Origin of the sequence: Paenibacillus sp. 2TAB19 (genome assembly GCF_052115185.1) — a bacterium.
Classification (GTDB): Bacteria; Bacillota; Bacilli; order Paenibacillales; family Paenibacillaceae; genus Pristimantibacillus.
On sequence record NZ_JBFRGE010000043.1, the window covers coordinates 1 to 51,584 of the forward strand.

Consider the following 51,584-nt stretch of genomic DNA (forward strand, 5'->3'; position numbering starts at 1 on the left):
AGGCACGCCGCCAGCGTTCGTCCTGAGCCAGGATCAAACTCTCCATAAAGGTGTTTGACTTGCTCAAAAACTTTTTATTGCTTTTAGTCAGAAGCCGAAGCTTCTTAACTGGCAGTTTCGCTCGTTGTTCAGTTTTCAAAGAACAATCTTTTCTTTCGTGTCGACCGTGTGTTTCTCTCGGCCAGAAATAGAATATACCATGGCTTGTCCTGTTTGGTCAAGCTTTTTTAAAAACTTTTTTAACCTGAAGCAAAATCAATTGAATCGTTCATTTCGCCTTTCTCATTTTAATACTTTCTTTCCTGAATTTCAACTCCCCACGAAACAAATGATTGCTTTTCTGCAATATAGTTAACCCATATGAGCTTTCATGATATAGGAACAAACCACCGACGTGTGATATACTGCAAAGCAAATATAAAGCTTTGGAGGCATAAACGATGAAGATTTTTGTTATTCTTTCTTTTAATGAAGAAGACGGTATGGAGAATGTATATGTAGGTACAGATGAGGAGAAAGCTCTTTCCTTCAAACCTGAGGACTTCGACAATTGCGATGCCCTATTCGTGGAGATCTGGGATGAAAGCGGCAAGACAGATGATTTCCGCCTAGAACATGAACTTGCAAACGAACCTGCAAGCGAGTAATAAAATGAATGCAACCTTTTGTCCACGCTCGCCGTCTAGTTGTTGAAAAAAACTGCGAGGGGACTACATAATGACTTACAACAGCAAGAAATGGACCAAGCTTACAGCGATCATTATCGCATGCTCCATTGTTATGGCAGGCTGCGGTACGAATTCCAATGATTCGGCGAACGCCAACAACAGCAACAAAGGCAGCAACAGTGCAGTGACCGAATCGAATTCCAACAGTAATGGAGCGGCAAACGACACAGCATCGGACGCGCCCGATTCGGATGCATCTAGCTCCGAAAGCGATACACCTGCTTCTGACGCACCGGAGCTGGGAACTGCTACTGATAAACCGACGGAAACACCGGCAGTGGAAAAGAATGCAACTAGCCCAACGGCTAAACCAACGGCCAAGCCGACAGCGAAGCCAACTGCCAAACCGACAGCCAAACCAACTGCTAAACCTACGGCTAAGCCGACAAATAAACCAAGCGCAACGACTAAGCCAACACAGAAGCCAGTCGCTACACCGAAACCAAAGCCAACGGAGAAGCCCGAAGTATCTGTTAGCGTTTCCGATATCATTGCCAAAATCACAACAGACATTGAATTCGGACCTCTCGCAACAGCAGAAGGCGAGCTCGTTAAGGACATTTACGGTATTGATCCCGAAAAGCTTCTAACCGATGGCGTATTCAAGCAAGCCATGATGAATGTTAAAGCAACTGAGCTTGTTGTCGTGAAGCTTAAGACTGATAAGGACTACGCTACTGTGCAAGAAGCGTTCGACAACCGCGCAGCCAGCATTATCAAAACATTCGAAACGTACTTGCAAGATCAATACGAGGATGCAAAAAACTATCAGATCATTCGCAACGGCAATTACGTTCTGTTCTCCATATCGCATGACCAAAAAACGATTGCGACCATTTTCAACGACTTTTTCAAATAAGCTCAATGAACGAACAAGGCTCTGGCCATTATGCCAGAGCTTTTGCTTTTGCTAATAAGGCTACTCTAAAACAAAAAGAGCCTTACGGCTCTCCTGTCTTCGTCTAACTATTAAAGCAGCTTAGACTCCACTTGTTCAATCTTGACGCAAATGTCCTGCTGCCATTCCATGTCCCCGCTATCGTGAGCAACAAAGGCAAGCGACTTCAAACAATCCAGCTTGAACACCAAATCAAAATTAACGGCTAAGCAATGGTCAAGCTCCAGCTTCTCTGCCTGCGTGAGAATATGATACCCACCAAGCCGCTTTGCTTTGTGCGTAAGCTCCGCGAGACGGCGATGTACGGGATGTATGCCGATCAGAGCGCATCGCCTCCTTCTTGTTGCATGTTCTCACCGAGCTACGTTGTATGTACACAGGTGATTGCCCCTATTATTTCCGTTTTCAAGTGTCGGCAAACCGTACTCGCACATTCGTTCATAAAAGACTGACTTAACAGCAGTTAGTACATATCCGTCCACGCGTGCAATTGCTGCTTCAAGGCGTCTCTCGCTGATTGCGGTTCGATAACCTCGGCCGCCGGTCCGTATTGCAATACCCACTTCATAAATTCCTTTTCATTGTTCACTGTCACTTCGAATAGGAGTGAGCCATCCGGCAGATCCTTCATGCGCGGTTGCACGAATAGCTCCTCCTCCTTGATGTACCTCGCTATCTCAGCCGAGAAGCGTACCTTGAACACTGTATTTTTGTCGCCGCGATCGATCGACCACGTGTTTTTCAAATATTTCCGAATGTTGAATCGGCTCTTATCGAATCTTTGGTCGGTTAACGCGACATTCATGAACCGACTAACTCGGAACGTACGAATATCCTTTTTCAAATGGCAATAACCAATCATATAAAAACGTTGATCGCGCGGCACGAGATAATACGGGTCGATTCGCCTCTCCGTCGTTTCGTTGCGAGATTGCGTATGATAGACGGTGTCGATAGACCGCTGCTCGAGTGCTGCTTGAAGAATCGGCTGCAGCAGGTTTTTGCTCTCCTTGCGATAAGCCGGCGTACCCATCTGAATGATGTCGGCTATGCTCTCCATCATGCTGTTCTGCTGCGACTTCTCCTTCTTATGCGTCGCCATCACTTTATCGTAAGCCGTATCGAAGCCGGGTGGAAGTTTATCCTTATCCAGCACTGAGGGGAGCAACGAGAAAACAAGCGACTCCTGCTCCGAGAAGTCCAACGGGTACATAAAAAACTTGCCTAGAAATCGGTACCCCGTTCCTCTGCCGTCGTTAGTCAATGGTGCGATGTGATCGATTAGCTCCAAATCGCGATATACGGTTCGAATCGTAACATTGCATTTCAGCGCTAGATCAGCGGCTGTAATACCGGGGTTCGTCTGAATCGCGTTAATCATATTGAACACTCGAATGATTTTATCTACCATACTGATCTCCTCGTTCTATCAGATTCATAACCTATTCTAGCATACAGTCTATGAATGCCGTGGGAAAAAATGCTAATTACCGAAAGAGAACAATATCTTGCAGACTGTTATTGCAACAGAAAAAACAAATACCCCAATCTCGCTGCAGCAGCTAAGATTGAGGCATTTGGACTAAGCTATGTTAAACCATGATTTTGCACATATCGTTGGTGAATTCGACCGGATCCTGGATCGGCAAGCCTTCGATGAGAAGCGCTTGATTATAGAGCAGGCTTGTGTACAGGCCCAGCTTCTCTTTGTCGGTTTCGAACGCTGACTTCAGCTTCGCGTAGATTTCGTGATTCACGTTAATCTCCAGCACCTTGTCTGCTTTCACATCTTGGCCGCTAGGCATCGCTTGGAGCACCTTCTCCATCTCAATCGTAACCTCGCCCTCAGCGGACAAGCACACCGGATGGGATTTCAGACGTTTCGAAGCTTTGACCTGCTTCACCTTGTCCGTCAGCAGGCTCTGCATGTAAGCGAACAGCTCCTTGCTGTCGTTCTCTTCCGCTTCGTTCTTCTCGTCCTTGACATCGGCCTCGATGCCCAAGTCGCCGCTCGATACGGACTTGAACTCTTTGTCCTTGTATTTCGCAATAATTTTGATTGCGAACTCATCGATATCGTCGGTGAAGTACAGGATTTCGTAACCTTTGTCGGAAACAAGCTCCGTCTGCGGAAGCTTCTCGATGCGTTCGATCGATGGGCCAGTCGCGTAGTAAATGTACTTCTGATCTTCCGGCATTCTGGAGATGTACTCATCCAGTGTGACTTGCTTCTTCTCTTTGGAAGAGTAGAACATCAGCAAGTTCTGCAGGTCATCCTTGTTCATGCCATAATCATTGTATACGCCGAACTTAAGCTGTCTGCCGAAAGACTTGTAGAAGCTTTCATACTTCTCGCGTTCTTCCTTCAGCAAGCTTTGGAGCTGCGACTTGATCTTGTTCTTAATATTCTTGGCAATCAGCTTCAACTGGCGGTCATGCTGCAGCAGCTCGCGGGAAATATTAAGCGACAGGTCCTCGGAATCGACCATCCCTTTCACGAAGCTGAAATAGTCCGGCAGCAGGTCCGCGCACTTGTCCATAATAAGTACGCCGTTGGAATAGAGCTCAAGCCCTTTCTCGTATTCCTTCGTATAATAATCGAATGGCGTGTTCTCCGGAATGAATAGAATCGCATTATACACGACTGCGCCATCCGCGCTCACATGGATATGCTTAAGCGGTTTGTCGAAGCCGTAACGCTTCTCGAAGTAGAAGTTCTCGTAGTCCTCGGCTGTCAGTTCGTTTTTGTTGCGGCGCCAGATCGGCACCATGCTGTTGACGGTCTGCTCCTCTTGGTACTCCTCGAACTCGTTCTCGCTGCCTTCCTTCGGACGCGAGCCCTTGATATCCATCTTAATCGGATAACGAATGAAGTCCGAATATTTCTTAATAACGGAGCGAAGGCGATACTCTTCGAGGAATTCATCATAGTTGTCGTCTTCGGTGTTTGGCTTGATTGTCAAAATAATATCTGTACCAACCGTTGCTTTCTCGCCTGCCTCAATCGTATAACCGTCCGCTCCTGTGGACTGCCATACAAAAGCCTCGTCGCTGCCGAACGTGCGGGAAACAACCGTAACTTCATCGGCTACCATGAATGCGGAATAGAAGCCTACCCCGAACTGACCGATAATGTTATGGCCGTCCTTCGCTTCATTCTCTTTCTTGAAAGCAAGCGATCCGCTCTTCGCGATAACGCCGAGATTGTTCTCCAAGTCCTCCTTCGTCATGCCGATCCCCGTGTCCGAGATCGTCAAGGTACGGCTCTCCTTGTCCGCCGTTACTTTAATGAAGTAATCTTCTTTGTTGAACACGAGACCGTCGTCGGCTAGTGCTTTATAATACATTTTATCAATCGCATCGCTGGCATTCGAAATCAGTTCCCGGAGGAAAATTTCTCTCTGCGTATAGATGGAGTTAATCATCATCTCCAGCAGTCGTTTCGATTCGGCTTGAAATTGCTTCTTCGTCATTAATGAAATGCTCCCTTCCAATCTTTCTTTTACGCTTAGCACTCAATCAATAAGAGTGCTAATTCTTCCTTTTATATACCATAACTGCTTTTTCGATGTCAATACGAATGGGGTAATTCCGAGCTAGGCGTTAGCTTGTTTCTTCTTCAGATTCTTGCCAAACATCATCCGCAGCGCCAGCATCAGCAATGGAAGTCCGAAGGCAATGGGCAGGGAGATTATCGGCCAATATTGTTCCAAATATTCCATGGCACGGAAGTGATCCTCTACGATCCAGTAACCGAAAATGCCGAGAATAAGGCTGGCAGGCAAAATCATCGTTTTGCTTTTTTTAAGGCCAAATATTCGAGCTGCGCTGACATATGTACCATAAACGCAAAACATGACCATGAACAGCATCGACAACGAATAGCAGGCGATCATAATCATTTCATACCGTTGCAAAAAGTTACCGATATGGGCATTGCGGGCAAGCTTCATGCATGCGAGCGTATATTGGCTCGTTACTTCCGCAGACAGCACAGCCGCCTCTAGAATCGCCCAGATCGAAATCATAACGCCGCTCACAACGATGCCCGCCATCCCCAGCATGCCGCCGCGCTTCTTCACATCCTTGACGAAAGGAAACAACAGCKCCGCCAGCATCGTAGACATGGCCCAGTCCGAATCGAATTGCAAACTGGCCAAAGCCGTACGCGGAAACCCGTGCTCCAGCACCGGCAATAGGTTTAGAATATCGAATTCTTTTAATGAACCGATGATGATCATTACGTTTAGCAGGAATATAAACAGCAGTCCAACGAGCGCAAGCCTTGCCATTACTTCAAGCCCGTAGTAGCAGCCGATTGCACCGACAAGCAGCGAGGCAATGACGAACAGCGAGATAGGCGCTTCCGGCAAAAAATATTCCTGAAGATGATAGACGAACGTTATCATGACTGGACCGATCGCCCCCAAGTAGAAGAGGAAGATGAGCAGCGCTACGATCTTGGCGAACCATTTCCCAAGCAAAGCTTGTCCGAGCCCGATAAAATCCAAATGAGGCGTCTTCTTGATAGCGAGATACGTGAGGTACATTATGACGATGCCTTGCAAGGTTCCGATCAGCGTAGCGATCCACATATCTTGACCAATGCTCCGCGCAAGCACGCCTTCCGTTACGCCAATTGCTTTGACGAAGATCAGATTGACGATCATGGCGATGAACATGCCGTTCGAGATTTGAATTTTGGTCATTTGATCCCCTTTCTGGCCGCCTTAACCACTGCCGTCTTAATCGTCGTATGGACCTCAATGCTCGTCCCAGCTTCGGAGAAAATCTCGTCCCAATTAGAACTGAATAGCTTCCACTCCATGGGGTAGTGATTACGGAATACGTCGCCGAACTTCAAGAAGTCGGAGTGGTATTGCTTCTGGGCTTTCCCAATGACATCCTCGATCTTAGCCTTCATCAGCTGTTTCAGGTGCGCCTCCATCTCTTTCCGCAACACGGTAACCGATTGGGTACAACCGTTCTCGACGATATCCGCTTTCGACTTCAGTCGAATATGAAAAAATGGCCGATCGTCCTTAAGCGTCGGCTTCACCTGCAAATCTGCCTCGTCAAATTCTATCGACATGTACCCCTTTTTATCCGGACAAGGAACGACTTCGATTCCGCTCTTCAACCGCTCTAGCAAAAAGAGCAGTCCCCTTGTCTCCTTCACGTTCAGCCAACCTACCATACTGTCTCCCTTGAACGCTGCCGCTCCCGCCAGTTCGACTTGCATCAGCGAACCGTGCTGCTCGGGCTTCTTATTAGAGATGCCTCGCGGGACAAGCGTAAGCTTAGCAATGACGGGGTTAGTGGAACTGCTAAGAAACGACTCCTCCAAAATCATCATGTTCGTGCCTGGCGCCTGTCCGACAACATCATTATCGCGAAACAGCCGATCGACCGCTTCGCCAGGCACTACTGCAAGTCCTGTAATCGTGGAAATCAGTTCGCCCGGTTCGTCAGGCGTGACAGCAACCCACGTATTCATGCGCAACTCGTGATTGCGGGTGAAGAAATCGACCATATCCGAAATGCCTCGTTTCGCATATTTCTCATTCATGACAATGAGAAAATTATGTGCCCAGTACACTCTCCGGGAGGTGAATCTCCCCAAGTTGCGAATGGCTTCGAATATCGTTCGCCCTTCGCTGCTGACCGAATAGATCGGCTCTCCCGTTCCGCCTGCCGGCGCGCCCGTCTGCCCTCTCGCATCCGCAGGACGGATAATCTGCACCGACAGCTTCACTGAACCCGGTGCTTCTCCTACATCTAAACCGACAGCCGTCACAAGCGCCAGCTCATTGATTTGCCGTTGTCCCATGCATGAAGTAAGCAGCAGCAGGACGATCATCACTAGGAATCGCTTCATTAATCGTTGCATTATTATCATTCCTCTGGTGGCTGCGGCATCATATTATTAGCCATCCGTTTGCTGTCCTGCGCAAAGCCAGGCCGCTGATCCATCATCCATATCGGCAGTCTAAGCAGCATATCGCGTTGATCCTGCGGGCGGAACGGACTGGCAGGCGTCATGAACGATTCGCCGAAGGAGCGAATGGATAGCGCGTGCAGCAGCAGCGCGAAGAACATCGTCGCGAAACCAAGCAAGCCGAACAAGCCTGAAGCGAGCAATAATGGGAAACGCACGATTCGTATAGCGAGAGACGAAGAATAGCTCGGGATTGCGAAGGATGATATGCCTGTAATCGCCACGACAATAACCATGAACGGCGATACGAGTCCAGCCTGTACGGCAGCTTGTCCGATAATGAGCGAGCCGACGATACTGACCGCTTGTCCGATAGGCTTCGGCATGCGCAGCCCCGCTTCCCTCATTAATTCGAAAGCAAGCTCCATAATGATTGCCTCCAGCAGCACAGGGAAGGGGACGACTTCGCGGCCGGATGCTATCGTCAGCGCCAGCGAAGTAGGAATCATCTCATGATGGAACGAGACGAGCATGACATAGAAGGACGGAAGCGTGAGGCTAATGATGAAAGCCATGTAACGTACAAGTCGGAAGAAGGTGCCTACCCAGTACCGGTTGTAATAATCGTCAGGCGCCTGAAAGTATTGCCAGAAGAAGGTCGGAACAACTAAAACGACAGGCGTATTGTCGACGAATATGGCTACTCTTCCTTCAAGCAATGCGGAAGCTACCTTATCGGGACGCTCGGTACTCTGTATGGTATTGAAAGGAGACAGCGGCGAGTCCTCGATCAGCTCCTCGATATTGCCGCTCTCCAGAATCGCGTCGATACGAATATGTTCGAGCCTCTTCATCACTTCATCGACAAGGCCTTCCTTCACCAAATCATCGATATAAGCGATATTTATTTCCGTTCGGGTACGCGTGCCGATAACCATGCCTTTAATCCGCAAATTCGGATCTTTAATGCGCCTGCGAACTTGTGTCGTATTGATGCGAATGCTCTCCGTGAAGCCGTCCCTTGGGCCGCGCACATTGTTCTCAGACGACGGCTCCTCGACGCTTCGCTCTTGCCAGCCCTTCGTGCATACGATAATAGCTTCATCCAAGCCATCAACGACGATAAGCGTGTCACCCGACAATATACCCGATATCCCGCTCTCAAGGCTTGGACACTGCTTAGCTGATGCGTTGTACAGAAAATTTGAGATGACCGATTCGGCAGTCTTATAATCGCCGGGGTCCAAGTGGAGCTCATTGCCGGTCACGACCAGTGTMCTTAATATCATATCGATGACCGACGTATCGACCATCCCATCTAGAAACCAGCAAATTGCCGGATGGTCACGATTGCCGCATAAGTTGATCTTTCGTCTTTGAATATCCTCGCTTTGCCCTAGAATCTCGTCGAGCAAAGCTGCATTTGCCGACAAAGATGTCACGAAAGGCCCTTTCAGCTTATCTTGTGCAACTGACACTATCGCCGCCTCCTAGCTTGATCGTATATCTTGTAAATCATTGGATTACAATAACGAGGTCGAATTATAGAAATCCGAATGAGCTACAGAAAGGAGMAGCACGCTTGAACCTCGACTTCTACCACTCGTGGMTCTACCTTCACCTCATTAACACGGAATGGTTCATGTGGGTCATCGTTTATGTCGTACTCGGCATCAATATATTGCTGCCGTTAATTGTGTGGTACGCGATGCGCGGGAAAGAGATTTTACGCAGCTATCTCAAGCATAAGAAACAACAGCATTAATCTCGTTCCCGCCCTAAATATTTTCCCACGGTGAAGGAATTATTATCCGCCTTTTCCATACGAAGCCCGCAGGGAACATGACAAAGGCGCGAAGCATGAGCTTCGCGCCTTAATTAGGCTACTATCGTATGCAGCCAACATATCATTCGAGCACACCAGCAACCTCATAATCTTCCATGGTCAATGATACGTTCATCTTATGCTGTATCAAGATTGACTCTTCCGCGATGACAACACGATAGGTCACTACATAGGGCGTTTCAATATATAATAAAGTAAGCATTAAACTATCGGTTCCCTCCCAGCGGGCATGGGTCACGACTTGCTGCTCATGCCATGCCAGATCTTTGATAAACATATCTTTAATATGCAGTGTTTTATTAAAATCGAATTTCAGACGCCGCTCTTTGCCTTCCAAAAAATGAAGCAACATGACGAACTCGTCTTTGTTTTGCTCGAACTGTACCCGTATGGGAGGTCGCTTCGAATCCTGCAAATAGTTATCGTGGCTTGCCCCTCGCGTGATTCGGTAGCTGCGTTTATGTAAATTCATTTGTTGACCGCGATGGTTCGGAAGCTCTTGGAGCGGATACGCCATTTGAGCTAAGCGATACTGCAATTCTGAATAATGGCTTCGGTTAAGCAGGGAAGTACCGCTTGCTTCTATTGAATCAATAATAAACGCATAGATCAGATCAAGCAGCTCCTGTAACCGGTTCATGCTTTTGAAGCTTGCTGTCACCGCTATTACGAGCCTTTGCTTAGGTGCAACGAAGCATAATTGACCGAATGAGCCGTCTCCCCGATAACAGCCTCCGCGGCACAAATGAAACTGATAGCCGTATCCTTGCGAGGAGTCGACGCGGTCACTCCAGCCGCTATTATCGCTTTGAAAGTTTGTCGCGAGTTCAATATACTGCTCTGAAACGATTCTTCTCCCCCTGTAAATGCCTTTGTCCAGCAGCATTTGACCGAACTTGGCGACGCTGCTGGTAGATAGGCTCAGCCCCATTCCGCCAGCCGTTATGCCCATCGGACATGTCTCCCAATCCGGTTTTGGAATGTTTAGAGGAATGAATAAACGAGGCATCAAGAACGCAACGAGGCCTTGTCCTGCTGCTTTCTCAACGATTGCCGAAAGCATATACGTGCAATGCGTACTGTATCGATAATAACTGCCAGGCTTGTGCTGAACCTCCTGCGCGAGGAAGGCGCGAACCCAATCCCGCTCCGCCGCTACGGCGTTATAAATATTGTCCTCATGCCCTGCGTTCATGGACAGCAAATGATGGATCGTCATAGCTGCAAGATTATCCGAGACGAATGGCGGAGATCGATCCGGGAAATACGAAATGACCGTATCGTCTAGGCGGATCAAGCCTTCGTCCCAAGCGATGCCGACCGCTATCGAAGTGAAGCTCTTGCTTAACGAATAGAGCAATTGGGGACATTCATCACGATATGGAGCGCGCCAAAAACGGGTGGTGGCTTTGCCGTCCTGCAGCAATACGAGGCTATTTACTTCAAGTTCTCTTCGTTCAACCTCATTCAAGAAATCAAGCAAAACGCGTGAGCTTAACATATGATTTTCAGGAAAATCGCATGCCAGTTCCAATGAAACCACTCCTGCTATTCAATATCAACTAAAGCCGAGCGTCATTACGCCTGCCGTAAATAAGGAATGCCTCAGCTACCATTAATAACCTCAACCTTTTCCCTTAAAATGGTGCCTTCTAAACCATCGTAGCATCTGTCTGTGTCGATTGACTATCGCTATTTTTTTCGGTTATCTAGCTAAAATAAAAAAAGCAGTCACTGCCCGCTATTCGCTTAAGCGGGGTGACTGCTTCATCTCGCCCTCATCCTCGTACCAAGGATTCAGGTGGATTAATACCTCTTCCACATCGTCATGCTGCTCCATAATGAGCGATTTAATTTTTCTAGAAACGTCATGTCCTTCTTGAATGCTCAGCTCGGCGGGCACACCTACGCGAACATCAATCATAATGTATCGTCCATGCTCCCTAGCGCGCAGCCGATCGATCCGCTTCACCTCAGTCACGGAAAAGACGAGCTCCTCATACTGATCCAGCTTTTCCGAAGAGACCATCTTGTCCATAAGCACATCGATAGCCTCGCGTCCCATGTCTGCCGCAAGCTTCAGGATCAAAGCCGCCACGATCAATCCCGCGATCGGATCGCCATACATAAGAATCGTGATACCGTAATGATCGCCGATCAATCCCGCTCCAATACCGACAACCGCAGCTATCGAGGCATACACGTCGGCCAGGTGGTCGTATGCCGTGGCGAGCAGACTCTTGTTATTCGTACGACGACCAAGACGAATGCAGTACACGTACAGCCACTGCTTCCAAATGAACGACACCGTTGCCGCAATCAGCGCAATGAAGCTCGCTTCCGCGGCTGGATGGAACATCGACTCCACGGAATGATACCCAATATACAGAGCAGCAATTAGCATGATCACGGCAACGATGGCCGATCCGATTACCTCTGCCTTCCCGTGTCCGTACGGATGATCGAAATCATGCGGCTTCTTGGCGATAACGGTTGCGCTCAATGCCGCTGCGGCAGCAACGACATCGCCTGCGTTATGTATGCCATCCGCTATTAGTACCTGGCTGCCTGCCAGTACGCCTACAATTAGTTTAATTGCTGTTAGAAACAGATTGCTAATCAGGCTGATTATGATTGCTGTCGTCCCCGTTTGCCTGCTCGGCTTCTCCATCGCTATCTCCTTCTGTCCGCGTTCCTAGTCTATCCTTTTTCAATACCTGATCCATTATACAAACAACCATTCATGTGGGTCTAGAGAAACAGTTTTGCAGCGAATAAGAAGTTTTAAGGCTGTACAATAGACTTTGAAGGCTCTAACTTTGTTGCTCCAGCGCAACTTCTATCGTTTCTTGTCGAGATTGGATTACAAAGCGCGTACGCGCATAACGACTTATGAAATGGTTATCCTAAAAATGCCATAGCGAATTTACCGATAGAACGCATGTAAAGCGGGGTGAGCTTATCGATATACAGGATGATCTGGTCAATCACTTAACGGAGCTGCGCAAAAGGCTGCTGATCGTGCTCGGCTGCTTCGTCGTCGCGATGAGCGGAGGTTTGTATGTATCGCCGGGCATACTCCGTTACATTAAGTCGGGCCCTACGGCCAGCGCAGTCGAATGGAATGTCTTCTCGTTCACGGACGGCTTGTTCATCTATTTGCGCTGCGCCTTCATCTTCGCCTTATTGTTCACGCTGCCGGTCCTTCTCTACCAGGCATGGGCATTCGTAAAACCCGGACTGAAGGAGTCGGAAGCGAGGGGAACGCTGGCTTATGTGCCCGTATCATTCATGCTTTTCCTTACGGGCATCTCATTCAGTTACTTCCTTGTATTCCCGATGATGCTGAAGTTCATGATCGGAATGAACCAGAACGTCGGTGCTGTGGAAACGTACGGCATCGATCGTTATTTCACCTTTCTGTTCAGCGTCGTATTCCCGCTCGGAATCGCCTTCGAGATGCCGCTCATCATCTTGTTTCTGACAAGACTTGGGCTGCTGACACCGCAGCGGCTGCGAAACGTACGCAAATATGCTTATGTTGGTCTGGCTATTGTCGGAGCGTCCATCTCGCCGCCCGACTTCGTCTCTCATTTGTCCGTCACCGTACCGTTGCTGCTGCTATTCGAGATCAGCGTACTTGTTTCCTGGCGATTCTCCAGAAGGATTGCCCCTGCCCCATCCGGAACGTAAGAATAGACCATTAATGCCCATTTCCATGACATGCTTAGGCATGCACTAAAGGAGAGTATTCACATGTTCAACAACATCGGCGTTTCAGGGCTCGTTATCATTCTCGTCATCGCGCTGATTGTCTTCGGCCCGGCCAAGCTTCCTCTGCTTGGACGCGCCTTCGGCGATACGCTGCGCGAATTCCGCAGCTCGACGCGCGGCATCGTGGATGACGACGGAGCCGCTTCAGCTTCGGATCGCAGCAAGGATGACGTGCAGAAGCTGTTATAGCTTTCGTCGTGCCAATAAGAAGGCCGCTCCCGCGTAGCTGCGAGAGCGGCCTTCTTCTTTATGTTCGCTTGCGGACTTAGACGAGCATACCGCCCTTCTCCCTGTACTTCATAATGCCTTCCGCCGTGCGATAAGCGAGCGCTCCAACCGTAGCTGTCGGGTTATAGCCGGCATTTTGCGGGAAGGAGCTTGCCCCCATCACGAAAACATTTTCGGCATCCCACATCTGGCAGTAATTATTTGTTGCCGAATCGGCAGGCGAAGCGCCCATGATGACGCCGCCTGTATTATGGGTCGATTGGTAGCTCATAATCTCGTATGGCCCAAGCTCCTTCAAATAGTCGATCTTATCCGCGCCCATTTCTTTCAAAATACCCGAGCATTTCTCCGCTAGAAACTTCGCCATCTCGCGATCTTGATCCTCGAAATCGAAGGTGATGCGAATAAGCGGATCGCCGAACGCATCCTTGTAGGTCGGATCAAGATCGAGAAAATGATGCTTGTACGCCATCGATGAACCTTGCGTGCCTACACCAAGCGTTCGATTCGCGTAGTAGACGGACTTCGCTTTGAAGTCCGCACCCCATGACGGCGTACCCGATGGCGTCGTATTGTTCTGAATCGGCCGCGCCCCCGTTTGGCTAAGCGAGATGACACCGCCATGGATGAACTTAAGATCGGAATGGTCGAAGTTGTCGCCATTGTAATCGTCGATCGATACGCCAAGCGCGCCAGCGCCTGCGAATGTATTGAACTGCTGCTTCTCGAAGAAGCCGGCGGCGCTGCCCTTAATGACCTGATACGCGTAATTGCGGCCGATTGCCCCCGTTCCCGTAGAAGGATCGTACGGCTTGCCGAGGTTCGACATAAGCAGCAGTCTTACATTATTGAACACATAGCTCGTCATGACAACGATGTCCGCTGGCTGAATAATATCCTCGCCTGTCGTTACGTCCGTATACATGACGCCGGTTGCTTTGCCGCCCTTATGTAGAATACGACGTACGTTGGAATGCGTCCGAATCTCGAACTTGCCTGTTTTGTTCGCTACCGGGATAACCGTTACGACCGGATCGGCCTTCGCTCCATATTCGCACCCGAACCGCTCGCAGTAACCGCAATATTGGCAGGCCGCCCGCGAGATGCCGTCCGGGTTGGTGTAGTCCTGCGACAGATTGGCAGAAGGCATCATGTACGGCTTCAGCTTAAGTCGGGTAGTCGCTTCATGGAACATCGTCATCGCGGGCGATTTCTTCATCGGCGGCGTCGGATACGGATTGCTTCGTTTCCCGCCAAGCGGGTTTTCCTCGCCCGAGATGCCGGCCGTCTTCTCGAATTTGTCGAAATACGGTTCCAGCTCGTCGTAGGTAATTCCCCAATCCTGAATCGTCATTTCGGCCGGGATTTTGTTTTTCCCATACCGCTCGATCGTCTTGCTGCGAATTTGAAAATCATACGGCAAGAAACGGTATGTCTGCCCGTTCCAGTGTACGCCGGAGCCGCCAAGCCCGTCTCCGAGCAGGAACGAGCCGTATTGCCGCATGGGCAATGCGCGGATTTTCTCGTTACTGCGGAACGTAATCGTCTCCTTGGATAAATCCTGCATCATCTCGTAACGAAGGGCGTAACGCAGCTCGTCATGAACCATGTAATAATCTTCGGTCTTCCGTTCTTTGCCCCGTTCTAGACCGACGACATTCAAGCCTTGCTTCGTCAGCTCGGAGGCGATAATGCCGCCGCCCCAGCCAACCCCAACGATGACAACATCGGTCTTCGGTAATGTCTTGGCCATATCATGTAATCCTCCTCTATATGCAGTCGCAGATGTTAATGGCTCACCAAATGATCTTGTAGACTGCTCGGCTCGATTTTCGTAAATTCTTTTTCGATTACATCGAGATAGCCCATCTGATTGCCCGGATAATTACGCATCTTCCAGCCGCCCATATTGGCATTGCCTCCGTAAAGCGGATCGCTGTACGCGCCTTCGAGCGTACTGCTTCGCAGCATTTTGAAGAAGCTGCTTGCAGAGATCGTTGTCAGCTTCACCGTATCGCCCTCGAACGCTTTCAGCACCTCATCCTGCTGCTCCGGTGTCAGCTTCACGAAGCGCAATTGGTATTGCTGCTGGCTATAGTTCTCCAGCTCCCGAAGCCCGATCTCGAATATCTCGCGGCGCTTCAAGCGGCCCTGATAGCCTTGTTCCTTCTCGCCTGCGTAGAATGGCGGGGACATATAGTCCCGGCTGTTGAAGCCCCACTCCCCCGCAAGCTGGTGATCGAGGAAAAAGGCGATGCCAAGCGACTTAGCTCCAGGACCGGTGTCATCCTCGGGAAATATACGCTCCATCGCGCTATCGGCAATTTGGAACTGCTCTTGAGTGAAGAACATGAGCGCCTGGTTGTAGTTTTTCGGAGTAGCCGTCTGTTCGCCGCTTGGCTTACCCGGAGTAGTCTCCTCCGTCGTCTTCGGCTTAATAAGCGTGCCTAATGCTCCACCGACGACAAGACCGCCTAGCGCATAACCCGAGTTAACGAGAAACCGGCGTCTAGAGCTGCCGTCCACCGTCTTATTGCTAACTGCCTTCCGTTGATCGTTCTGTACCAATACTTGCACCTCCTGGTAATTGATTTCTTGAAATATAGGACAGTATATCGTTTCACTCCTATACATTCGCCTATATTTCTCCGGAATGAAACGAACTGCGCCGCCAATGGACGGCGTCAGCTGTTTCACCTTGATCCCTTTTATTATTTTCCAACAATCCATGAATATTCATTTGATGGAAAGGGTCATTATAAAAGCAGACCACTCACCTATGGAGGCTGATGATTGAATGATCGTTATGATGACCAAGCTGCTTACCGTGTCTGCTATCGTATTGACCGTTGCCGGATGCGCCAGCAGTATAACGGACGAACCGAAAACACATGTCCAGTCCGATCACGCCCAGCATGCAAAGATGCTTAGCAACCCCGACGTTATCCCGAGCGAGAACGGGCCGAAACAATTTACTACGAATAAGCAAGGCCATACGAGCAGCGGTATGGGTACTAATGTCTACAGCATGATCGGGAGCTCCGGGCTGAACGCGAGCGGCTTCTCCGCTCATCTCGAGTCAAGATTAAGCGGCGCCGGCATTCCCGATGTCCGCGTCTTCGTATTCGACGATACAGTCATTCTTGCAGCCGAGAAGCGCGAAGCTTCCGCATCGAAATACGATGCCGTGCAGCGCAAGCTGCTTGACCAAACCGAGGGCTTATCGAGCAAAGGCTACTCGCCGGGCACTGGACTTGGCGGCATGAACGGGACCGACCAAGGCTCGCACGACAATTTGTCGATGGCTGCTAGCCAGATCAAGACGTTCATCGGTGCCGACGTGAAGGTGCTTACCGTAACCGGACCGCGAGCTGTGCGGGCGATCGAGCAAATTCGGGAAGGCGCGCTGGCCGATAACATCTCGCCAGCTAGGTTGGCAGCCAGTTTCCGTACGCTGCTGGAGCTCGTGTTGGCCGGCAACGGGCAGTAACAGCAAAGAGGCCTACCCATGTGCGGAGTCAATGCTCCTTCATGGGTAGGCTTCTTTGTTTGTTAGGCTGTAAGTGCGTATGCGCGCTTACAGCCCAGCGTGTACGCAGGCCTCGTCGCTGTAAGGGCCTATTTGCGCTTACAACGTTCCTGATCGTTCTTGCGCAAGGGCCACTGGCCTGTAAGTGCATATGTGCACTTACAGCCCAGCGAGCTCGCGGGCTTCGTCGCTGTAAGAGCCTATGTGCTCTTATAACGCCAGCGAGCTAACTCGCCATCAACAGCGTACTCGCGATCAGCTCTCTATATCGTGCGGAGGAAGCCGATCGCTAGACTCGCGATACGCTCATGACCGGCTTCGTTCGGGTGCAAGCCGTCGGATGTAAAGTGAGGCAGCGTGACTGCGTTGAAACCGCTGACCGCATAGAGGTCAAGAACCGGAAGCGCGTAACGCTCGCCGATCGCTCTAACCGCCTGCACGTAATCGAGCAGCAGATGTCCGCATTCATTCGGCATCCGCGTATCGTAGCCGTCTTTGTCCCGCTGCAGCGGTGTCCAAAGGTTCACCCTGCACGATGGATCACGTGACAATATCCCTTCAATAAGCGCACAATAAGCGCCGATAAACGTAAGATCATCGTAATCATTGCTGGTGTTCGGAAGAAGCGTGCCGAGCGGCATACTCAAACGGTAGTCGTTCACGCCAGCGAATACAGTAATGCAATCGTAGCTATCAACCAGTCTGCGGCCAACGTTCACCGTCGCCCCTTCGTTCCGGTCGCTTCCCGCCGTCATCGGACATCCGCCTCGACCGTAGTTGCTCACCCTCCCGAAGCCAAGCGCCTCGGCTACAATCGGCTGATAGCCGTTCGCCTCCGTAATGCTATCGCCAAGTGTCGCCCAACTCTTGCCCATCCACCTATTCATCAGCCGCAATCCTTCCTTGCAATTATCCTAAATGTACGTTCGCTTCAAGCAGCTTCGCCTGAAGCTCTTTCACGTCCAGCTCATGCGGAGCGATGCCTTGTGCTGCCGCCATGCCGGCTGCCGTACCCGCCGCTTGTCCCGTCGCCATGCAGCTCGGCGTCAACCGTGTCGTTGCCAATGCTTCATGCGTCGTCGATATACAGCGGCCGGCGCTCAGCAAATTATCGATCCGCTGAGGTAACAGGCAGCGATAAGGGATATCGTAAGCGCCGTCGCCCTTCACCCAAGCGGCGGTTACCCCTTTGCCCGACGGATCGTGAATATCGATCGGGTAACCGCTGCGGGCAATGACATCGTCGAATCGCCGACCTTCCACCACATCGTCCACCTGCAGCACATACCTGCCGTCAATGCGGCGTGTCTCACGAATGCCGATCTGCGCGCCAACTTGCGAAATTGAAGCTTTCTCAAAGCCCGGCAGCTTGCGCGTCATGAAGTCGGCAACCATCATGACCTGTTTGCGGCCCAGTTCCTCTGCCTCCGTAAGCTCCTCCACATTCGTCCCATCCAGCCCTTGGACACGCGTCGTATTCACGAGCACCTCGTCATCATTCGGTCCGGTGAAGAACAGCACCTGATCGCGATTGATCGGCAGATCCGCTTCCTTCCAGTGCTTGAAGAAGCCCATAACACCGGATAACGGCAAGTCCGCCAGCTCGCTGAACGGCGTCTTATGATAGAACTCCTCCGGATGATCGAGCATGTACTGCTTCACTCGGCCAAGGTCAACGCCGCGCATCCGGAACTTCATCGTCATCGGCTGCGTCTTCCGGTCGCCGTCGCGTCCTTGCAAGCAAGGAGCGCCGGACAAGTAAGCGAGATCCRCATCGCCTGTCGTATCGACAAATATGCGTCCTCGCACGTCAATTCGACCTGATTTCGAAGTCAGCTGCACGGAGCGAATGCGGTCTCCGTCCATCTCTACCGAATCGACGAAGCTGTGCAAGATCAGCTTCACGCCCGCTTCCCTCAACATTTCCACTGCCAACAGCTTATACACCTCAGGATGATACGGCGTAATCGTATGMACGAACCCGACCGTATCCCTTACATGTCCTGGCGATGCGTTCATCGCACCCAGCCTATCGATGATTTCCTGCGCAATGCCGTAAATCACCTGCTTGCCGTCCACCGTATGATACGTCATCCAAGGGTAGACAAGCGCAGCTGTCGACATGCCGCCGATAAATCCATAACGCTCTATCAATATCGTTGATGCCCCCGTTCGTCCTGCCGCGATCGCCGCATTCACCCCAGCCGGACCGCCTCCGACGACGACAACATCAGCTTCCAATACCTTAGTCATTGCATTTCCCCCTTATTTTAAGCCCGTTGTAGCTACGCCTTCGATGAATTTTTTTTGCGCGAAGAAGAAGACCATAAGCAGCGGGAGCGTCGCCATAACCGATGCCGCCATCAGCAAATGCCAAGCCGTTCCCGCCGTATCGGTGAACAGCTTCATTGCAATCGGCAGCGTGAACAGCTCCGACGAGCTGATATAGATAAGCGGATCGAGAAAGTCTTCCCAGCTGTTCAAGAACGTGAAGATCGACAAAGTTGCGAATGCTGGCGCAGCTAAGGGGACCATAATGCGCCAAAATGTCTGCCATGGCGTGCATCCGTCAATATCCGCAGCCTCGTCGAGCTCCTTCGGAATCGTAATGTAGAACTGCCTCAGCAAGAACACGCCGAAAATACCTCCCGCCCCTAGAATAGGCGGTACGATTAGCGGAAAATGATTGTCGACCAAGCCAAGTTTCGTGAACCAAATGAAGTTCGGTATGATCGTTACTTCGTTCGGAATCATCATTCCGCTAAGCAAGATCAAGAACAGCACACCCTTCAGCGGAAAAGACAGCTTCGCGAACGCATATCCTGCAAGCGCGGCCACGATACAAGTGCCGACCGTTACGAGAACGGCGATGTACAAGCTGTTCCAGTACTGAGCCAGGAACAGCGGCTGCGTCTTGAACACCTGAAGGTAATTGTCCCAAACGATCGGGCTGGGCAGCCATTGCGGCGGAAACTCGAATACTTTCGTTTCGTGCTTGAGCGAGGTCGTCACCATCCACAGAAACGGGGTGATGATAACGGCTGTAACGAGCAGGAGCAGCATATAGCGCACTGCCGAAGACAAATAACGCAGCGTCCTATTGTTCATGATGCACCCACCTTTTGCGGAAATTCCATTGTACGATCGTCAGAATCAACACGAGGAAGAACAGAATGAACGCCACCGCCGAAGCATAGCCGAGATCGAACGTTTTGAAAGCCAATTGATAAATGTAATAAACAAGGACGTGAGTGCTGTCTCCCGGTCCCCCGTCCGTCATGACGACGATCTGCGAGAACACCTTGAGCGAGCCGATCAACGTAATAATCAACGTTAGGAAAAGCGACGGCGATATCATCGGCAGCGTTACGTTCGTAAACTGCTTCCACTTCGAGGCTCCGTCAATCGTGGCTGCTTCGTAATACATCTTCGGCACATCCTGAAGCGCCGCTAGGAAAATAACCATGTTCATGCCGACTTTCTTCAGCACGCTTACGATGATGACGACTGGCATTACGAGTGCGGTGTCATACAGCCACGCCGGGCCTTGTATCCCGAAGTAGCTTAACAATTGATTAAGCAAGCCCGCATCCGTTGCAAAAACATACTTCCATACGATCGCCCATACGATAATCGACGTCACGACCGGCGTGAAGATCGCCGTACGGAATATCCCCGCTCCAGGGAGTCTCTTATTGAGCAGCAGCGCCAGCATTAGCGCCAAAATCAAGTTCAGCGGTATTAGTCCAGCCGAGAAATACAGCGTATTGCGAACCGTTGTCCAGAACATATCGTCCTCTGTCAGGACATGGACGTAATTGTCCGCGCCTACGAATGAAGACGGATGCAATAGCGAATAGTCGGTAAAGCTCAGCCCGAAAGCTGCGATGATCGGACCTGCCATGAAGATAAAAAATCCGAGCATCATCGGCGCTATAAATAAATAACCGTAAATGGCGTTTCTTCGCTTTAGTCTGTTTTTGCGAGGGCGGGGCTTCTTAAGCCCCGCCCCGCTCTCTATCACAGCAGCGTTAACGATCTTCATGCTGCGCTCACTCCTTCGCTGCTACTCGCCTAAGATCGGCGTCAAATCCTGCTCCATTTTGCCAAGCATCTCTTGAATGGTTCCAGTCTGCGTATAGATAGCATCGAAGTTCAGCTTCATCTTCTCGTCAATCTTCTGGAAGTTTTGGAAGCTCTGTCTGACCTTCGCATTGCCAATCTGCTCCAGCACCGCTTCCTTCACGCTTTCAGGGGACGGGCCTTGCGCCAGAAAGGCGTCGGATTCGAGCACGCTCTTGCGGCTAGGCACGAAGAACTGTGAGGTTACGGCCATATTATCCGAATTAGTCAGGAACTTAACGAATTCTTTCGCTTCCTCTACATGATCGTTGTCCTTCGTTACGAAGTAAGCGGCGTAGCCCAGTGTCGTCCCTTGTCCGCCTTGGCCTTTCGGCATTGGGGCGATATCCCACTCGAAGTCCGTAACAGCCTTCGCTTTGCCCATGTAGCTGAACAGGTCTTGCTGCATTGCCAGCTTACCCGATTCGAATGTCGTCTGATCGCCTGGCTTTGGATGAATCTTCGAAACGAACATCGCATCGCTGAAATATTGCAGCGCCGCTTCGCCTTCCGCCGTATTAAGCGTGAAGCTCTTGCCGTCAGGACTGAAGAAATCTGCTCCGTATGCCCAGACCAACGTTTGAAGCGATTCAATCCAGCTTGTGTTCCATCCGCCCGGACGGATCAGGTTCATGCCGTAAATGCCTTTGTCCGGCTGCGTCAGCGCAGTAGCCGCCTTCGTCATTTCCTCGTACGTCCAGTTGCCCTCTTCATACAGCTGACGCGGCGTTTTCAGACCTTTTTCCTCAAATAGCGTCTTATTGTAGTAGATCATGTTCGTCGGTGTGGAGAACGGAATGCCGTACAGCTTGTCGCCGTCGGTGACCAGATCCAGCGTAGCAGGAATGAGGTCGTCCGCTTTGTAGCTCTCGTCACTCTTGATGGATGAAATATCTTCAAGCTGTCCTGCGTTCATGAATTGCGGTATTGCTCTCTCCATCAGCCATACCACGTCGGGAGCAGTCTTCGACGCCATCATGATCGACAGCTTCTGTTGGTAGTCGGCCGCCGGAATCGTCATGATTTCCACGCTCACGTTCGGGTGGTCCTCGCGGTACTTTTCAATCAACGTTTCATACATCGCCTTGTGCGTATCATTGCCCCAAATGCTGAATGTCAGCTTAACCGGCTTGCCGTCCGAACCGCCCGCGGCCTCTTTTCCTCCGTTGTTCGACTTTGAAGAGCAGGCTGCTGTCAAGCAAGCGACAAGCAGGATCACGCATAGTATTAGGAAGCTTTTTCTCATCTTATATATCCCCTCTCACTTTGTGATAAGCGCTTACAAAATCGATTATAATAAAAAATTCGCGCCGCAATAACGACACGAATTCCATAAATGGTCTAATATCGTAAGGTCTTTATCATTGCTCTCTGTACTCCGTCGGCGTACAGCCGATATGCTGCTTGAAGAGCGATGCAAAATATTTATGATTGGCGAAGCCGCATAACGGAGCAATCTCGGAAATCTTAAGCGTCGTCTCCTTCAGCAGCTTCTTCGCTTTCTCCAGCCTTCGCTCCGTTACATAATCGGAAAGATTCTGCCCCGTCTCGCGCTTGAATATATCCGACAAATATTTCGGATGCAAGTACACCTGCTGCGACAGCAGCTGAAGCGACAGATCTTGGTCTAGCGACTGCTTCACGAACTCCTTCACCTTACGGATCATGAGCCTCTGCTTGTCGTCGCTAGTGTCATTCGGATCGTCCTCTCTCCCCGTTCCCGCACCGCTGCCGTTCTTCTCCTGTACACGCGCAATAACGCGAGCCAACTCGACACGATCAATCGGCTTGAGCAAATAATCGATCGCCCCGTACCGCATCGCTTCCCTCGCATAGACGAACTCGTCATGGCCGCTAATAACGATAATAGGCATCTCGCGATTCGTCTGCTTAAGCCGCTTCAGCAGCTCAAGACCATCCATCTCGCTCATCCGAATATCAGTAATCAGAAGATCAACTCGCTCCTGCGTCTGAAGCCATTCGATCGCCTCGAGTCCGTTGCTTGCTTCCGTCAGCCTAAGACCATTCGTTATGACGTCCTCTATCGCTTTGCGCAGTCCTTGCCTTATCTTGATCTCGTCCTCAACGAGCAATACGTTCATCCTTTATTCCTCCCACTGAAAAGGCAATCTTATGCAAAATACAGTTCCCGTCTCGCCAGAAGTCGATTCGATATAAAGGCCGTAAGGCTCGCCATACAGGATCAGCAAACGCTGATGTATGTTGCGCAGCGCATAGCCCTTCGACTTCGTGCGGTTATCCTTCAGTCTGTCCCGATCCCTGTCCTTGTCCGACGCGGCATCGGCAGCTCCCTCGTTCCGCAGCGTCATTCTGCGCTCAATCATATCCCGCCGATCTGCCGGTATGCCTACGCCGTTGTCCTGTACGTAAATGTACAGATCCTGTCCCTCTACCTTGGTCGAGATCGTCAGCTTAAGCGTGTCTGTACTAAGACCGTGCTCAATGGCATTCTCGACTAGCGGCTGCAGGATCAGCTTCGGAACAAGCGCATACTCATGTGAAAAATCGACAAGCAGCTCGCTCTCCAGCCGATCCTCCAGCCGGAACGCTTGAATGTTCAGATAGCTCTCAACGAAGGATAACTCATCCTTCAAATAGACAAGCCGTTCCTGCTTGTTCACCGTGTAGCGAAGCAGTTTGCCGAGACTCATGATCGTATCTGACAGTGCCTTGTTCTTGTCCTTATGCGCTGCCATACTAATTGATTCGAGCGTGTTGTACAAGAAGTGAGGATTGATCTGGCTTTGGAGCGCGTTCAGCTCCGATTCCTTCTCCCGCAGGCGAAGCTCGTACATGTCCTTAATCATCGCATCAATCTGTGACACCATGTTGTTGAACCCTTCGGTCAGCAAGCCGATCTCGTCATTCGAGAACACATCGGCCTTCTCATGGAACTCGCCGTTCTGAACGCGCCTCATCTTCTTCTGCAAGTGACGGATCGGATTCACCAGTCTGCTAGAAGTGAAGACGGCAGCCGCATAGGCCATCAACAACGAGCCCAGCGATATCCATAACGTGAAGCTCGTCAACTGCTTAGCTGCGAACAGCACGTCGTCTCGCGGAATGATGCCGACGATATTCAGACCGCCGTAATTCGTCGTTCGGCTCGACACGAGCACATTCTCTTCCTTCGCTTTGTCGACTATATCGTAATAACCGTAGCCCAGCGCATCCTCGAACGGATAGATTCGCTCCAAATCTTCATTGAAGACGTAAAGCTCGCTGTTTTTTGTCACTTTGACCGACGTCAGTATTTTTTGAAACCCTTCGCTCGTCAAGTCGACCTTCACATAACCAAGCTCATGGTTCGTCACCGGGTCCTTTATCAACCTAGCTAGCGACAGCACCTGCTTCGGATTGTCCAAGTAATAGCTGCCCGCCGACGGCGCTATGACCGTCAGTCCGCCATCTTTCCGCTGCGCCTGCCGCATCCAGGGATTCTCATCCGGCTTCCAGCTCTTGCGAACCGTTTCCTGCAGATTGCTGAACAAGCTGCCGTCCAGTGCGAATATGAACATGCCTTCCATCTCTGTCTGTTCGATAATGCCTGATGCGATGAGCTTATTCATCCGCGATATTTCATCGACCTTCAAATAGTTGTCCTCTTTGCGCGGACCGTTATGGTTCTGAAGAATCTGCAGCACGTTCGGATCGTAATATAACGATATCGTTATACGCTCCATCTCTTTCATGTACCGTTCCAGATTAATCGATACTTGTTCCGCAATCTGATCCGAATACGCCTCGGCATCCCGCTGGCTGTTCTCTGAATATTTTTTGTACGTAAGCACTCCGCTAATTAGAAATGGAAGCGTAATCATTATGCAAAACATAAATATGAATTTGGTCCGCAGCGATACGAATAACGGCTTCGGCATTCTCAAGGCCGTCTCCCCCTGTATGATGTCGTTTATGATAATGAAGAACAGCTATATCATACACTAAGCGTACAAGGCTGTCGCCGTCTTCTTCCGGCAAAATAATAAGAGCGCAAGCAGGGGAAGATCCATTCTTCTCTCACTTACGCTCTACTATGGTCATCCTGCTTACTTCTTCAAAGCTTCGGCAATCGCGGCTGTTCCGTTGGTGCGGCTGATTGGGCCATAACCGAATGCCAGCTCGCCGTCGATCGCGTACACTTGGTTCGACTGAACAGCTTTCAGCTTCTTCCATACTTCGCTCTGCTCCCACTCGTCGGAGAGTGCGGCCATCGACTTATCGTTGTAATTGAAGTAGCCGAGGAAAATATGGTCCGGGTTGATCGCGGCTAGTCCTTCCAGCGTCAGCTCTACGCCGTCGCCTTCCGCTTCCTTCGGCGGCGTCAAGCCAAGCGGCGCATAGTAATCGCCGGCATATGCCGTGCCCTGCAGCCAGATGTTCTTATCACGCACTTGCAGATACGCAACCGTACCTTCCACGCCGTCTAGCTGCTGCTTCGCTTGCTCGACTTGAGCCGAAGCTTCATCAATCTTAGCTTTTGCGTTGTCTTCAAGTCCGAGCACAGCGCCCAACTGCGTCATAACGCCCTGCCAATCCGTCCATACATTGGTCTGCTCTTCATCGATAAAGACGGTCGGAGCGATCTGTTTCAGTTGATCGGCAATATCTTTATTCGTCGCGCTGCCAGCTAGAATGACATCGGGAGCATACTGCAGCAACGCTTCCAGATTCACCTGCGTATTCTCTCCTACGACAGAAACATCATCGTATTGCGCGACATACGGTTTGTACACTTCCGTTCCGAGGAACGACTGCTTCTCGGTGAAAGACAGCGTAATCGCGATCGAATCGAGATCGAAGTTCATGAGCTCCTGCGTTAAGCCCCAATGAACGAGCGCGACTATCTTCGGCTGCGCTTCGATCGTCACTTTCTCGCCGCCTGCGCTATCCACTTCTCTTGGATAAGAAGCCTGCTCGGTAGTGCCCGTTCCTTCATTCGATGGGCTGTTGGTCGCTTCGCTTGGCGCATTCGTTGCATTGCCGCCCTTATTGCCGGTGTTGCCCGCATTGTTCGAGCACGCGCCGACAACCAGCGCCACTAATAAAATGATGCACGCTGTCAGCAGCGGCATATTACGTTTCTTCATTTCAATCTCCCTTTCGATATCGCCCTTACATTGATAGCGATTCTCATTATCATCGTTAATGATAACATTCCAGGATCGCTTTTCAAATAGATTATTTCCCGAACCTAGGATGGATTATTTCTGCTCTGTTGCCGCTTCACGTCCGTTGGTGACAGCTGGTAATGTTTCTTGAACAATCGGCTGAAGTAATAAGCATCGGCATAACCCACGCTTCTCGCAATGTCGCGCACGGAGAACGGCTCGTTCATCAGGAGCTCATGAGCAACGCTCATCCGGTATTTTATTAAATAATCAATCGGGCCAATGCCCGTGTATTTGCGAAATAGATACGAAAAGTACTTAGCCTTGAGCCCTTGCTGGCCCGCTAAACTCTCCAACGTGATCGGCTCCATATAATGCTGACGGATATAATCGATCGTTCCCTCCATCATCGACTGGCTGTCGCTGTTTTGCTGATACCGTTCGAATAGAAGCGCTTTGTTGACCAAGCGATAGAAGAGCGTCTTTTTCTCCAGCAGCTCGATATTGCCAAGACCTGTAGATAGCTTCCGCAGTTGTTCCATCATCTGCAGCAGCGCTACATCCATCTCGATATGCAGCACGTTCACCTCGGACATCACTGAAAGGACAGCCTGTCCAGCAATAGCCGGCATGTAATGAATAAGAAAATATTCGAATTCCTGCGAATGCACAATAATCTCCATATGCCGATTGTACCCGCCGAGGAAGGCCCTGCCTGGTTGCAGCATATAGCTGATTCCGTCATAGATGAACTCGGCGTCGCCGCGAAGCGCGACAAGCAGCGCGCATTTCTTGGTAGGCTCGTACTTATGGCCCGCATGGTGACCTTCCCCTAGTACCGTCCGATACACGCCGAACAAATCAATTGGCGTCTGCACGAAATAAGCAGCCAGATCTTCGTATTTGCTGTCCATACAAGCGCCCCTCCCGCATCATGAATATTAGATTCATTTTACTGTAGAATGAGGACTGACTCAACGGCGCTAGCGACTCTTTATACGGAAAAAAAAGCCCGTCATGACTCATCGTCATAACGGACCTTCGTTCGAAGCTTTATTTTGCGAAGCTATGGTGCCCGATCGTTACGATAACGTCGAGGCTGGACCAGAACTCGCCTTTGGATACCTTCGGGTTAAAGAAGTAGACCGCATCCTCAATGTTGTTCTTCCCGTTCAAAGCATCCTTCGCGGCACGCAAGGAGCTTGCATTCGGCTTGCTCTTATCAAGCAGGCCATTATGTGCCGGCGGGAATTGCTTTCCGGAATAGATAACGCCCTTGATCGTGTCCGGGAAACGGCTGTCCTTGACACGGTTCAAAATAATGTTGGCGATACCAAGCTGTCCCCCATAAGGCTCATACCCCGCCTCAACCATCGTAATCTTAGCAAGCAGCATCAAGTCTGCTTCTGTATACGGCTTAGCAGGCGTATCCAGAATCGAAGGCACGACCACCTTCAGCTTCGTTCCCACCTTAAGTTCGGCTTTGGCATCAATTCCATTGCGCTTCAACAGCTCCGCATTCGTGCTGCCGATTTCCTTGCTAATCTCATCAATTCCGTATTCTTCCGTCGTAACAGCCGGCTGAACCGTTACCAAGTCTAGAATGGCATCCTCTGCATTCCAGTTTACCTTAGCATGCATCAGCTCGGCAGCATGGCGGAGCGGAACATAGATTCTGCCTTCCGTCATGAACGGAGCAGCATCCATCATATAGCGGCCGCCGTTGAAATAAACGACGGGAACGCCTATTCCGAATACGATTTTGTCCTTCAATACTGTATGTATCGTTGCTTCCTCGTTGTCTTTGTCCCAGCTTACGCTTGCTCCGAGCAAGTCAGCTATACGGGATACAGGAACATAAAGTCTTCCATCCTGTGTTCGAACCGGATCGGTCATCTTCATAATCTCGCCATCCAGCTTAATCGTTACGCCTTCCGCAACCGCGCCATCTTGCGCGGATACAACGGACAGCGGACCGATACAGAGCAACAGCATCGTCAACACCATGACGAGCGTCAGCCTGTTTGTCGGCTTTCCTTCTCTGACCATGAGTACCTCCTGCATAATAAGATTTAGGTCGTGTTCCGACTTACGTCTACTCGCAAGATTATAACACGCTTACATGGCCCGTAGGATTAGGGTTTTCACAGAATTGGGGCATTTGGCTACTTTTTCTTGCCCTTTTCAGCTGCTTTTTGTTCGTTTTCTGCGACTCGATAAGCAACCATTCTACGAATTAAATYGTAGGGCAACGGCTTGCCAAGCGGGAATTGAATTGCCCCTTTAGACACCTTGTAAGCCGACAATTCCTCTAGAAACGGCGGTATTCCGCTTGAAGTCGGGTAGAAGCCGATATGTTTTTTGTACGCTGCAAAAAAGACCAAACTCCCGTAATGCTTGAAAGCCGGCATCTGATAGCCGATCGTTTCGGCAGCCTCCGGCGCGGCTTCCTTTATGACGCTTCTTAATTGCTGAAGAACGGCCTGCACCTCAGGCGTGAACATGGCCATGTATTCGTCGATCGTTTCGTATGCCGCTTTGTTAGCGTCCATAGCCTAGCTGCTCCTCTCTTGATTCTATATTTGTTTTCACAATAGCGATAAGTCGTTTCACTTCAGCCCAATCGGCCGCGCGATAGACGGAATCATGGGCTACGGATAAATTATAAGGCTGATTATACAAAATAACAGGTCTGCCTGCTTCAGCGAACTGTGTCACATAATGAGGTCCATCATCAATCAATACATCAACATGCGTGTCTATGCAGTGCTGCAGCTTGTCCTCCGTCAGAGTAAGCTTATGATAAGGAATGTCATAATGCTCCAACCATCGGGCCGTGACATCCATGAAGTGCAAAGGACGAGCCGTAATGACAGAGATGCGATGCGACTGGAACAGCTCGCGCAATATTTCCGCCGCCATTGGCAATGGAGACGAGTTCCAGTGGATGTCATGCCCGTATTGATAATAGACGGCATCGCGTTTCGCCTCATCCCAGCCGTACATTCGGTACAAGTAGAAATCATTTACGTCTTCAGCCGTTAACGATAAACCAGATGCTTGATTATAGTAATGCAAATGAGAAGAGGTAGCATCAAGGACAGTGTTGTCCAGATCGATTCCGATATGCAAAAGCCGTCAACTCCTTAAGGGATTTGAGCAATTAGATACGATCCATTATAGCCATAATGAGGTAAAAGTTAAATTGGAAACAGGCTTTGTATCCCGTTATGAAAAGAAAAGGCGGTACAAGGTTATGACCTCGTACCACCTTATTATGCTGCTTCTCTGCCGGACGCTTCTACTTCGCGCCAGCCTTCAGCAATATAGCTTCGATCTCCGTGAAGCCCATCTTCTGAGCATGCTTCAACGGAGAAACGCCGCTGCCGTCTGGAATATTCACGTCTGCCCCGTGCTCGATGAGCAATTGAATCGTCTGCTGCTGTCTTGCATTGCCGTCGTTCAAGATGATCGCTTCCAATAGTGCCGTCCACCCAAGGTTATTGACGTGGTTCACTTCTACCTTCGTTTGCGTCAGAAGCTCCTTGACCACATCCACATATCCGTGCTCGGAGGCGGGGATAAGCGCCGTTCCACCGAATCGATTCGTGATGGAGGGATCGGCTCCCGCCGCAATCGTCAGCTTCAATATATCCAAATACCCTTCTGCTCCCGCATACAGAAATGGACTATTCCGCATATGATCCAGCAGGTTCACGTCCGCTCCCGCTTCAATAAGAGCTTTGGCCGAAGCTAGATCATTATTATAGGTTGCGATCATCGCTGCTGTTCTTCCGCTTGCATCTTGAACGTCTAGATTAGCGCCCTCCAGAATCAGTTTCTCGATCGTTAGCGAATCTCTGCGCTCCGCTGCTTGGATCAGCCTGTCTTCTACTGACATCGATGCACTCTCCTTTTTTTCCGGCGTCTTCTCTTCTTGTACGGCGCAGCTTTGAATGACGAGCATTCCGCTTAAGGTTATGGCAATGATCAGCCATTTTGTCATAAAGCCCTCCCTTACTTGAGCGTCACGGTTACGGAGGAAGCTGCCGCAGTTGCCCAGTCGCCGACAGGCGTTACTGCATAAGTCGTTCCGGCAATCAATTTGCCGTTATTCGTTACATCGAAGACGCCCGTTGCGCCCTTGCGGCTCGAATATTTGTAACTTGCCGTTAACACGTCGCCATTCGGTGCTGTCAACGTTATGCTGCGTCCGGAGAACAGTTCGTCTCCCGGGTCTTGCGTCAGGGTCACTTCAATCGACGTTTCGCTAATCGCTTGCGCCCCAGCCACTTGCAGCGAGTCGAACGATTTCGCAACGAACGAAGCGCTAGCGATATTCGCCCAGTCGGAGGACACTGTGTATTTAACCCCTGGAGTCAGAGTTAGACCGTCAGGCAAGCGGAACTTCGGCTCTTGCTTCCCGTCCGTTGATTGCGTGAACGGAACGTACTTCGCGACGATCGGTTCACCGCCCTCAGGTGTAATAATGACTTGCCTAGCTTGCATGGACGAAATAATTTGATACGTTTGGCCGTTCGCTTGCTCGCGATCGTTCAGAACGAAAGCATTCGCTCCGCGGCCGCCGCTGTATGCGGAAATAATGTAGCCATAGTCGATTACGCCGCTAGCTTTCAGCGATGCCAGCTCGAATGTATCGTTTGTCACTTGGCTCGCCGTCGTCATATTCAATTTCGTGCCGCTGCCCGTGAAGGAGCCTGCCGCTGTGCCTTTATAAGCCAGGTTGTACGTTTCTCCCGCCTTTTGGACGGAGGTCGGCACAATATAGGTTGCGATCGAGCCTGTTTTCAATCGTGGCATATTCGTCAAAGTCAGACCGCCGCTGAAAACAAAATCCGTCTGCGCTTTGGCGAACACTTCATCCGCAGCTGTAAGCGGCTTATCGAATGTAACAATCAAGGTGATGGCATTCAGCGATCTAACGCTCGTAAGCTTGGCCTGTTCGGAAGGAATCGCTTTGCGAGCGGTTTGCAGCAAATATGCTGTTTCGCCACGCGTTGCGATGCTGCTCTCCGCGTAGAAGGCGCTCATCCAGTGCTGGACGGATTTGATATCCCGCTGCAGCGCTTTGGATACGACTTGCGACAGCTCGGCATCCGATACTTTTCCTTGCGGGTTGAATGCTCCGTCTTGGACTTGCATAATGCCTAGTCCGACAAGCTTCGTTGCGTAAGGCGCATACCATGCGTTCGGATTCACATCCGTAAGCTCTGTTGTCACGGTTGCCGCCTTGTTCTCCAAGTCGAACACTTTGTACACCAGCGTAGCCAATTCGGCACGGCTAATTTGTCTATATTCACCCAACGAACGGTCTACATACCCGTTCATAATGCCGAGTTTATTCAATTCCTTGACCGCTGCTTCAATCTGCTGATTGGTAAGCTGCGCAATCGAAGCTGCAATATTTGCGACGTTCGTGGCTGCATGTGCTTGTTGCGCAACGACTGGCATTGCTGCTGTACCTAGAGCAGTAACGGTTAAGATTGTTGCGATTTTTTTGGCGATAGGATTCATGTTCATCATTTATTTCACTCCTCTATGGGTTGTTGTTACCTGTAGCTCTAGCATAGAGGATAGAAAGAAACTCCCGAGGGCAAATTGATTAACAAAATATAAACTGCGTCTAATTTTTATCGAAACTCACACGGTGAAGCGATAGCCTGCTCCCCACACCGTCTCGATATATTCCGGATTCGACGGCTCGGCCTCAAGCTTCCCGCGAAGCTTGCGGATATGCACCGTAACCGTCGCGATATCGCCGCTGGAATCCATGCCCCAGATCCGCTCGAACAGCTCTGTTTTGCTGAACACGCGGTTCGGATGGCTCGCCAGAAATACGAGCAGGTCGAATTCCTTCGTCGTAATCGCGACCTCTTCGCCTCTAGCGAACACGCGGCGCGACGCTTTGTCGATTTGCAGCCCTCGAATATGGATTTCGTCCTGCTCTGCAGGCTTATGCTTGCCAAGCAGCCGCTCGTAACGCGTCAGATGGGCCTTCGCTCTTGCGACCAATTCGCTTGGACTGAACGGCTTCGTAATAAAGTCGTCGACGCCTAGATTGAACGTGCGGATCTTGTCGATCTCCTCCTTCTTCGCGGACACGACGAGAATCGGCACTTCCTTCACCTCGCGGATGCGCCGGCATAGCTCGAACCCGTCCAGTCCCGGCAGCATCAAATCGACGATGATAAGGCTGTAGTCCTCCCCAAGCGCAAGCTTCAGCCCCTCATCGCCGGTGTGGCACAGATCGACACTGAAGCCGTTGAGTTCAAAATAGTCCCGTTCCAGCTGAGCAATCGTCGCCTCGTCTTCAATAATTAGAATTTTCGTCATTGCTTATGTTCGCCTCCTCGTTGGTCAGCCGTTTCAGCTTAATATAAATCGTCGTTCCGGCTCCGAGCTCGCTTGTCGCATGGATGAATCCGCCATGCTCATCGATAATTTGGCGGGCGATCGCCAGCCCAAGCCCGCTGCCGCCGGTCGAGGAATTGCGGGATTGCTCCGCGCGATAGAATCGGTCGAATATATGCGGCAGCGCCTCCTCCGATATGCCCCTGCCGTTATCCTTGAAAGCCATCGTGATCCATTCGGAATCGGCCAGCAGCGTAATGCTGAACCGTCTCGGCTCGTTAGACATATATTTGAGCGCATTATCCACAATGTTAACAACTGTTCGCTTTAATTTATCCAAATCCACAGAAGCGATAAGCGAGCCGGAAGTTTGGTTGTCCCACTCGAAGGAAACCCCTTTGTCCTCCAAATCGTACCGAAGCTCATCGATACTGTCCTCTAGGAAGTCGACCATATCCACCGCTTTGAACAAAAATGGTTCTTGATTCAAGTCTAGCTTAGAGTACAGGAACAGCTCATCGACCAGCTTATCCATGCTGACGGCTTTCGAGTGAATGATGTTGACGTACGTCTCCATTTTCTCGGGCGTATTGGCTACGCCGTCTCGAATGCCCTCGATATATCCTTTAATATTCGTAATCGGCGTGCGAAGGTCATGCGAGATGTTGGAGATAAGCTCCTTACGATTCTCTTCATCTTGCCTGCGCAGCTCATTGGACTGGTGCAGTTGCTTCCGCATGCTCTCGAACGCATCGTTTAATTGACCGACCTCGTCATTGGAACTGAGCTCGAGCTTGAACGAGAGATTGCCTGCCTTAATTTGTTCGGCGGAATTCCTTAGCTGATTAAGCGGCTTGATGAAGCTGCGGGTTATCCAGCGGTACAGCAGCAGGTTTGCTATAATAAGGACCCCGATTAGCAAGAGCGACATGACAGGAAGCAGCTTGCGAGTCAGCTCGGCGAACGGACTTCGCTCCCGAATGACGAATACGCTTCCCCGGTCTCCGTCCGAATATTGAAAATCGAATTTCGCATACGCGTAAAATCGTTCACTGATGTTAAAGGTGCTTCGTATTTGATTGTTGCTCAGATCATAGGGCGGCAGCGCCTGCTTGAGCTCCGGCTGATTGAACGTCAGCGATTCGAAGATTTGACTGCTCTCGCGCCTCACATAGAGCCCCGACTTCTCGGCTCTCAGCTTCATGTCGTATTCACGCAGCAGTTCCTTGTTTTGGAGCTCGTCGGGATCATTTTTGGCCAAATACTTCAACTCTTGGAAGATCGACTCTCCCTGCTCCGTCAACGGATTGATCTGATAATGCACTTTATAAATATCGCGGAAGCTCTGAAGATCCCCCGTCGCCGCAATCGTGTAGAGGCTCGCGGTGAGCAGGATGAACAGCAGGCTTATGACCAGCATGCCCGTGAAGGACAGCAGCATTTTAATTCGAATCGACATGTTATCACCTTCTAATGATCGCTATTGGATTAGTTAGTGCACATGTTAACACAAGATCGAAGCAAATGCCCATAGGTAAAATAAATGCTAACGATTGTTGCCAATAGCATAGTAAAAGAAAAAAGCTGAAGGGGGTTTACCTCCTTCAGCTTTTTTCGTGTTCAAATTATGATTTATGTTCACCTACAATGTCCCGAACGAATCTCTCCAGCGCTGACTTATCGGTAATATTGCGGTTACATGCCTCGCTGTTCACGCATAAATAGTTGCCGATTGCCTTATAATAGTCTGCTGAAGCGTTAGCCGGTTTTGACTTCGTTAAGGCCGTGAATAATGCGACTTCCTCATGCCGGTTGCACACGAAGCATACACTCTTCTTATTCGTAGGCGTAAATCTGCCCTCGACTCCAACAAGCTTATCGCCTAGCTCATACACCAAATACATCCGGCTAGAAGCAATGTCCGTCCAGCCAAGATACGTGAACTTGCGTAGATCAATAGCTGCCAGATCGGGAGTCTTCAGCTTCTTCACCTTCGGGAACAGCTTCTTCACCTGCTGATCCGTTGCTTGCACGAAGCTCTCTACATATGGCTCAAGCTCCTGCAAATAGGCCTGAAATTGCTCCGTTCTCTGCATTGCCGATACGCTATCAAGCATTTGCTTTTGTTGCTCTGTTGCCTGCGGAAACGCCTCGCTTATTTTCATTAGCGTGCTTTGTCGGACCGCTTCGATTACCTTCCGGTCGGCAACCGTATTGCAGGCATGCTGAAGCTGGCCTACCAGCTTCTTAATCAAGTTATATTGATGGTTTCTAATAAATGGTGTTGTCATTGCTTCTCAGCCCCTTATTATTCATGAATGGCATATAAGGTGCAAAGCCCACTAATTAGAAACGATAACGATATAAGCTTTCACGGGCGATCTATTATCAATATCGAGTCACCCCATACAAAGTATCGCCCCTTCTATCAGGCTTTGCATGAGTCGCTACATTTACCGGCAAAGTGTTTTGCCATCTCTACCGACCTCCTCCGATGAATCATAATTCATTATAATACGACCTCCTTCCAGCTTCAACATGTGCCAAATTAGCGACGAAGAACAGCTAATTGTTGACGATGATAATCGTTATCAATATAATGGAAGAAGATACTTATCGCCTTTCAATCGGGATGTCCGATTATTATACATGGGAAGAGGAATTTACACATGAGCGAGCAACAGTTGGAGTTATTCGATGTTACGATTATTGGCGGCGGACCTGCCRGACTGTATACCGCTTTCTATAGCGGAATGCGCGATTTAAAGACAAAATTGATTGAAGCGCGCGAGGAGCTCGGCGGGAGAATTCTAATCTACCCGGAGAAAATGATCTGGGACGTGGGCGGCGTAACGCCAACGCTTGGTGAGAAGCTCATCGAGCAGCTCGTTCAGCAAGCCAAAACCTTCGACCCGACTATCGTGCTCGGACAGCATATTACCGCCTATGAGCGCCAAGAGGATGGTACGCTAATACTGACTTCAGCCACGGGAGAACGCCACTGGACGAAAACAGTCGTGCTGGCTATTGGATACGGCATCCTCCAGATGGCTAAGTTAGAGATCGAAGGCGCTGACCGCTACGAGGTAAGCAACCTTCATTATACGGTGCAGGAATTGGAGATTTTCCGAGGCAAGCGGGTGCTCATCTCCGGAGGAGGCGACTCCGCGGTAGACTGGGCGAATGCAATCGAGCCGATTGCCGCCAGCTTGACTGTCGTGCATCGCAGAGATAAATTCGGCGGTCATGAGCGCAACGTAAGGCAGATGAAGTCTTCATCCGCCAACGTACTTACTCCTTATGCCGTCGATTCCCTGCAAAGCTCCAACGGCAAAGACATTGATCAGGTTATTATCAGCCATGTAGAGACGGGTGAGAAGCAGCACCTCGATGTCGATGCGGTTATCGTCAACCACGGACTGCGGTACAATTTTGGCCCGATCAAAGAGTGGGGCCTCGATATGGGCGACTGGAACGTGAACGTATCGAGCCGCATGGAAACGAATATTCCAGGTATCTACGCAGCGGGCGACTTCGTCGATCATGACAGCAAGGTTCACTTGATCGCCGGCACATTTACCGACGCCGTTAACGCGCTCAATAGCGCCAAATTATACATCGACCCGCAGGCCGATAAAGTCGCTTACGTCTCCTCGCATAATGCGAAGTTCAAGGAGAAGAACCGCGAGCTTGGCGTTCTGGTTGAGGATGACGAGCATTAATTAATAATTATATAATAAAAAGCTTAGCTCCCTCGGAGCTAAGCTTTTTTTGTCCGATGCTCAATTGAGTGAACAAGCGCTGTTCTTGAAATAACGGGAATTTCCCCTGTTATTTTTTCGGAAATGACCTATTGATTTGGAATAACAGGGATTCCTCATGTTAATTTCGCCACAGTCACCAATTCGACCGAAATACAGAGTTATTAACAGKAGAAATTCCATCTAATCATGAAAATAGGCAAGTAGAGCCGTAATAACGGTACATTTTCCAGTTATTTTGTTCACACATTACTAACTTATACCGGGTTCATAGCGAGAAGCATCCCCAGTATGACCGATACGGATTCCGCGCGAGTCGATGGCGCTGCCGGAGCGAACTTGTTGCCAGGCGTGGCTTCCGCTTGGATCATGTTATGCTTCACAGCTGTGGCAACACTATCCTTCGCCCACTTCGGAATAGCCGCTTCGTCCGCGTAGCCAGTAGATGCGCCCGTGGACAGCGCCAGCTTCGAAGCGCGGACGACCATGGACACCATCTCCGTATGGGTGATGCCCGCGCCCGGACGGAAAGTGCCATCCGTATAACCGCTAATAATGCCTAACGCTACGGCCTTCTCTACATAAGGAAGCGCCCAAGCTGCGATCTTGTTTTTGTCTTTGAAGGTTAATGGCGCTCCCTCAACAGCGGGATTCAAAGCCTTAATTAACAGCGTAGCGAATTCAGCACGCGTAATGCCGCCATTCGGCTTGAAGCTGCCGTCTGTGTAGCCGCTGGCGAAACCAAGCTTCACTGCGGTAGCAATTTCATCTTCGGCCCAATGGCCCACCGTATCTTTAAACTTGCCAGAGCCAGCCGTAGGATCTTCAACCGTAACGGTGCAAATATCCTTGTATCCGCCAACGTCCGACTTGGCGATAATCTTGGCAATACCAGGGTTAACCGCTGTTACTTTGCCGGAGCTGTCCACCGTTGCGATATCCGGATTCGCGCTGCTCCACACGACCTTCTTGTTCACTGCGTTAGCAGGCAGAATGGTCGCCGTCAGCGTTTCGCTTTGCCCCTTCTGCAGCGTTATTGCGTTTTTGTTCAGGCTAATACGGTTCAGAACAATCTTGTCGATGTTTACGAGTTCCTTGCTCCATATTTCCGTAAATTTAGGGTCCAACTTAATAATCGGTGTATCCGGCTTAATGACAGGCGAAGTGACATCCGGTAAATCAATAATATCGATCGGCCCGAAGATATCGGGGTCTATGTTTATATTCAATCGAACCTTCGTCCGGACAAGCGTCGATATCCAACCAAGCGACTCCGCATCCGTTAACGTGTATTTGTCTACAACCGGTGTAACCGTATAAGCATAAATAATATCGTTTTTCTTCGCCGTTGCCTTATCCTCGTAAACAAGCGGCCCGATATAGTCTTCCGTATTGCTTACCACGAACGTCTTCGTCCMGTCTGGACCGTCGCGCTTGATCTCGTAATAAGATTCCATATTCGTATGATCCGTCCACGTAATTTTCACCGTGCCGTCATTGTTAGGTGTTGCGACCAAATCCGAAGGAGAACTTGGCTGCAGCACCTTGTAGGGACCAAGAATCCGTTCGTCATAGCTGTTGTCGCCTATAAAAGGTTTGAATAGAACGCCCAAACGAAGCCTTACCGACAAGTAAGCGGGATCAATCGGAATTTGAAAAATCGCTCCAGAGCCAGGCGCTCTGAACCAGGAAGGATTATTGTCCAAAGCAAAATCCACTCTTGGTATCTCCGTCGTCGTGAAATGACTGTCATCCGTATAAGAGAAACGATACGTCCGACCGGCAATCAGATAAGGAACGCTCAGCGGTTTTTGCCCTGCCCAAACATCCCCACCTTCATAAACGCTGTACGTGAGTATGCGAGCTATCGCGGACGCACTAGGAATCGGGCCTAACGTGGACGCGAATAGGATGATCGCGAACAGCGCTACCGCGATCTTTTGAAACCATTTCATTAAATGACCTCCTCAACTCAAGCGAATAGCTATCCATTTTCCTTCAAAATGTATGCTTGCTCGTGAGGAGTGATTCCGAAGATTAAGACGAAAGGGATGATATTGCGCATTCACGGCAATTCTCCGCTAACATCTGCGCCGTCCGCATTAGAAAAATACTCCTTCAACCCATCCACAATCGCCTGAGCCACTTGGTCTTGCCAAGCTTCGTCCAGCATTTGCGCTTCTTCCTGGGGATTGGTGAGGAACCCGAGCTCCATGAGAATAGAAGGACTCTCATTTCCATCAAGCACCTTCCAGCCTTCCTGCTTGACACCCCGATCGGGAAAGCCGGTTGCCTCGGCAAGCTTCCTATGAATGATGTTCGCCAGCGGAAAGCTGCTAGCCGCATCGTAATAGGTCTCCATCCCGGTGACGCCAGGGTCCTCATACGTATTGCCATGGATGGATAGGAAAGCATCGGTATTCAGCTCATTCGAATATAAAGTGCGATTCTCCAGCTCAATGAACGTATCGTCCGTGCGCGTCATGTACGGATTGTACAGCGGGTCCTCCTCAAGCAGCGCATACACCTTCTGAGCCAGTGACAACGTAAAATCTTTCTCCTCTTTTCCGCTTGCGCCGTTTGCCCCAGGGTCCTTCCCGCCGTGACCGGCATCAATTACGATTGTAAACCCAGGTAGCTCGGCTTCCGAAGGCGAAGAAGATCCGCCGGCATTCTCCAACTCATTCGAGACTCCAGATAGAGCTGAGTCGCCATTCGTATGCACAGGCGGCTCCTGGTCATAAGAAGGCCAAAGAATAATAGCCAAAGCGATAATACCCAGCAAAAGTATGAGAGCACGAAGCCGCGAACGACCTCGTTTCCTGCCAATCAAGCCTCTGTTCATATTTCCTATTTCCCTCGATTTAACTTGCATTCGCGTTCACATCCATTTGCGACATCGTATCTTTATAAGAGCGCTCCATTCTTGCTTTGAAAGCATCTGAAACCGACTTATTATCCTTGTAGCCTTCCGCAGGCAAAACCCTGTACGTGTATACGGAGCCGCCTTGCTCCTTATCCCGATACACCCATGTCGGAACATAATCGACCTTGCTAATGAACGTTTTGCCCGTCTCGAGGTTTTTGCTGATCTCGAAGCGAACAATGACGCCGTCCTCCGTGTACACATTATCGAGTGTCTCGGCCCGTTGATTGGATATGAAATTGCCCATTGAATAGATGACAAACGTTTGGTCCAGCCATTCCGATCTTTGAATGACATGCGGGTGGCTGCCAAGAATAATTCCAACGCCGGAGTCGGCCAGCATCTGAGCCAGCTCTTCCTGCCTGCCGGACGGCTCGCGCTCATATTCATTGCCCCAGTGGATCGATGCAACGATAAGATCCGCTCCTTGCACCTTCGCATATGCGATGTCTTCCTTCATCTTCTGCTCATCCACGACATTGATCATGGCATCCAGCTCGTCCGCCGTAAGCATACTCTCGAGTCCATTGACATGCTCCGTATAGGATAAAAAAGCAAGCTTGATGCCTTTAACCTCCTTCATCAGCACCCTCGATTCCGGCCGGCTCGCATACGTACCGACCGTGTCCATAGCATGATTACGAATCGTGTCCAATGTTCGAATAATGCCGTCCTTACCTGTATCGAGACTATGATTGTTAGCGGTAGTCATTACGTCGAAACCCGCTTCCTGCAGCGCATCTACCGCTTCATCAGGCGAGTTGAAGCGCGGATATCCGGAGTAAGGATACTTGTCCTTGCCAGCCGTTGTTGTCTCAAAGTTCGCGATCGCGACATCCGCTTCTTCTATGATCGGCTTCACCACTTCGAATACCGGCTTAAAATCATAGCTGCCTGCATCAACTAATGCGCTCTCTAGCTGCGTATTGTGGAACATAATATCGCCGACGGCTGCAAGCTGAATCGTAATGTCGCCGGATTTTTCTTGCTCCGATTCCTGACCCTGCTCCACCACCGTCAACGCCTGCGGCTTCTTGCTTTCGCCATCGCCCTTGTTTGCGCCGACGATGCCCTCATATCCCTGTATCCAAACAGCAACGCCAACTGCCGCTCCGATGATTGCCAATGAGATTACTCCTGCTCCCAGCCTCTTCCTCCACATCCCTTTTCCCCGTCTCATGATTGTTGCTCCTCATCCACATATTGCTCATAGGTCAGTCCGCTCTCGAACACCTTAGTCGCCAGCTCGATACCTAAGTACCGAATATGCCATGGTTCATAGATATAACCGGTAATGTCTTCCTTGCCCTTCGGATATCTAATGATGAATCCATATTCGTGAGCATGGGCCGCTAACCATTTCCCTTCTTCCTTCTCGCCGAAATCTTCCGTCAGCTTGAGCGATACGCTTTCGCTCGTTACGTCCATCGCAAGTCCTGTTTGGTGCTCGCTTTGGCCTGCCTTCGCGCTATAACGATTCGCTGCTTCCTCTCCCGCCTGCTTGGCATAACCGGCGAACAGCGCATCTTGCGTCTTGAAGGAGCGATAGCCTGAACGGGCATACAGCTTATGTCCTTCCTTCTCCGCCCCGGCGAACAATTGCTTAAGTGCCGCAGCCGGCTCCTCTCTCAGTTGATTCACTTCGGGATTCTCGAGCACCGTTGGCACCTCCACCTTCACCAAGTCTTCCGGCACCTCGGATTCTTCGAGAGGATGTTCCCGATTGACCAATGCTTTAATCGTCCAATCGTACGCGACTTTGTCCGCTTCTATTACATCAGCCATTGTTTCTTTCAACGGCGTCTTCTTTGGAGGCAAACCTTCTGCTTTCGTCCCGCTTGCTCCTTGCGCCTGTGCCTGCGGGTCCGCGTCCCGTCCGTCACATGCGGTCATCATCGAAAGCGTAATGACCGCTAAGGCTGTTACGGCTGCGAGCTTCGTCCTTCTATTTCTTGTCATTGCTTACTCTCCCATCTTCGTCGGTGACATGCTGCTAGTGTAACGAAGCGGCATATTAGAAGTGAGATAGACTTGTAATGAAGTTGTAAAATATCAAAAAAACGCAAAAAAAAGAGACTAAAATCAGTCTCTTTTTCCTTACTTGGATATTTCGTACATTCGCTTGCCGATCCATAGCTGCAGGATGGTCATAATATCTTTGTAGAAGCCTACAACTTCGCCAGTGAGTGTGTTAATCAGCACACTTAACTCAACGACGTCGCTATCCTTTTTCTTATAGTACAATTCCGTCACATATCCGCTTAAATAGTAGCTGTCATCCCATTCCAATGCGCTCTGCGTATAATCGCCCATCGTCTCGATGAATTGATCTGCTTTGGCTACCATGCCGTTAATATCAAATTTTTTATCGACGGACGTTGGACGTTTCTCTGCGTCCACTCTCGAGAGGCCGACAACTTCGCCATCCTTTGCGTTCATGACGACGCCGTATATATCCTCGGAATCGTATTTGTTAACGATCGTGGACATGTAGATGCCGTTAGCGACCTCGCCTAATTGCTCTTTATACTCAACTAGAAATCCCAGCTTCATTTTCATATCGTTCGTCGCATCCGCCAATACCGCTTTGATCTGCTGTTGATCCATAGAGGTCGTCTCGATCAATATATCGTCCACCGACAGATTATGGCCAAAGTATTTGTTCACCGCATTAACGCTAAGCATCTTGACGGACTCTTCCGAAAGCACGCCGTTATATTCCACCTCTTCGGCCGGCTTATCTTGATTGATTTTTTTGACCATGACGGTATTTTTCGGAATACTCGAGTAGAAGCTGCCGCATCCGGCGAGCAGCATACTGAATATCGAAACAACGAGCAGCGTTGCGATCATTCTCATGTTCCGCTCACCTCGATTGCACGGTTTGGTTGCCCGAAAACAACCCGTATCGTTGTGCCTCGCCCAAGCTCGCTGGCCACTTCGATCACGCCATGATGAAGCTCCGCAATACTCCGGCAGATCGACAGCCCTAACCCCGCTCCATTGTTGTTCCTCGTTCGAGCTTTGTCCGCCATATAGAACGGCTCGAATATGTTAGCGATATGCTCCTCGGCAATTCCTTTACCCTCATCCGCGACTTCAAGCACGCATGCCTCTCCTTGCATTGCCGTACGGATCGTGACTCGTCCCTTCTCGCTTGAAGCTTTGACCGCATTGTCCACTAGATTGAATATGATGACCTTAATCAAATCCTTCTCAGCCAGCAAAGGACTATCCTCGCACAGCAGCTCAAGCTCGATCGCCTTCGCGCTGGCAATTAACCTGAGCGAAGATTCCATCTCCGCTACAATATCCTTCAAGTTGTCTGGCTTCATCAGGGGCTGTCTGTCGGTCAGCAGGATCAAATCCATCAGCTTCGTCGACAACGCCTCGAGCCTCTTGCCCTCATTGTAAATCACGTTAACCCCTTCAAGAAAAGCCGCCTCGTCGTATTTGGTCGTCCGCATATAATTGGCATATCCAATGATCGACGTTAACGGCGTCTTCAGCTCATGGGTAATATTATTGATGAAACGCTGCTGTGCGCTGTTGTTGCGTTCCAGCTCGATGATTTTATCCTCCACGACCGATGCCATCTCATTGAAATTAGTCGCCAATATGCCGATTTCATCACGGGATTTCAGCTGTACCCGCTCCGAGAACTGACCTTGAGCGATCTCCTTGGCTGTACGAACCATATTCTCGATCGGCTTCGTCAGCCCTTTGCTGATGAAGAACATCACGATCATGTAGAGCAAGCATGCGCCAATGTCGATTTGAATGAATAACCGGTACTGCTCCACCCGTTCCGCATAAAGCGGCGAAACATCCTTGACGTAGGTGAATACATAGCTTTTCTGATTAATGTCCGTTACGTTCGTTGTGAAGAGCATAGTACGGCTGTCGATATCTCTCAAAATATATTTGATCTCGTCCGGCTGCAGCCCCTTCTGCTCCTCGCGGTCTGCCGGCATGTCAAAGTCCAGGTTACTATAGATCGTTTTGTTCTGGTCGCCCGCAATTTCAAGGTAGTTGCCCTGGCCGCTGTTCTTCTCCACGAACTCCTGAGCGATATTCGTAAGCACGGTTTTCTCGTAATCAATGGAATCGTAAATGCGCAGGATCGGCACGATCGCGTTCACGCTTGAGTTAATGCTCATGTTCGCGCTCAACGTGTTGTTGATCTCCTGCAGCAGCATTTTGCTATGGTTTCGTTCGATGACCATGATGGAAGCCGCATTGAATATGACGATGAACGTAATAATAGAGAACAGACATATTTTTTGCCAAAATTTCATCGGCTAATCCTCCAGCCTGTAGCCGATCTTGTAGATCGTCTTAATATGCTCCTGCAGGCCGAGCTTCTTTCTTAACGACTTAATATGCATATCGACGGTTCTCGTCTCGCCGTAGAAATCGCCGCCCCACACCTTCTCGATAAACTGCTCCCGCGACAAGGCAATGTTCTTATTCCGGATCAGAACGATCAACAATTCATACTCCTTCGGCGTAAGCTCTGCAACCGTATCGTGGGCCGTTACTTCACGTTTGTCCAGGTATACTCGGATATGGTGAAAGGCAATGACCGAATCCTCCTTGCCGTAACGCCTTAATACCGTCTCGATACGCGCCAGCAGTTCGATCGCCTCGAACGGCTTGACCATGTAGTCGTCCGCTCCCAGCTTCAAGCCGCTTACCTTGTCGAACACTGACTCCCTAGCCGTTAAGAAAATAACCGGAACTTCCAACGGCCTTATCTTCTCCATCAGCTCGAATCCGTCCATACGGGGAATCATCACATCGAGCAGGATCAGGTCGAACTTGCCGCTGCGGATCGTCTCCAGCGCTTCAATGCCATCATACGCCTGTTCGGTCTCATATCCGACGATCGTCAAATTCATCTTAATAATATTCGAAATCGAGCTATCGTCCTCGACGATAAGTATTCGCTTATTCATTGCCTGTTCATGCCTCCAATTCACATCCCACAAGCAAACGCTGCTACACTCCCAACATAGCATAATTTCGCAGGAAAGAGAAAGAGCCGCCCCGCAAGCCTAATGGCTATAGGGACAGCCCTTGTAGTTAATCTAAGTTGCAGCCTGCTCGCCAACCAGCTTCCAGTCCGATTGGGTGTAATTGCCCATATGCCACAAGGACACGCCCTTCAGACCGTAATACTTCGCGAGCCATAGCTTCTTCGCTATACTTTGCGTATCTTCATAAAATAGTTCATGACTGCTGCTCGTATCCGCGAAAGTCGCTTTGGTCACGAAATAAGGCATCGGCCATGAGATCTTCACTCCTGACATCGCCAGCCGCTTTTCTACATCCGTGATGGCTGGGCTGAGCACAGATCCGGTGACGCCATTCGTCGTTACCCACTGATTCGCCTGCTTGGAGATGCCCAGCACGAGCTTCTCTCTCGGTATAACCTTCAGCGCCGTGGCCACCGTATCGTTAACGAGCGGCAGCGGAGCCGAAGGCAGCTTGCTCGCGTCATGGGTGAAGTCATAAGCCATCAGTATAACGGTATCTGCCAGCTTGCCGATCTCCTTCAAATCATAGCCTTTGTAATAATGGATCGGAGGCACGGCCACGGACAATGTGCGTGAGCCTAACTGAGCCTTCAACGCTTGCAGGAATCGCACGTAATCTGCCGCGCTTGCCGCATCCTTCAAGCCTTCGAAGTCGATGCTCACGCCGGTGAACGAGTAAGCTGGATCGTTCACGGTCGCTACCAACGATTCGATAAAGGCAGCTTGTGCAGGCAGATCCTTCAAGAAGTCTGCCAGCTTGCTGCTGCCGTCTGCGAATACCATTAGCTCCTTCGAGAGCCCCGCTGCATCGGCCGCAGCAATGACCTCCTCGTAACCGTTCGGAATGCGATTGACCGTCGCGCTCGTATTCAGCTTAGCCGTTCCCGCAGTGCTATACTCTAAGTGCGACCAACCAAAGATTACATTCGCGAGCTTGTCCATCTGATTAATCGCAGGATAAGATTGAACCGCATAATAGCCGGTAAAATCAACCTTCTGCTCGGATATCCGCTTGTCTAATAGTCGATAAATAACAGCCGCCGCCTGCTTGCGAATAAGCGGCTCGGCCGGCTTAAAGCCGCTTGAATCGCCCTCCATAATGCCGCGGTGCGCCGCATAGTATACATAAGGCTGTATAGAAACCGTAATAGCGGAATGATCTTTGAAGGCTCTTGCATCCCGTTCCTTCTTCCACTCCGTGGACAACCATTGCTTCCTTGTCTCTTCCTTCTCCGACTCCAGCAGCGACTGCCCTACCAGCATCGCAACCTCTTGTCTCGTAATCGTCTTCGTTGGTTGGAACAATCCCTTGCTATCTAATAAACGATCGAGCCATCCACGTTCATAGGCAACCGAAATGAACGGCGCAGACCAACGATTTTTCGCCACATCGCCAGGTAGTCGGGACGCGGCAGCAGCGCTCGTATCCAATTGAGCCGCCGTGACGAGCAGCTTAATGAACGCTTCCCTCGATAAGTCGGCTTCCGGTCGATAGGTTCGATCCTCGTAACCGCTAATAATGCCCAGCGCCGATAACGTATAGATGGACTCCTTCGAATAATCATTTTTTTCGTCTTTGAAGGGCTGGAGCTGTACGTCATAGGCGAACGTTTGATTTGCGAACAGCAGTACAAATATAAATACAAGCAGACTTGCTTTCCTAATCATGATAATCTCCTCTCTTAGGTACGACTCTATTATAAACGACCTAGAGAGGTTAATAGTTTCATATTCAAACGGCCAGAGGAAAACTTACTTCTCTTTACCTCTGTACATCAAGATTAAAGCAAGGATAAAGACAATAAGAACCAAGGACATCGTATTCGTGATCAAGAATGCATAACCAACGCCATCGAGCGCTAAGCTAACCGCATAGACCTCCATAAGTCCGATGCCGGCGAATAGCAGCCAGAACGTTTTCTGATTCAAGTCCTTCACCGATTTTGTTCGAATGATTTGCACAATTTGCGGAATCCATCCGAACGAAAGAATAACGCCTCCGATAATCTGAAACAGGGCAAAGAGCATACGATCCCCTCCAAATGAAGCTTATGCATCAATAACCCATTTCGTGACGAACGCCCGCCAAAACGGAAAAGGCCGTGCAGCAACAAAATTAACTGCACGGCCCAGGGTATTCGGCTTAAGGATGAATGGGAAAGTCAAATCCAAAATTTCAAGTAAACAAACTATTTCTGTTGATGCAATATCGCGTAACCGTACGCAGGAAGCTCATAGCTCAATCGACCATGCGCGGTGGCGACTTCTTTCCCTGATAGGATATCAGCCCAGGTTTCCCCGTCTACCAACGTCTGTAAGGTTGAAGAAACCCCCGAACGATTAATGAGTATCACGAACAGATCCTGGTCGTCTCGACGCTCGTATATTAAATGCTGATCATTGTCCTGGTCAGATACAAAGGTTAGTGTTCCATCTTGCAGGGCAGCATATTGGTGACGCAAGGAGATGAGCCGCTTGAAAAACTGAAGCAAATCGCCGTTCTGTTTCTCCGGATCCCATTCCATACATTTGCGATTATCGGGATCATAACCTCCATCCATACCGATCTCATCGCCGTAATAGATACAAGGCGCGCCCGGGAACGTAAGCTGGAACAACGTTGCTAGCTTCAGCCTCTCTAGGCTGCCGCCGCACAGCGTGAGCAGACGAACCGTATCATGACTGCCGAGCAAATTAAAGGCAACTTCATTTACTTGTCTCGAATAGCTCGTCATTTGCCCGCTGAGCCTATTAACGAGCTCCGATGCACCGATTCGATTGTGGGCAAAGAAATCGAGACACGCTTTTGTGAAGGGATAATTCATGACTGCATCGAATTGATCGCCAAGCAACCATGGCAAAGAATCATTCATAATTTCCCCTAAAATATAGGCTTCCGGATTAACAGCCTTTACCGTTTGGCGGAACTCTCTCCAGAAGGCATGATCCACCTCATTCGCTACATCGAGTCTCCAACCGTCGATTCCCACTTCTTCAATCCAATACGTTGCGACTTTCAGAAGATACGCTTTCACTTCGGCGTTCTCTGTATTCAACTTCGGCATGATCGGTTCAAAGGCGAAGGTATCATACGACGGAAGGCCATCCTTCACGGTGAGCGGCCATTCGCGTATGTGGAACCAATCGGCGTAAGGGGAAGCGGCTCCCTTTTGCATGACATCGACAAAAGGTTCAAACGTGTGACCCGAGTGATTGAATACGGCGTCAAGCAATACCCGTATTCCTCGTTCATGGCACGCTTTCACGAGCTGCTTCAACGTATCATTCGTGCCGAAATGCGGATCGACTTTCAAATAATCCTTCGTATCGTATTTATGGTTGGTCGTTCCCTCGAACACCGGATTCATATAAATCGMGTTAATGCCAAGCGCGCTCACATAATCAAGATGATCGATAATGCCTTGCAAATCGCCGCCAAAAAAATTATGAGGAGTTGGCTTGCCGCCCCATTGCTCAGTCCCTTCAGGATCGTTGGACGGATCTCCGTTCGCGAACCGCTCCGGAAATATTTGATAAAACACGGCTTTCTTCACCCATGCCGGCGGCTTATGAACATCAGCAGGATTTAGGAACGGGAAATCGTATAAGCCTTCATAAAAAATGACCGGCGGTTCGTCAAAAAGGCCTTTCTCCGATAAGTAGACTGTTCTTTCCCCATCATTCAAGGCAAAATAATAAGCCACCCTGCGAAGCTTCGGCTGTATGGCAGCCTCCCAATAATCGAACTTACCGTCAGATACCCAATGAGCCATGGGTATACAATCATTGACGTGCTCCCAGCTATATTTGTCGCCATAATAAAGAGTAATTTGTTTGATATCCGCTTTCTTCGTTCGAATTCGGATATGCAGGGTGCGATCATCGTAAGCATAGGTCCAATTAAATTTGGAACGGTGGTAAATCGCTTCTTCATTCATACTCTTGTGCACTCTCCTTAGAATTAGGTAGATTAAGACAACGCAAAAAGGGCCCAACCGCGTATACACGAGGTTGAACCCAAATGGTTACATTGCCTTTAATTTCCACAAATTTAACATAGGAATATCGTTACGTCAATCGTTTTTCTTATTTACTCGTTGCGCTTCGCTTGGCAAACCACTCTGACTTCGGCTTCCGCACTGGCCTCGCCTTAGATCCGTCAGACTTGGATGCTGCCGGCTTTGCATAGTTCGATTTGGATGCTGGCGGTCTAGCGCCAGCCGGTTTCGAAGCTTTTRGCTTAGCTGCTGCCGCCGCTGCTGCTATCGCAGCTTTGGTAACAGGTTTATTCCGCATCGGATACGGATGCTCTTTCATTTCAGGAATGCTTTTGCCGATCAACTTCTCAATATCCTTCAGGTTCGAAAGCTCCTCCGCCTCGCAGAACGAGATTGCGATTCCGCTATTTCCAGCTCTGCCCGTACGGCCAATACGATGCACGTAGGTTTCCGGAATTTCGGGAAGGTTGAAGTTGAATACATGAGAAAGCTCATCCACATCTATGCCCCGTGCCGCGATATCCGTTGCCACGAGTACTCGCGTTGCGCCATTCTTGAAGTTTCTTAACGCATTCTGGCGATCGTTTTGCGACTTATTGCCATGAATGGCTTGTGCCGTAATTCCTGCGTGAGATAGATCTCGCGTAACGCGGTCGGCACCGCGTTTCGTCCGAGTAAATACCAACGCCGAAGCAATCGTTTTATCTTGCAGCAAGTCGTTCAATAACGCTTGTTTTTTCCCGTTTTCCAACAAATAAATCGATTGCTCTATTCGATCAACCGTAGAGGATACCGGCGTGATTTCGACTTTTACCGGATTAATGAGTATCGATTTAATCATTTTCGATATTTCCGGCGGCATCGTTGCCGAGAAGAAAAGGGTTTGCTTCTTACTAGGCATTTTGGCAATAATTCGTTTCACATCATGGATAAAGCCCATATCGAGCATCCGGTCAGCTTCATCAAGCACCAAAATTTGAACATGCTGCAGATCAATACGTTTTTGATTGATGAGATCGATGAGTCGGCCCGGCGTTGCGATAATAATATCCGCGCCTTGTTGAAGCGCACGCTCCTGCTGCTTCTGCGACACGCCGCCAACGATAGCGCAACAACGGATATCGGTATACTGGCTATACGCCTTAATGTTGTCGGCAATTTGAATAGCCAACTCCCTTGTCGGAGTCAATATTAATGAGCGAATGCGGCGTCCCGTGTTCGGACTCGATTTCTGCTCGCTTAACAGCTGAATGATCGGCAAAGAAAACGCCGCCGTCTTTCCTGTACCCGTCTGGGCACAACCAAGTAAATCTCTGCCTTCCAGCACTGCCGGAATCGACTGTTCCTGAATCGGTGTAGGCGTTGTATAGTTCTCTTTGCTTAAAGCTTTTAGTATCGAAGGTGAAAGATTCAAATCGTTAAATGTCATATAGTCTCCTTAGTTATACTTGCCTATATTAGTCACGCAAGCAACTATAATATCCGTTGTAGCGGTCTYCACTAACCGTTTCATTACATCATAACATACAAGTATAGCACAGTGCAGACACTATAAGGACAAAAAACGAAAAAACCGCGCAGCAGCATGCTTCGCGGTCTTAGTTCTCATATAAAAACCTATAATGGCTGTACGCTGAATGTCGTTACCAGTTTGTGCGCGGCCCCTGAATGGAATCCGTAGCGCGGTCAATATCGTTCATCATATCTTTAATGCGATTCAGCCCTTGCTCAAGCTGTTTCTGATGGGAATCGAGACGATGAGCAAGCGATCTGATTTGCACTTGAGTCGGAGCTTGGGGAGCATTCGATAGCTCGATCAGCTCTTTCTCCAATGCATCAATACCAATCAAGCCTGTTCCAAGCATTTCGATGCCGAACTTGGCTTTGTCAGCCAGATGGTCGATTCTTAGCGCGGTTTCCTTCGCTTGCTGGTTTCCCCATCCACCCATGTAGTTGTTCTGGCCAACCGGCGGTGTGTAATCGCTCATTATGACGAGCCTCCTTATTTCTGATATTTATCAGTGATCTCGTCGATCTTATTCGTCAGCTTGTCGATTTCGTCTGTCAAGCTATCGATTTCGTTCGTCAGCTTGTCAACATCCTTGATGTTGCGTTGAACTTCGTCGATATTGCCTGTTGCAGCGATCACTTTGGACATGACCTCTTGTGCAATGGAAGTAACAAGAACCTGAACATGGTCAGGAGCGTTCTGTCCCACTTGCCCGACCAGCCTGTCGATCAGCGGCTTTACTTGAGACAATGTCGTCGCGGCATTCGTTAATTCACGGCCGCAAGAGTTGAGCTCGGAGTCGATTTTGTCAGCGACACGGTCAATCTTGGATTGTGTAATCTGATCAATTTCTCTAACTACTTTATCGATATCATTCGCCATTTCACGTACTGCGCCTTTTCCTACTAACATGGACTACTCCTCCAGTTTGTTGACAAATTCTTGAATCACCTCCAATTATAAAGGAGAAGACCTTGCTCTTCAATCCAAATAAGGGAAATCACATCTTTTATTTAGGAGGTTAAATAAGCAGCGGCATACAAGAAAACTAAGGGGCGCAGCCTATTCCAGGCCCGCCCCTCATGATCATGCGTATCGGTTGTATATTCGGTACAGAAACATTGCCGCTTCCGCGCGAGTCGTCAGCGCTTGCGGGTTCAGCTTGCCTCCCGATCCAGAGATAAGTCCCTCTTGGACTAGAGCTGCCATGCTTGCTTGCGCATATCCGGCAATATCAGCATTGTCGTTGTAGCCATCAAGGACTGCGGTATCAGCCGCTGCCGCTAGTCCTTTCACCTTCTCTAGCGCGCGAGCCGTCATCGCCGCCATGTCTTGCCTTGTGATATTGTCCTGCGGACGGAATTCATTGCCGCCGCTTCCCGTAATAATCCCCAGCTGCTTCGCAACGCCCAGCGCTTCGTAATAATAAGCGTCCAGCGAAACGTCGGCGAAGTTGCCTTCGAATGCCGCACTCAGTCCTAATGTTCTGACCAGCAGCACGACATAATCGGCTCTAGTAATCTGTGCTTTAGGAGCAAAGGCTTCTGTCGTGATTCCGTTAATGATGCCTTTGGAGGCCATTATTTCTATCGCTTGCTTTGCCCACTCCGCTTGGTTCAAATCGTCGAAAGTACGTTTGGCGTAGGCTACCCCGTATGCGCTGAAGTGTGTCGTAACAAAGGTAACGGTTCCGCTCTTCGCATCGTAACGCCCGCTCGGAATCGAGATCACGTTGCCGCTGCCGTCGATATACCAGATAACGATATGCTCAGGGTTCTCCAGCTCC

The 51,584-nt window shown here is 49.9% G+C and carries 48 protein-coding genes; 7 read left to right on the top strand and 41 right to left on the bottom strand.

The window, feature by feature from the left end; all coding sequences use genetic code 11:
• Positions 1–440 precede the first annotated feature (440 nt).
• Together AB4Z33_RS18880 and AB4Z33_RS18885 are read left to right on the top strand one after the other, a co-directional pair.
• The gene (locus tag AB4Z33_RS18880) at positions 441–647 is read left to right on the top strand and encodes a hypothetical protein (protein ID WP_442051399.1); all 207 of its coding nucleotides are present in this window, start codon (positions 441–443) and stop codon (positions 645–647) included.
• A gap of 70 nt (positions 648–717) precedes the next feature.
• The gene (locus AB4Z33_RS18885; RefSeq protein ID WP_442051400.1) at positions 718–1,587 is read left to right on the top strand and encodes a DUF4358 domain-containing protein; all 870 of its coding nucleotides are present in this window, start codon (positions 718–720) and stop codon (positions 1,585–1,587) included.
• Positions 1,588–1,697: 110 nt separating this feature from the next.
• On the opposite strand, the gene AB4Z33_RS18890 is transcribed toward AB4Z33_RS18885, so the two are convergent.
• The 6 genes from AB4Z33_RS18890 to AB4Z33_RS18915 form a co-directional block, all read right to left on the bottom strand.
• Complete coding sequence (locus tag AB4Z33_RS18890; protein ID WP_442051443.1) at positions 1,698–1,949, bottom strand: DUF7667 family protein; 252 nt, start codon at positions 1,947–1,949, stop codon at positions 1,698–1,700.
• A gap of 140 nt (positions 1,950–2,089) precedes the next feature.
• Positions 2,090–3,037, bottom strand: a complete 948-nt coding sequence (locus tag AB4Z33_RS18895; protein WP_442051401.1) for a helix-turn-helix transcriptional regulator — start codon at positions 3,035–3,037, stop codon at positions 2,090–2,092.
• Positions 3,038–3,218: 181 nt separating this feature from the next.
• Entirely contained in the window at positions 3,219–5,099 is a 1,881-nt protein-coding gene (htpG, locus tag AB4Z33_RS18900; RefSeq protein ID WP_442051402.1) for a molecular chaperone HtpG, read from the bottom strand.
• Positions 5,100–5,222: 123 nt separating this feature from the next.
• Positions 5,223–6,335 carry a GerAB/ArcD/ProY family transporter gene (locus tag AB4Z33_RS18905; RefSeq protein ID WP_442051403.1) on the bottom strand — a complete coding sequence of 371 codons (1,113 nt, stop codon included), beginning with the start codon at positions 6,333–6,335 and terminating at the stop codon, positions 5,223–5,225.
• The gene (locus AB4Z33_RS18910; protein WP_442051404.1) at positions 6,332–7,516 is read right to left on the bottom strand and encodes a Ger(x)C family spore germination protein; all 1,185 of its coding nucleotides are present in this window, start codon (positions 7,514–7,516) and stop codon (positions 6,332–6,334) included. The genes AB4Z33_RS18905 and AB4Z33_RS18910 overlap by 4 nt, the downstream gene beginning before the upstream one ends.
• A 5-nt stretch (positions 7,517–7,521) precedes the next feature.
• Positions 7,522–9,042: a spore germination protein gene (locus AB4Z33_RS18915; RefSeq protein ID WP_442051405.1), complete on the bottom strand. Its 1,521-nt coding sequence runs from the start codon at positions 9,040–9,042 to the stop codon at positions 7,522–7,524.
• A gap of 104 nt (positions 9,043–9,146) precedes the next feature.
• On the opposite strand from AB4Z33_RS18915, the gene AB4Z33_RS18920 reads away from it, so the two are divergent.
• Positions 9,147–9,329 (top strand): hypothetical protein, encoded by a 183-nt coding sequence (locus AB4Z33_RS18920; RefSeq protein WP_442051406.1) that lies wholly within the window; start codon positions 9,147–9,149, stop codon positions 9,327–9,329.
• A gap of 142 nt (positions 9,330–9,471) precedes the next feature.
• Here the strand turns inward: AB4Z33_RS18920 and AB4Z33_RS18925 are convergent, their stop codons facing one another.
• Together AB4Z33_RS18925 and AB4Z33_RS18930 are read right to left on the bottom strand one after the other, a co-directional pair.
• On the bottom strand, positions 9,472–10,911 hold the full coding sequence (locus AB4Z33_RS18925; protein ID WP_442051407.1) for a serine hydrolase domain-containing protein: 1,440 nt from the start codon (positions 10,909–10,911) through the stop codon (positions 9,472–9,474).
• Between the two features lie 240 nt (positions 10,912–11,151).
• Entirely contained in the window at positions 11,152–12,081 is a 930-nt protein-coding gene (locus AB4Z33_RS18930) for a cation diffusion facilitator family transporter (protein ID WP_442051408.1), read from the bottom strand.
• A gap of 290 nt (positions 12,082–12,371) precedes the next feature.
• Here AB4Z33_RS18930 and tatC point away from each other — a divergent pair, with 290 nt between their 5' ends.
• Together tatC and AB4Z33_RS18940 are read left to right on the top strand one after the other, a co-directional pair.
• Entirely contained in the window at positions 12,372–13,103 is a 732-nt protein-coding gene (gene tatC / locus AB4Z33_RS18935; protein WP_442051444.1) for a twin-arginine translocase subunit TatC, read from the top strand.
• Positions 13,104–13,166: 63 nt separating this feature from the next.
• Positions 13,167–13,373, top strand: a complete 207-nt coding sequence (locus tag AB4Z33_RS18940; protein ID WP_337104243.1) for a twin-arginine translocase TatA/TatE family subunit — start codon at positions 13,167–13,169, stop codon at positions 13,371–13,373.
• A 76-nt stretch (positions 13,374–13,449) separates the two neighbouring features.
• Here AB4Z33_RS18940 and AB4Z33_RS18945 read toward each other — a convergent pair whose 3' ends face one another.
• Together AB4Z33_RS18945 and AB4Z33_RS18950 are read right to left on the bottom strand one after the other, a co-directional pair.
• Positions 13,450–15,165, bottom strand: coding sequence for a GMC family oxidoreductase (locus tag AB4Z33_RS18945; RefSeq protein WP_442051409.1), 1,716 nt, complete (start codon positions 15,163–15,165; stop codon positions 13,450–13,452).
• A 35-nt stretch (positions 15,166–15,200) separates the two neighbouring features.
• Positions 15,201–15,980, bottom strand: coding sequence for a gluconate 2-dehydrogenase subunit 3 family protein (locus tag AB4Z33_RS18950; protein WP_442051410.1), 780 nt, complete (start codon positions 15,978–15,980; stop codon positions 15,201–15,203).
• 229 nt (positions 15,981–16,209) lie between these two features.
• On the opposite strand from AB4Z33_RS18950, the gene AB4Z33_RS18955 reads away from it, so the two are divergent.
• A complete protein-coding gene (locus AB4Z33_RS18955; RefSeq protein WP_442051411.1) occupies positions 16,210–16,902 on the top strand; it encodes a hypothetical protein in 693 nt (230 codons plus the stop codon).
• Between the two features lie 302 nt (positions 16,903–17,204).
• Here AB4Z33_RS18955 and AB4Z33_RS18960 read toward each other — a convergent pair whose 3' ends face one another.
• From AB4Z33_RS18960 to AB4Z33_RS19040, 17 genes are all read right to left on the bottom strand, one after another.
• Positions 17,205–17,828, bottom strand: coding sequence for an SGNH/GDSL hydrolase family protein (locus AB4Z33_RS18960; protein ID WP_442051412.1), 624 nt, complete (start codon positions 17,826–17,828; stop codon positions 17,205–17,207).
• A gap of 22 nt (positions 17,829–17,850) precedes the next feature.
• Positions 17,851–19,194 carry an FAD-dependent oxidoreductase gene (locus tag AB4Z33_RS18965; protein WP_442051413.1) on the bottom strand — a complete coding sequence of 448 codons (1,344 nt, stop codon included), beginning with the start codon at positions 19,192–19,194 and terminating at the stop codon, positions 17,851–17,853.
• A gap of 12 nt (positions 19,195–19,206) precedes the next feature.
• Entirely contained in the window at positions 19,207–20,049 is an 843-nt protein-coding gene (locus AB4Z33_RS18970) for a carbohydrate ABC transporter permease (RefSeq protein WP_442051414.1), read from the bottom strand.
• Entirely contained in the window at positions 20,039–20,986 is a 948-nt protein-coding gene (locus AB4Z33_RS18975) for a carbohydrate ABC transporter permease (RefSeq protein WP_442051415.1), read from the bottom strand. The genes AB4Z33_RS18970 and AB4Z33_RS18975 overlap by 11 nt, the downstream gene beginning before the upstream one ends.
• 21 nt (positions 20,987–21,007) lie before the next feature.
• Positions 21,008–22,309, bottom strand: coding sequence for an ABC transporter substrate-binding protein (locus tag AB4Z33_RS18980; protein WP_442051416.1), 1,302 nt, complete (start codon positions 22,307–22,309; stop codon positions 21,008–21,010).
• Between the two features lie 115 nt (positions 22,310–22,424).
• A complete protein-coding gene (locus AB4Z33_RS18985) occupies positions 22,425–23,165 on the bottom strand; it encodes a response regulator transcription factor (RefSeq protein WP_442051417.1) in 741 nt (246 codons plus the stop codon).
• 3 nt (positions 23,166–23,168) lie between these two features.
• Positions 23,169–24,905 carry a cache domain-containing sensor histidine kinase gene (locus AB4Z33_RS18990; RefSeq protein WP_442051418.1) on the bottom strand — a complete coding sequence of 579 codons (1,737 nt, stop codon included), beginning with the start codon at positions 24,903–24,905 and terminating at the stop codon, positions 23,169–23,171.
• A gap of 225 nt (positions 24,906–25,130) precedes the next feature.
• Entirely contained in the window at positions 25,131–26,171 is a 1,041-nt protein-coding gene (locus AB4Z33_RS18995) for an ABC transporter substrate-binding protein (protein WP_442051419.1), read from the bottom strand.
• 104 nt (positions 26,172–26,275) lie between these two features.
• Positions 26,276–27,106, bottom strand: a complete 831-nt coding sequence (locus AB4Z33_RS19000) for an AraC family transcriptional regulator (RefSeq protein WP_442051420.1) — start codon at positions 27,104–27,106, stop codon at positions 26,276–26,278.
• Between the two features lie 139 nt (positions 27,107–27,245).
• Positions 27,246–28,241, bottom strand: coding sequence for a cell wall hydrolase (locus AB4Z33_RS19005; RefSeq protein ID WP_442051421.1), 996 nt, complete (start codon positions 28,239–28,241; stop codon positions 27,246–27,248).
• Positions 28,242–28,357: 116 nt separating this feature from the next.
• Positions 28,358–28,744 carry an iron chaperone gene (locus AB4Z33_RS19010; protein WP_442051422.1) on the bottom strand — a complete coding sequence of 129 codons (387 nt, stop codon included), beginning with the start codon at positions 28,742–28,744 and terminating at the stop codon, positions 28,358–28,360.
• Entirely contained in the window at positions 28,734–29,324 is a 591-nt protein-coding gene (locus AB4Z33_RS19015) for a 5' nucleotidase, NT5C type (RefSeq protein ID WP_442051423.1), read from the bottom strand. The genes AB4Z33_RS19010 and AB4Z33_RS19015 overlap by 11 nt, the downstream gene beginning before the upstream one ends.
• Positions 29,325–29,493: 169 nt before the next feature.
• Entirely contained in the window at positions 29,494–30,198 is a 705-nt protein-coding gene (locus AB4Z33_RS19020) for an ankyrin repeat domain-containing protein (RefSeq protein ID WP_442051424.1), read from the bottom strand.
• An 11-nt stretch (positions 30,199–30,209) separates the two neighbouring features.
• Positions 30,210–31,727 (bottom strand): S-layer homology domain-containing protein, encoded by a 1,518-nt coding sequence (locus AB4Z33_RS19025; RefSeq protein ID WP_442051445.1) that lies wholly within the window; start codon positions 31,725–31,727, stop codon positions 30,210–30,212.
• A 126-nt stretch (positions 31,728–31,853) separates the two neighbouring features.
• The gene (locus tag AB4Z33_RS19030; protein ID WP_442051425.1) at positions 31,854–32,546 is read right to left on the bottom strand and encodes a response regulator transcription factor; all 693 of its coding nucleotides are present in this window, start codon (positions 32,544–32,546) and stop codon (positions 31,854–31,856) included.
• Complete coding sequence (locus AB4Z33_RS19035; RefSeq protein ID WP_442051426.1) at positions 32,524–34,023, bottom strand: ATP-binding protein; 1,500 nt, start codon at positions 34,021–34,023, stop codon at positions 32,524–32,526. The genes AB4Z33_RS19030 and AB4Z33_RS19035 overlap by 23 nt, the downstream gene beginning before the upstream one ends.
• Positions 34,024–34,189: 166 nt before the next feature.
• Positions 34,190–34,855, bottom strand: coding sequence for a FusB/FusC family EF-G-binding protein (locus AB4Z33_RS19040; protein WP_442051427.1), 666 nt, complete (start codon positions 34,853–34,855; stop codon positions 34,190–34,192).
• Between the two features lie 378 nt (positions 34,856–35,233).
• Between AB4Z33_RS19040 and AB4Z33_RS19045 the strand changes: the two genes are divergently transcribed.
• Complete coding sequence (locus AB4Z33_RS19045; protein WP_442051428.1) at positions 35,234–36,286, top strand: NAD(P)/FAD-dependent oxidoreductase; 1,053 nt, start codon at positions 35,234–35,236, stop codon at positions 36,284–36,286.
• Between the two features lie 296 nt (positions 36,287–36,582).
• On the opposite strand, the gene AB4Z33_RS19050 is transcribed toward AB4Z33_RS19045, so the two are convergent.
• From AB4Z33_RS19050 to AB4Z33_RS19115, 14 genes are all read right to left on the bottom strand, one after another.
• On the bottom strand, positions 36,583–38,280 hold the full coding sequence (locus AB4Z33_RS19050; RefSeq protein ID WP_442051429.1) for an S-layer homology domain-containing protein: 1,698 nt from the start codon (positions 38,278–38,280) through the stop codon (positions 36,583–36,585).
• 110 nt (positions 38,281–38,390) lie between these two features.
• On the bottom strand, positions 38,391–39,170 hold the full coding sequence (locus AB4Z33_RS19055; protein ID WP_442051430.1) for an N-acetylmuramoyl-L-alanine amidase family protein: 780 nt from the start codon (positions 39,168–39,170) through the stop codon (positions 38,391–38,393).
• 19 nt (positions 39,171–39,189) lie between these two features.
• The gene (locus AB4Z33_RS19060) at positions 39,190–40,431 is read right to left on the bottom strand and encodes a CapA family protein (RefSeq protein ID WP_442051431.1); all 1,242 of its coding nucleotides are present in this window, start codon (positions 40,429–40,431) and stop codon (positions 39,190–39,192) included.
• On the bottom strand, positions 40,428–41,210 hold the full coding sequence (locus AB4Z33_RS19065; protein WP_442051432.1) for a M15 family metallopeptidase: 783 nt from the start codon (positions 41,208–41,210) through the stop codon (positions 40,428–40,430). The genes AB4Z33_RS19060 and AB4Z33_RS19065 overlap by 4 nt, the downstream gene beginning before the upstream one ends.
• 138 nt (positions 41,211–41,348) lie before the next feature.
• Positions 41,349–42,110 carry a hypothetical protein gene (locus tag AB4Z33_RS19070; RefSeq protein ID WP_442051433.1) on the bottom strand — a complete coding sequence of 254 codons (762 nt, stop codon included), beginning with the start codon at positions 42,108–42,110 and terminating at the stop codon, positions 41,349–41,351.
• Positions 42,107–43,549, bottom strand: a complete 1,443-nt coding sequence (locus tag AB4Z33_RS19075; RefSeq protein ID WP_442051434.1) for an ATP-binding protein — start codon at positions 43,547–43,549, stop codon at positions 42,107–42,109. The genes AB4Z33_RS19070 and AB4Z33_RS19075 overlap by 4 nt, the downstream gene beginning before the upstream one ends.
• A 3-nt stretch (positions 43,550–43,552) precedes the next feature.
• The gene (locus tag AB4Z33_RS19080; RefSeq protein ID WP_442051435.1) at positions 43,553–44,209 is read right to left on the bottom strand and encodes a response regulator transcription factor; all 657 of its coding nucleotides are present in this window, start codon (positions 44,207–44,209) and stop codon (positions 43,553–43,555) included.
• Between the two features lie 132 nt (positions 44,210–44,341).
• The gene (locus AB4Z33_RS19085; RefSeq protein WP_442051436.1) at positions 44,342–45,958 is read right to left on the bottom strand and encodes a glycosyl hydrolase family 18 protein; all 1,617 of its coding nucleotides are present in this window, start codon (positions 45,956–45,958) and stop codon (positions 44,342–44,344) included.
• A gap of 84 nt (positions 45,959–46,042) precedes the next feature.
• Complete coding sequence (locus AB4Z33_RS19090; RefSeq protein ID WP_442051437.1) at positions 46,043–46,318, bottom strand: PQ-loop domain-containing transporter; 276 nt, start codon at positions 46,316–46,318, stop codon at positions 46,043–46,045.
• Between the two features lie 161 nt (positions 46,319–46,479).
• Positions 46,480–48,228, bottom strand: coding sequence for an alpha-glycosidase (locus AB4Z33_RS19095; RefSeq protein WP_442051438.1), 1,749 nt, complete (start codon positions 48,226–48,228; stop codon positions 46,480–46,482).
• 148 nt (positions 48,229–48,376) lie between these two features.
• A complete protein-coding gene (locus tag AB4Z33_RS19100; protein ID WP_442051439.1) occupies positions 48,377–49,717 on the bottom strand; it encodes a DEAD/DEAH box helicase in 1,341 nt (446 codons plus the stop codon).
• A 214-nt stretch (positions 49,718–49,931) separates the two neighbouring features.
• Positions 49,932–50,276, bottom strand: coding sequence for a hypothetical protein (locus AB4Z33_RS19105; protein WP_442051440.1), 345 nt, complete (start codon positions 50,274–50,276; stop codon positions 49,932–49,934).
• A gap of 14 nt (positions 50,277–50,290) precedes the next feature.
• Positions 50,291–50,710 (bottom strand): hypothetical protein, encoded by a 420-nt coding sequence (locus AB4Z33_RS19110; protein WP_442051441.1) that lies wholly within the window; start codon positions 50,708–50,710, stop codon positions 50,291–50,293.
• Between the two features lie 174 nt (positions 50,711–50,884).
• The coding region (locus AB4Z33_RS19115; protein WP_442051442.1) for an S-layer homology domain-containing protein at positions 50,885–51,584 on the bottom strand (700 nt) is incomplete at its 5' end.

Bases quoted from the DNA above. Each gene is read 5' to 3' on its own strand.
- AB4Z33_RS18880 (WP_442051399.1), top strand. From the start codon at position 441: ATGAAGATTTTTGTTATTCTTTCTTTTAATGAAGAAGACGGTATGGAG.
- AB4Z33_RS18885 (WP_442051400.1), top strand. From the start codon at position 718: ATGACTTACAACAGCAAGAAATGGACCAAGCTTACAGCGATCATTATC.
- AB4Z33_RS18895 (WP_442051401.1), bottom strand. From the start codon at position 3,037: ATGGTAGATAAAATCATTCGAGTGTTCAATATGATTAACGCGATTCAG.
- htpG (WP_442051402.1), bottom strand. From the start codon at position 5,099: ATGACGAAGAAGCAATTTCAAGCCGAATCGAAACGACTGCTGGAGATG.
- AB4Z33_RS18910 (WP_442051404.1), bottom strand. From the start codon at position 7,516: ATGCAACGATTAATGAAGCGATTCCTAGTGATGATCGTCCTGCTGCTG.
- AB4Z33_RS18925 (WP_442051407.1), bottom strand. From the start codon at position 10,911: ATGTTAAGCTCACGCGTTTTGCTTGATTTCTTGAATGAGGTTGAACGA.
- AB4Z33_RS18930 (WP_442051408.1), bottom strand. From the start codon at position 12,081: ATGGAGAAGCCGAGCAGGCAAACGGGGACGACAGCAATCATAATCAGC.
- AB4Z33_RS18940 (WP_337104243.1), top strand. From the start codon at position 13,167: ATGTTCAACAACATCGGCGTTTCAGGGCTCGTTATCATTCTCGTCATC.
- AB4Z33_RS18945 (WP_442051409.1), bottom strand. From the start codon at position 15,165: ATGGCCAAGACATTACCGAAGACCGATGTTGTCATCGTTGGGGTTGGC.
- AB4Z33_RS18955 (WP_442051411.1), top strand. From the start codon at position 16,210: ATGATCGTTATGATGACCAAGCTGCTTACCGTGTCTGCTATCGTATTG.
- AB4Z33_RS18960 (WP_442051412.1), bottom strand. From the start codon at position 17,828: ATGAATAGGTGGATGGGCAAGAGTTGGGCGACACTTGGCGATAGCATT.
- AB4Z33_RS18970 (WP_442051414.1), bottom strand. From the start codon at position 20,049: ATGAACAATAGGACGCTGCGTTATTTGTCTTCGGCAGTGCGCTATATG.
- AB4Z33_RS18975 (WP_442051415.1), bottom strand. From the start codon at position 20,986: ATGAAGATCGTTAACGCTGCTGTGATAGAGAGCGGGGCGGGGCTTAAG.
- AB4Z33_RS18980 (WP_442051416.1), bottom strand. From the start codon at position 22,309: ATGAGAAAAAGCTTCCTAATACTATGCGTGATCCTGCTTGTCGCTTGC.
- AB4Z33_RS18985 (WP_442051417.1), bottom strand. From the start codon at position 23,165: ATGAACGTATTGCTCGTTGAGGACGAGATCAAGATAAGGCAAGGACTG.
- AB4Z33_RS18990 (WP_442051418.1), bottom strand. From the start codon at position 24,905: ATGATTACGCTTCCATTTCTAATTAGCGGAGTGCTTACGTACAAAAAA.
- AB4Z33_RS18995 (WP_442051419.1), bottom strand. From the start codon at position 26,171: ATGAAGAAACGTAATATGCCGCTGCTGACAGCGTGCATCATTTTATTA.
- AB4Z33_RS19000 (WP_442051420.1), bottom strand. From the start codon at position 27,106: ATGGACAGCAAATACGAAGATCTGGCTGCTTATTTCGTGCAGACGCCA.
- AB4Z33_RS19005 (WP_442051421.1), bottom strand. From the start codon at position 28,241: ATGGTCAGAGAAGGAAAGCCGACAAACAGGCTGACGCTCGTCATGGTG.
- AB4Z33_RS19020 (WP_442051424.1), bottom strand. From the start codon at position 30,198: ATGACAAAATGGCTGATCATTGCCATAACCTTAAGCGGAATGCTCGTC.
- AB4Z33_RS19025 (WP_442051445.1), bottom strand. From the start codon at position 31,727: ATGAATCCTATCGCCAAAAAAATCGCAACAATCTTAACCGTTACTGCT.
- AB4Z33_RS19030 (WP_442051425.1), bottom strand. From the start codon at position 32,546: ATGACGAAAATTCTAATTATTGAAGACGAGGCGACGATTGCTCAGCTG.
- AB4Z33_RS19035 (WP_442051426.1), bottom strand. From the start codon at position 34,023: ATGTCGATTCGAATTAAAATGCTGCTGTCCTTCACGGGCATGCTGGTC.
- AB4Z33_RS19040 (WP_442051427.1), bottom strand. From the start codon at position 34,855: ATGACAACACCATTTATTAGAAACCATCAATATAACTTGATTAAGAAG.
- AB4Z33_RS19055 (WP_442051430.1), bottom strand. From the start codon at position 39,170: ATGAACAGAGGCTTGATTGGCAGGAAACGAGGTCGTTCGCGGCTTCGT.
- AB4Z33_RS19060 (WP_442051431.1), bottom strand. From the start codon at position 40,431: ATGAGACGGGGAAAAGGGATGTGGAGGAAGAGGCTGGGAGCAGGAGTA.
- AB4Z33_RS19065 (WP_442051432.1), bottom strand. From the start codon at position 41,210: ATGACAAGAAATAGAAGGACGAAGCTCGCAGCCGTAACAGCCTTAGCG.
- AB4Z33_RS19070 (WP_442051433.1), bottom strand. From the start codon at position 42,110: ATGAGAATGATCGCAACGCTGCTCGTTGTTTCGATATTCAGTATGCTG.
- AB4Z33_RS19075 (WP_442051434.1), bottom strand. From the start codon at position 43,549: ATGAAATTTTGGCAAAAAATATGTCTGTTCTCTATTATTACGTTCATC.
- AB4Z33_RS19080 (WP_442051435.1), bottom strand. From the start codon at position 44,209: ATGAATAAGCGAATACTTATCGTCGAGGACGATAGCTCGATTTCGAAT.
- AB4Z33_RS19085 (WP_442051436.1), bottom strand. From the start codon at position 45,958: ATGATTAGGAAAGCAAGTCTGCTTGTATTTATATTTGTACTGCTGTTC.
- AB4Z33_RS19090 (WP_442051437.1), bottom strand. From the start codon at position 46,318: ATGCTCTTTGCCCTGTTTCAGATTATCGGAGGCGTTATTCTTTCGTTC.
- AB4Z33_RS19105 (WP_442051440.1), bottom strand. From the start codon at position 50,276: ATGAGCGATTACACACCGCCGGTTGGCCAGAACAACTACATGGGTGGA.
- AB4Z33_RS19110 (WP_442051441.1), bottom strand. From the start codon at position 50,710: ATGTTAGTAGGAAAAGGCGCAGTACGTGAAATGGCGAATGATATCGAT.